Annotated in this window: 49 protein-coding genes (2 of these 49 cut by a window edge); 22 read left to right on the plus strand and 27 right to left on the minus strand. The window is 68.3% G+C overall.

The features are described 5' to 3' along the window. Positions 1 to 149: the final stretch of an FAD-linked oxidase C-terminal domain-containing protein gene (locus LTA6_RS01080; protein ID WP_341975591.1), read on the plus strand. Its footprint begins 1,216 nt before the window's first position; the window shows 149 of its 1,365 coding nt (coding positions 1,217–1,365); its start codon lies beyond the left edge, outside the window; the stop codon is at positions 147 to 149. Further along, positions 142 to 552: an NUDIX domain-containing protein gene (locus LTA6_RS01085; RefSeq protein ID WP_341975592.1), complete on the plus strand. Its 411-nt coding sequence runs from the start codon at positions 142 to 144 to the stop codon at positions 550 to 552. Before LTA6_RS01080 ends, LTA6_RS01085 begins: the two co-directional genes overlap by 8 nt. Before the next feature lie 18 nt (positions 553 to 570). On the opposite strand, the gene nagB is transcribed toward LTA6_RS01085, so the two are convergent. Genes nagB through LTA6_RS01110 form a run of 5 tightly spaced genes read right to left on the minus strand, consistent with a single transcriptional unit; the run spans position 571 to position 8,111 of the window. Continuing rightward, a complete protein-coding gene (nagB, locus tag LTA6_RS01090) occupies positions 571 to 1,350 on the minus strand; it encodes a glucosamine-6-phosphate deaminase (protein WP_341975593.1) in 780 nt (259 codons plus the stop codon). Then, entirely contained in the window at positions 1,343 to 2,308 is a 966-nt protein-coding gene (locus LTA6_RS01095) for an ROK family protein (RefSeq protein ID WP_407358437.1), read from the minus strand. The genes nagB and LTA6_RS01095 overlap by 8 nt, the downstream gene beginning before the upstream one ends. 49 nt (positions 2,309 to 2,357) lie before the next feature. Then, complete coding sequence (locus LTA6_RS01100) at positions 2,358 to 3,545, minus strand: ROK family transcriptional regulator (protein ID WP_341975596.1); 1,188 nt, start codon at positions 3,543 to 3,545, stop codon at positions 2,358 to 2,360. A gap of 28 nt (positions 3,546 to 3,573) precedes the next feature. Further along, the gene (locus tag LTA6_RS01105; protein WP_407358438.1) at positions 3,574 to 6,903 is read right to left on the minus strand and encodes a family 20 glycosylhydrolase; all 3,330 of its coding nucleotides are present in this window, start codon (positions 6,901 to 6,903) and stop codon (positions 3,574 to 3,576) included. Continuing rightward, positions 6,894 to 8,111, minus strand: a complete 1,218-nt coding sequence (locus tag LTA6_RS01110) for an amino acid deaminase (RefSeq protein WP_341975598.1) — start codon at positions 8,109 to 8,111, stop codon at positions 6,894 to 6,896. Before LTA6_RS01110 ends, LTA6_RS01105 begins: the two co-directional genes overlap by 10 nt. A gap of 25 nt (positions 8,112 to 8,136) precedes the next feature. Here LTA6_RS01110 and LTA6_RS01115 point away from each other — a divergent pair, with 25 nt between their 5' ends. After that, the gene (locus tag LTA6_RS01115) at positions 8,137 to 8,541 is read left to right on the plus strand and encodes a RidA family protein (protein ID WP_341975599.1); all 405 of its coding nucleotides are present in this window, start codon (positions 8,137 to 8,139) and stop codon (positions 8,539 to 8,541) included. A gap of 99 nt (positions 8,542 to 8,640) precedes the next feature. Further along, positions 8,641 to 10,116 (plus strand): L,D-transpeptidase family protein, encoded by a 1,476-nt coding sequence (locus tag LTA6_RS01120; RefSeq protein ID WP_407358439.1) that lies wholly within the window; start codon positions 8,641 to 8,643, stop codon positions 10,114 to 10,116. A gap of 91 nt (positions 10,117 to 10,207) precedes the next feature. Here the strand turns inward: LTA6_RS01120 and LTA6_RS01125 are convergent, their stop codons facing one another. Then, the gene (locus tag LTA6_RS01125; RefSeq protein ID WP_407358440.1) at positions 10,208 to 12,427 is read right to left on the minus strand and encodes an NADP-dependent isocitrate dehydrogenase; all 2,220 of its coding nucleotides are present in this window, start codon (positions 12,425 to 12,427) and stop codon (positions 10,208 to 10,210) included. Positions 12,428 to 12,548: 121 nt separating this feature from the next. Between LTA6_RS01125 and LTA6_RS01130 the strand changes: the two genes are divergently transcribed. Beyond that, positions 12,549 to 13,007, plus strand: a complete 459-nt coding sequence (locus LTA6_RS01130; RefSeq protein WP_341975601.1) for a GNAT family N-acetyltransferase — start codon at positions 12,549 to 12,551, stop codon at positions 13,005 to 13,007. A 107-nt stretch (positions 13,008 to 13,114) separates the two neighbouring features. Here the strand turns inward: LTA6_RS01130 and LTA6_RS01135 are convergent, their stop codons facing one another. Both LTA6_RS01135 and LTA6_RS01140 read right to left on the minus strand, forming a co-directional pair. Beyond that, a complete protein-coding gene (locus LTA6_RS01135) occupies positions 13,115 to 13,918 on the minus strand; it encodes a hypothetical protein (RefSeq protein ID WP_341975602.1) in 804 nt (267 codons plus the stop codon). Positions 13,919 to 13,927: 9 nt separating this feature from the next. Further along, positions 13,928 to 15,094: an ROK family protein gene (locus tag LTA6_RS01140; RefSeq protein WP_407358441.1), complete on the minus strand. Its 1,167-nt coding sequence runs from the start codon at positions 15,092 to 15,094 to the stop codon at positions 13,928 to 13,930. 170 nt (positions 15,095 to 15,264) lie between these two features. Between LTA6_RS01140 and xylA the strand changes: the two genes are divergently transcribed. Then, positions 15,265 to 16,452, plus strand: coding sequence for a xylose isomerase (xylA, locus tag LTA6_RS01145; RefSeq protein ID WP_363545064.1), 1,188 nt, complete (start codon positions 15,265 to 15,267; stop codon positions 16,450 to 16,452). Between the two features lie 8 nt (positions 16,453 to 16,460). Continuing rightward, positions 16,461 to 17,753, plus strand: a complete 1,293-nt coding sequence (xylB, locus tag LTA6_RS01150; RefSeq protein WP_341975605.1) for a xylulokinase — start codon at positions 16,461 to 16,463, stop codon at positions 17,751 to 17,753. A 58-nt stretch (positions 17,754 to 17,811) separates the two neighbouring features. On the opposite strand, the gene LTA6_RS01155 is transcribed toward xylB, so the two are convergent. The 6 genes from LTA6_RS01155 to LTA6_RS01180 all read right to left on the minus strand — a co-directional run bounded on the left by LTA6_RS01155 (position 17,812) and on the right by LTA6_RS01180 (position 25,184). After that, entirely contained in the window at positions 17,812 to 19,626 is a 1,815-nt protein-coding gene (locus LTA6_RS01155) for an ABC transporter ATP-binding protein (protein WP_341975606.1), read from the minus strand. Then, positions 19,623 to 21,533, minus strand: coding sequence for an ABC transporter ATP-binding protein (locus LTA6_RS01160; protein ID WP_341975607.1), 1,911 nt, complete (start codon positions 21,531 to 21,533; stop codon positions 19,623 to 19,625). Before LTA6_RS01160 ends, LTA6_RS01155 begins: the two co-directional genes overlap by 4 nt. A 348-nt stretch (positions 21,534 to 21,881) precedes the next feature. After that, positions 21,882 to 22,931, minus strand: coding sequence for a dipeptidase (locus tag LTA6_RS01165; RefSeq protein ID WP_407358442.1), 1,050 nt, complete (start codon positions 22,929 to 22,931; stop codon positions 21,882 to 21,884). Then, positions 22,928 to 23,050 (minus strand): hypothetical protein, encoded by a 123-nt coding sequence (locus LTA6_RS01170; protein WP_407358443.1) that lies wholly within the window; start codon positions 23,048 to 23,050, stop codon positions 22,928 to 22,930. Before LTA6_RS01170 ends, LTA6_RS01165 begins: the two co-directional genes overlap by 4 nt. A 101-nt stretch (positions 23,051 to 23,151) precedes the next feature. Beyond that, entirely contained in the window at positions 23,152 to 23,649 is a 498-nt protein-coding gene (locus LTA6_RS01175; RefSeq protein WP_407358444.1) for a methylated-DNA--[protein]-cysteine S-methyltransferase, read from the minus strand. After that, a complete protein-coding gene (locus LTA6_RS01180) occupies positions 23,646 to 25,184 on the minus strand; it encodes a DNA-3-methyladenine glycosylase 2 family protein (RefSeq protein ID WP_407358445.1) in 1,539 nt (512 codons plus the stop codon). Before LTA6_RS01180 ends, LTA6_RS01175 begins: the two co-directional genes overlap by 4 nt. Positions 25,185 to 25,383: 199 nt before the next feature. On the opposite strand from LTA6_RS01180, the gene LTA6_RS01185 reads away from it, so the two are divergent. From LTA6_RS01185 to LTA6_RS01200, 4 genes are all read left to right on the plus strand, one after another. After that, complete coding sequence (locus tag LTA6_RS01185; protein ID WP_407358446.1) at positions 25,384 to 26,673, plus strand: serine hydrolase domain-containing protein; 1,290 nt, start codon at positions 25,384 to 25,386, stop codon at positions 26,671 to 26,673. 20 nt (positions 26,674 to 26,693) lie between these two features. Beyond that, positions 26,694 to 28,295, plus strand: a complete 1,602-nt coding sequence (locus tag LTA6_RS01190; protein WP_407358447.1) for a serine hydrolase — start codon at positions 26,694 to 26,696, stop codon at positions 28,293 to 28,295. Positions 28,296 to 28,329: 34 nt separating this feature from the next. Beyond that, a complete protein-coding gene (locus LTA6_RS01195) occupies positions 28,330 to 28,689 on the plus strand; it encodes a hypothetical protein (RefSeq protein WP_363545040.1) in 360 nt (119 codons plus the stop codon). A 384-nt stretch (positions 28,690 to 29,073) separates the two neighbouring features. Beyond that, on the plus strand, positions 29,074 to 30,609 hold the full coding sequence (locus LTA6_RS01200) for a DUF222 domain-containing protein (RefSeq protein WP_407358448.1): 1,536 nt from the start codon (positions 29,074 to 29,076) through the stop codon (positions 30,607 to 30,609). A 110-nt stretch (positions 30,610 to 30,719) separates the two neighbouring features. Here LTA6_RS01200 and purH read toward each other — a convergent pair whose 3' ends face one another. From purH to LTA6_RS01215, 3 genes are all read right to left on the minus strand, one after another. Continuing rightward, positions 30,720 to 32,327 carry a bifunctional phosphoribosylaminoimidazolecarboxamide formyltransferase/IMP cyclohydrolase gene (purH, locus tag LTA6_RS01205; RefSeq protein ID WP_341975617.1) on the minus strand — a complete coding sequence of 536 codons (1,608 nt, stop codon included), beginning with the start codon at positions 32,325 to 32,327 and terminating at the stop codon, positions 30,720 to 30,722. A gap of 37 nt (positions 32,328 to 32,364) precedes the next feature. Beyond that, positions 32,365 to 32,964 carry a phosphoribosylglycinamide formyltransferase gene (gene purN / locus LTA6_RS01210; protein WP_341975618.1) on the minus strand — a complete coding sequence of 200 codons (600 nt, stop codon included), beginning with the start codon at positions 32,962 to 32,964 and terminating at the stop codon, positions 32,365 to 32,367. 150 nt (positions 32,965 to 33,114) lie between these two features. After that, complete coding sequence (locus LTA6_RS01215; protein WP_341975619.1) at positions 33,115 to 34,491, minus strand: DUF6350 family protein; 1,377 nt, start codon at positions 34,489 to 34,491, stop codon at positions 33,115 to 33,117. Between the two features lie 91 nt (positions 34,492 to 34,582). Between LTA6_RS01215 and LTA6_RS01220 the strand changes: the two genes are divergently transcribed. After that, on the plus strand, positions 34,583 to 36,061 hold the full coding sequence (locus tag LTA6_RS01220) for an NCS2 family permease (RefSeq protein WP_341975620.1): 1,479 nt from the start codon (positions 34,583 to 34,585) through the stop codon (positions 36,059 to 36,061). Positions 36,062 to 36,211: 150 nt separating this feature from the next. Further along, positions 36,212 to 37,147, plus strand: coding sequence for a homocysteine S-methyltransferase family protein (locus LTA6_RS01225; RefSeq protein ID WP_341975621.1), 936 nt, complete (start codon positions 36,212 to 36,214; stop codon positions 37,145 to 37,147). Positions 37,148 to 37,171: 24 nt separating this feature from the next. Here the strand turns inward: LTA6_RS01225 and LTA6_RS01230 are convergent, their stop codons facing one another. Continuing rightward, a complete protein-coding gene (locus LTA6_RS01230; RefSeq protein WP_341975622.1) occupies positions 37,172 to 37,573 on the minus strand; it encodes a VOC family protein in 402 nt (133 codons plus the stop codon). A 74-nt stretch (positions 37,574 to 37,647) separates the two neighbouring features. Between LTA6_RS01230 and LTA6_RS01235 the strand changes: the two genes are divergently transcribed. Beyond that, on the plus strand, positions 37,648 to 38,223 hold the full coding sequence (locus LTA6_RS01235) for a TetR family transcriptional regulator (protein WP_341975623.1): 576 nt from the start codon (positions 37,648 to 37,650) through the stop codon (positions 38,221 to 38,223). Between the two features lie 88 nt (positions 38,224 to 38,311). Here the strand turns inward: LTA6_RS01235 and LTA6_RS01240 are convergent, their stop codons facing one another. The 3 genes from LTA6_RS01240 to sucC all read right to left on the minus strand — a co-directional run bounded on the left by LTA6_RS01240 (position 38,312) and on the right by sucC (position 41,403). Beyond that, entirely contained in the window at positions 38,312 to 39,106 is a 795-nt protein-coding gene (locus LTA6_RS01240; protein ID WP_341975625.1) for a hypothetical protein, read from the minus strand. A gap of 200 nt (positions 39,107 to 39,306) precedes the next feature. Further along, positions 39,307 to 40,209, minus strand: coding sequence for a succinate--CoA ligase subunit alpha (gene sucD / locus LTA6_RS01245; RefSeq protein ID WP_341975626.1), 903 nt, complete (start codon positions 40,207 to 40,209; stop codon positions 39,307 to 39,309). A 27-nt stretch (positions 40,210 to 40,236) separates the two neighbouring features. Then, entirely contained in the window at positions 40,237 to 41,403 is a 1,167-nt protein-coding gene (gene sucC / locus LTA6_RS01250) for an ADP-forming succinate--CoA ligase subunit beta (protein ID WP_341975627.1), read from the minus strand. A 162-nt stretch (positions 41,404 to 41,565) separates the two neighbouring features. Between sucC and LTA6_RS01255 the strand changes: the two genes are divergently transcribed. Both LTA6_RS01255 and LTA6_RS01260 read left to right on the plus strand, forming a co-directional pair. Beyond that, positions 41,566 to 42,228: a helix-turn-helix domain-containing protein gene (locus tag LTA6_RS01255; RefSeq protein WP_341975628.1), complete on the plus strand. Its 663-nt coding sequence runs from the start codon at positions 41,566 to 41,568 to the stop codon at positions 42,226 to 42,228. A 93-nt stretch (positions 42,229 to 42,321) separates the two neighbouring features. Further along, entirely contained in the window at positions 42,322 to 43,557 is a 1,236-nt protein-coding gene (locus tag LTA6_RS01260) for an acyl-CoA dehydrogenase family protein (protein WP_341975629.1), read from the plus strand. Between the two features lie 27 nt (positions 43,558 to 43,584). On the opposite strand, the gene LTA6_RS01265 is transcribed toward LTA6_RS01260, so the two are convergent. Next, entirely contained in the window at positions 43,585 to 44,085 is a 501-nt protein-coding gene (locus LTA6_RS01265; protein ID WP_341975630.1) for a hypothetical protein, read from the minus strand. 94 nt (positions 44,086 to 44,179) lie between these two features. Here LTA6_RS01265 and LTA6_RS01270 point away from each other — a divergent pair, with 94 nt between their 5' ends. Both LTA6_RS01270 and LTA6_RS01275 read left to right on the plus strand, forming a co-directional pair. After that, positions 44,180 to 45,631 (plus strand): NAD(P)/FAD-dependent oxidoreductase, encoded by a 1,452-nt coding sequence (locus LTA6_RS01270; protein ID WP_341975631.1) that lies wholly within the window; start codon positions 44,180 to 44,182, stop codon positions 45,629 to 45,631. Positions 45,632 to 45,668: 37 nt separating this feature from the next. After that, entirely contained in the window at positions 45,669 to 46,712 is a 1,044-nt protein-coding gene (locus tag LTA6_RS01275; RefSeq protein WP_341975632.1) for an ATP-dependent DNA ligase, read from the plus strand. Here LTA6_RS01275 and LTA6_RS01280 read toward each other — a convergent pair. Next, complete coding sequence (locus tag LTA6_RS01280) at positions 46,685 to 47,131, minus strand: MarR family transcriptional regulator (RefSeq protein ID WP_341975633.1); 447 nt, start codon at positions 47,129 to 47,131, stop codon at positions 46,685 to 46,687. The genes LTA6_RS01275 and LTA6_RS01280 overlap by 28 nt on opposite strands. Before the next feature lie 92 nt (positions 47,132 to 47,223). On the opposite strand from LTA6_RS01280, the gene LTA6_RS01285 reads away from it, so the two are divergent. Continuing rightward, complete coding sequence (locus LTA6_RS01285) at positions 47,224 to 48,201, plus strand: NADP-dependent oxidoreductase (protein ID WP_341975634.1); 978 nt, start codon at positions 47,224 to 47,226, stop codon at positions 48,199 to 48,201. 18 nt (positions 48,202 to 48,219) lie between these two features. Here LTA6_RS01285 and ligD read toward each other — a convergent pair whose 3' ends face one another. The 3 genes from ligD to LTA6_RS01300 form a co-directional block, all read right to left on the minus strand. Then, positions 48,220 to 49,272, minus strand: coding sequence for a non-homologous end-joining DNA ligase (gene ligD, locus LTA6_RS01290; RefSeq protein WP_341975635.1), 1,053 nt, complete (start codon positions 49,270 to 49,272; stop codon positions 48,220 to 48,222). Between the two features lie 44 nt (positions 49,273 to 49,316). Further along, positions 49,317 to 50,432 carry an SseB family protein gene (locus LTA6_RS01295; RefSeq protein ID WP_341975636.1) on the minus strand — a complete coding sequence of 372 codons (1,116 nt, stop codon included), beginning with the start codon at positions 50,430 to 50,432 and terminating at the stop codon, positions 49,317 to 49,319. A gap of 275 nt (positions 50,433 to 50,707) precedes the next feature. Next, positions 50,708 to 53,173, minus strand: a complete 2,466-nt coding sequence (locus LTA6_RS01300; RefSeq protein WP_341975637.1) for a UvrD-helicase domain-containing protein — start codon at positions 53,171 to 53,173, stop codon at positions 50,708 to 50,710. Positions 53,174 to 53,241: 68 nt separating this feature from the next. Here LTA6_RS01300 and LTA6_RS01305 point away from each other — a divergent pair, with 68 nt between their 5' ends. Then, positions 53,242 to 53,643: a pyridoxamine 5'-phosphate oxidase family protein gene (locus tag LTA6_RS01305; protein ID WP_341975638.1), complete on the plus strand. Its 402-nt coding sequence runs from the start codon at positions 53,242 to 53,244 to the stop codon at positions 53,641 to 53,643. A 127-nt stretch (positions 53,644 to 53,770) separates the two neighbouring features. On the opposite strand, the gene LTA6_RS01310 is transcribed toward LTA6_RS01305, so the two are convergent. Then, positions 53,771 to 56,608: a lamin tail domain-containing protein gene (locus tag LTA6_RS01310; RefSeq protein ID WP_407358449.1), complete on the minus strand. Its 2,838-nt coding sequence runs from the start codon at positions 56,606 to 56,608 to the stop codon at positions 53,771 to 53,773. Positions 56,609 to 56,790: 182 nt separating this feature from the next. On the opposite strand from LTA6_RS01310, the gene LTA6_RS01315 reads away from it, so the two are divergent. Beyond that, complete coding sequence (locus LTA6_RS01315) at positions 56,791 to 57,183, plus strand: YccF domain-containing protein (RefSeq protein WP_407358450.1); 393 nt, start codon at positions 56,791 to 56,793, stop codon at positions 57,181 to 57,183. A 15-nt stretch (positions 57,184 to 57,198) separates the two neighbouring features. Beyond that, positions 57,199 to 57,503: the 5' portion of a hemerythrin domain-containing protein gene (locus tag LTA6_RS01320; RefSeq protein ID WP_363544979.1), read on the plus strand. Its footprint extends 157 nt past the window's final position; the window shows 305 of its 462 coding nt (coding positions 1–305); its start codon is at positions 57,199 to 57,201; its stop codon lies beyond the right edge, outside the window.

A 57,503-nucleotide genomic window follows, 5' to 3' on the forward strand; every position in this document is an offset into this window, starting at 1 on the left:
CCGGCGAGCACGGCATCGGCGTGCTCAAGCAGCGCTGGCTGGCCGACGAGCTGGGCGAGGACCAGTGGGAGCTGCAGCGGCAGATCACCCGGGTGTTCGATCCCCTCGGCATCCTGAACCCGGGCAAGGTGTTCCCCGCCGATGCCTGACATCCACGTCAGCGCCGCGGTGATCGTCGACGACCACGACCGCGTGCTCGTCGTCCGCAAACACGGCACCACCCGGTTCATGCAGCCCGGCGGCAAGCCGGAGCCCGGCGAGACGGCCGCGCAGACGCTCATCCGAGAACTCGACGAAGAACTCGGGGTTCAATTGGTCGAGAGCGAGCTGCGACCGCTGGGCACTTTCATCTCCGACGCCGCGAACGAGCCGGGTCACCGGGTCATCGCCGCGGCCTTCGCCGCCACGATCGATCCGACCGCGGTCACCGTGCAGGCCGAGCTGGCAGAGCTCCGCTGGATCACCCACGCCGAGGTGCCGACGCTGCCCCTGGCTCCGCTCAGCCTCGAGCATCTGCTGCCGCTCGCCTGGCCTGGGCGCGCCTTCGGTTGACGTCGCCCGACGTCGAACTCAGAGACCCTGCCAGGCCGGCTTGTTCGCGTATGTGTACCGGTAGTAGTCGGCGAGCTTGAGGCGGGATGCCGCTGCCTCGTCGACGACGATCGTCGCGTGCGGGTGCAGCTGGACGGCGGATCCGGGAAGGAATGCGGTGAGCGGACCTTCGACGGCATCCGCGACCGCCTGCGCCTTCCCGGCGCCGAACGCGAGCAGGACCAGGTGGCGCGCGCGAAGGATCGTGCCGAGCCCCTGAGTGATGCAGTGCCTCGGCACATCATCGACGGAATCGAAGAAGCGCGCGTTGTCCGCACGGGTCTGCTCGGTGAGCGTCTTCACCCGGGTCTGCGAAGCGAAGGATGACCCCGGCTCGTTGAACCCGATGTGCCCGTCGGTGCCGATACCGAGGATCTGCAGATCGACGCCTCCCGCAGCTGCGATCGCCGCCTCGTAGTCGGCGCCGGCGCGCTCGATGCTCGCGGCCGCACCATTGGGAACATGGATGCGCCGCGGGTCGAGCCCGAGCGGTTCGACGACTTCGCGCGTGATCACGGAGCGGTAGCTCTCCGGGTGAGCAGGGTCGAGACCGACGTACTCGTCGAGCGCGAAACCGCGCACCTGCGAGACATCGTGATCGGCGAGCCGCGAGCGCAGCGCCTGGTACACGGTGAGCGGTGTCGATCCGGTCGCGAGCCCGAGCACCGCATCGGGGCGGGAGTCGATGAGCTCGACGATCTCCTGCGCGACCAGGGCGCCAGCGGCTTCCGCGTTCTCGACAATGACGACTTCAGCCATGGGCCATGATCTCTTTCTCTGGGACGGATGCGCCGATCACCGCGGCGCCGAACGCCGCGGCGGGGGAACCGGCGGCGAGCAGTTCGATTCTCGCGTCCAGGTGGAGCGAGTTCATGAACGCCGAGGTCTCAGCCTCGGCGCGGAGCGCGGCGCGGATGCCGTCTTCGAGCCGTGCGCCGAGCGAGGTGATTCCGCCGCCGATGATGACCTTCTCCACATCGGCGGACAGCACCAGCACGCGGACCGCGGCCGCGGCACCGTGGATGAGGTCGGCCTTGAGGGCCACCGCGTCTGCATCGCCGGTCTCAGCGGCGTCGAAGATGTCGCGGACCGGCAGCGCACCGGGACGCCCCCATGCGCGGGCGAGCGCGCCGCCACCGCAGAAGGTCTCGATGCAGCCCCGCTGGCCGCAACCGCAGAGTCTGCCCCGGGGATCGACCGAGATGTGCCCGACTTCGCCCGCCGTGCCCGTGGCGCCTCGCCAGATGCGACCCTCGACGACGATCCCTGCTGCGACCCCGGTACCGAGGTTGAGGTAGGCCATCGAACCAGTGACACCGCGCAGGACCGCCGCCCCCAGCGCCGCGGCCTTCACGTCGTTCTCCACTCGGAACGGGATGCCCATCGCATCCTGCGCACGTGCGGCGAGGTCCAGCGATTCGACGCCGAGATTCACGGCATGCAGGACACGGCCGGAACCGGCGTCGACGAGCCCGGGGATGCCGACACCCACCGAACGGACGTCGTCCATCGGAAAGCCGACCTCGTCAGCGAGTGCCCGGACGGTCTCGATGATGCCGGAGAGGACGGCTTCCTCGCCCCAGCCAGTGGGGCGGCGCAGACGGCCGAGGATGTCTCCGGCCGGCGAGATGGCGACGGCATCGATCTTCGTGCCGCCGACATCCAGGCCCACGCGAATCTGCCGACCGTCGAGGTCGGCGATGTCAGCACCCTTCATCGGATGAAGCTCCTGGTCGTCATCGGGGTGGTCGGGCTCGAGGCGAGGATCACGAGACTCCCAGCTGGCTGGAGAGCACCATCACTGCGGCGCCGCGAAGTACGATGTCGGCCTGGTCGGTGAGCCGCACCGCGACATCTTCGAAGACCCCCTCCAGCGTCCTGGCGTGCAGAGTCTCGATAGCGGCGTCGGTGAGGATGCCGTCGAGCAGTTCGGCAGGACCGGAGAGCACGACCTCGGACAGGTCGAGGGCGGCGACGATGGGGGCGATGGCGATGGCCATCCGGGTTCCGGCGTCGCGGAGGATGTCGTCACGAGCCTCTGGGTTCTCGGCGATGGCGGCGCCGAGGCGGCTGACGCTGAGCCAGGCCTCGAGGCATCCGTCCTTGCCGCACGCGCACCGAGGTCCTCCGTCGGTTCCCACGACGACGTGACCGATCTCCCCCGCCGCGTATCGGCTGCCGAGCAACGGCTGGCTGCCGGTGATGAGACCGGCACCGACGCCTTTGCCGATCTTGATGAGCATGAAGTCGGCTTTGGCGTCACCGAAGGTGTACTCGGCGAGCACGGCGGCGTTCGCGTCGTTGCGCGCAAGGACCGGGAGCCCGAGATCGACGCCGAGCTTCGCTTCGAGCGGGAAATTCGTCCAGCCGAGGTTCGGTGAACTCAGGACGAGTCCGTCCGGTCGGACCACACCCGGCGTGCCGATGCCGACGCCGAGCAGGGGGCGGTTCGACGCCTCGACCAGGCTCCTGGCGAGCGCGAGCGTGGCGGCGTACGCCTCGTCGCCGTCCGGCGACTCCGGGCGCGGCACCTCCCGGCGCTCGATCACCTCGCCGTCGAGGCTGAGCACAGCTCCGACGAATGCGCTCGGACCGGAGAGGTCGATGCCGATGATCTGGTGACCCGCGCGGTCGATGTCGATGAGGATCGGAGGCTTACCCGGACCCACGATCGCGCGCACCCCCATCTCGATGATGATGCCGTCGGCGACGAACTCGGCCACCAGATCGGAGATGGTGACCCTGGTCAATCCGGTCTCGCGGGAGAGATCTGCGCGGCTCATCGCCCCGGCGTGAAAGAGCGTCTGCAGGACGAGAGCGCGATTGTGCCCTCTGGCGTGCTCGGGCAGCACCTTGGAGCGCGAGCGCAGGTGTCGGCCCGGGCCGAAGGCGTGCGTGTTCGCACCGGCGTAATCAGACGACGATGTGGGACGCTGCTCATCCAATGCGGACATGTTTGTTAGTAGACCTTACGAACTGGATTTACGCAACCCCAGGCCCGCTGCTCGCGGGGAGGGTTATCGAAACGTTACCTGACTTCCCGAGGTGCTCATCATATGGGTGCTCGCGCTCCTCGAGGGTGCGGACGAGCCCGGCGACGATCTCCTCACGAGCGGCGATGGTGAGCGGCTTCCCCGGCACTCCAGGGCGCCGCTGATCCGGGGTCGGACCGTCCAGCGGGCGGTACGCCACACCGGTTGCGGCCAGGCGGCGCAGGTGCACCTCCAGGCGGCGCACGAAGTCCTCGAAAGCGCCGGGCTCACCCCCGTCCCACAGTCGTTCGGCCGTGGCGGCCAGGCGCGGGAACGTCGCGAAGTCGACCCGATCGCGCGTGGGCAGATGCTCGGTCCAGACGTTCGCCTGACCGCCGATCGCCCCTTCCTCCACGCGCAGAGAATAGGCCCGCTCGATCGTCAGAGGCGGCCCGACGCGAATCGGCTCTTCCTCGGAGTCGGACTGGGGATAGTCGAGGTACACCTCGAGGTCCGGGCAGGCGATCACCGGGATGCCGCGGCGCAGCGACTCCCGCATCGCGACCGGTCCACGCCACGCGAGGATCCGCACACCGTCCGGCACATCACCCTCCAGCACCTCATCCCAGGCAAGGGCGGTGCGGCCGCGGCTCTGCACATGGGCGACGAAGTGCGCGGTGAACCACGGCTGGATCTCGTGCGGCGAGGTGAAGCCGAGCTGCTGCATCCGCTCCGCTGCCGCGGGGCTCTGCTGCCACTCGGTCACCGGCACCTCGTCGCCGCCGATCCCGATCCACTCCGCGTCGAAGAGGTCGCACAGCGCGTCGATCGCCGCCCGACCGAAGGCCAATGATGCCTCGGTCGGCGCGAGAGTGCGCGGGTTGACGCCGAACCGCTCCCACGGGCTCGTGACGGGCTCAGCGGCGTCGAGGTTGCCCAGTTCCGGATAGGCGGCGAGCGCGGCCTGAACATGCCCTGGTAGCTCCACCTCGGGCACCAGCGTGACGAAACGCTCGGCGGCGTAGGCCACGAGATCGCGCAGCTCGGTGTCGGTGTAGAACCCCTCGTGCACGCCGGGCTCCACCGTCGCCTGGGGACCGTGCCCGCGCTGGGTCGCACTGCGGCGAGCGCCAACCTCGGTCAGGCGCGGGAAGCCTGGAACCTCGAACCGCCACCCCTGGTCGTCGCTGAGATGCAGGTGGAGCACGTTCAGGTGGTGGTCGGCGAGAAGGTCGATGAGTCGGCGGATGTCGGCGGGCGGCCGGAAGTGGCGCGCGACGTCGAGCATCACTCCGCGCCATCCGTAAGCCGGGGCTCCCTCCCACACCCCTGCCGGGATGCGCGCGTCGACGCTCTCCGGCGGGCGCAGCTGACGAAGCACGGTGGCGCCGCGGAAGATCCCGGCGGCTGTCGCGCCTCTGATCTCGACACCGTCAGCAGCAACGGAGAGGCGGAATGCCTCCTCGCCGATCCGACCGTCCGCGAACGGTGCCGCGGTGAGCTCATCGTCGAGGACGAGGGTGATCGCCGGCTCGGTGCCGGCCGCGGCCGCGAGCGCAGCGCCGAGCTTCGTCACGATGCTCGCCCATTCCGGTGCCGCGACGACGGGGGTCTGCGACGTCCATGCGAAGCCCTCGGCCGCTTCGTCGATGGTGGTGCTGACTCGGGGCAGGGTCGCCCGATGCGCCGGCGGGGGCATCCGGAGGGCGCGTCCTGGCGTCGCGCCCGTGGCAGCACCGCGCGCGACGACCGCGACTCCCCCGATGAGCACGTCCACGATGCCCATGGGCGGCGCGTGCGGGTCGTCGAAGGTCGCGCCCGCCCCGACGGTCTCCGGGTCGAAGAGCACGAGGTCGGCGGTGGCGCCGACACGGATCACACCACGAGGTGCGTCACCGCGATGCAACCCCAGGCGCTCGGCCGGGGTGCCGGCGAGATGCCGCACGGCCTCCTCCAGCGTGAGTATGCCGAGGTCGCGGACGTAGTGACCGAGATAACGAGGGAACGTCCCGCGCCCGCGCGGATGCGGGCGGGCACCGATCAGGATGCCGTCGCTGCCCCCGGTGTGGCGCGGGTGGCGCATGATCGCCCTGACGTTGTCCTCGTCGCCGATGTGCATGAGGATGCTCGTCGCCCCGGCGTCCGCCACGATCGTGTCGAGAACGACATCGACGGCACGCTGCCTGCTGTCCTCGGCGATCTCGGCGATCGTCCGTCCGACGTGACCGGCGAGTGCGGGGTTCGCGGTGCCGGCGATCTGGATGCTGCTCCAGTCGGCCCTTTCGCCGTGGAAGCCGTCGCATCCGATGTCTTCCAGCCCGACGCGCACCTCCTCACGGGCATCGGCATCGAGCCCGGCGATCGTCGCCACGAGATCTCCGCCCTCCGCGAGCCGACTCGGCAGCAGCGACGCGAGCGTCGTCGACCCCGGCAGATACGGATAGGTATCCAGGGTCACGTCGACGCCGTCCGCGATCGCCTCGTCGACGAGTGCGAGCAAATCGGCCGCACGGCCGCGGTTCGGGGCGAAGTTCATGGTCGCGTGGGTGAGGTGGATCGGGCAACCGGTGCGCCGACCGATGTCGAGCACTTCCCGGTAGGCAGACAGCGCAGCCGCGCCGTAGCTGCGGGTGTGCGGCGCCCAGTAGCCGCCGCGTTCGGCGACCACCCGGCAGAGCGCCTCGAGCTCGGCGGTGTCCGCGTACATTCCCGGCGTGTAGGTGAGACCGCTGGACATCCCGAACGCGCCGGCATCGAGCGCTTTTCCGAGGAGCTCGGCCATCGCGTCCAGCTCCGCGGGAGTCGCCGGGCGGTTCTCATGACCGACGACCATCATGCGCAGGTTTCCCTGTGGGACGAGCACCGCCGCGTTGCCGACCGTCGCGTGATCGATGTCGGCGAGGAAGTCGCCCATGGATCGCCACGGCACAGAATCCACCGGTCCGTTCCAGCCTGCGATCTGGCCCGGGATGATCGCGGCCGAGGCGTCGTCGAGCGGAGCGTAGCCGAGTCCGTCCTGACCGAGGACCTCGGTCGTGACTCCCTGCAGGATCTTCGCGTCGTGCGCGGCGCCGGTCAGCACGGCGAGGTCGCTGTGGGCGTGCATGTCGATGAATCCGGGCGCAAGAGCGAGGCCGGTGGCGTCGACCTCGACGGCCCCCGCGGGCAGCTCGAGCACATCGGCGTCCGATGACGTCGCGAGCGGCAGCACCGCGACGATCCTGGCACCCTCGACGGCGACGTCGGCCGGATACCGCGAGGCACCGGTGCCGTCGACGACGGTGGCTCCCCGATACACCCGCACGCGTCCGGCCGCGGCCTGCTCTGCACTCAGAAGCACGTCGCCACCGCCCCGATGACGCGCGGATCGGCGGCATCCGGATCATCGATCACGGCGACCACCCGCCACTTGTCGAACGCCGTGCACGGATGCGAGAGTCCGAGCCTGACCATCTCACCGACGTGCACGGATGCCTCCGGCGCGAGGCTGAGGAAGGCGTGCTGATCGTTGAGCGCCGTGATGCGGCCGGCCACCGACTGCGGCACCGGCAGATCGATGTCGAAGGGCACATCGCGACGACCGGCATCCAGCAGCGCGAGCCCCGGCTCCGGCTGCGAGACCACGCGCGCCCAGGCGTGCATCGCCGAGCGCAGCGGCTCCGTGCCGACGAGCGGGCCGAACGGAGACATCCTCGCGTAGAAGCCGTCGTCGTGGATCTGGAAGGCCCCCGAGCGCAGCACCACATCGGCACCCTCACCGAGCGGGGCCAGCACGGCTGCCGCCCGATCCGGGAAGGAGCTGCCGCCCGCGGTGAGCACCGGCCGATATCCCTCCGGGTATTCGAGGCGCCGGTGCAGTTCGACGAGAGTCTGCAGATACGCGTCGACCGCGGCCACGGAGGCGGCGCTGCGATCGGGGCCGAACGGGCCTTCATACCCGGCGACACCGGCCAGACGCAGTCCGGGGGCGGCGGTGATCGCAGCGGCGATCCGCTCCCCCTCGGCGACGGTGCGCGCTCCGGTGCGCCCGCCCATCCCGCCGAGTTCGACGAGCACGTCGAGGGGACGGGTGAGGTCACTTGTCGCGTCCGCGATGATGCCGACGGTGCTGAGCGAGTCTGCCCAGCACAGGATGCGCAACTGCGGATTCGCCTCGAGCAGCGCCCCGAGTCGCTGCACCGCGGCCCGGTCCACGACCGCGTTGGCGATCAGCACAGTGGGCACGCCGGCGTCGACGGCGACCTCGGCCTGCCACGGCGTTGCCACCGAGATTCCCCAGGCTCCGGCATCGAGCAACCGCTGCCAGAGCGCGGGCGCCATCGTCGTCTTTCCGTGCGGGGCGAGGAGGACGCCCTGATCTGCCGCCCACGAGAACACGGTCGCCTCGTTGTGCGCCATCGCCGATTCCTGAACGGTGAGCACGGGTGTCACCAGGTCGGAGAGGTGCAGACCCGCGCCCGCGACCTCGGAGAGGCGCATCCCGGCGGCTCGCGCCGGAAAGCCCTTCGTCCAGGCGCCGAGAACAGGGTTCGGAATTTGTAGAGGCATCTAACAACGCTACTAGGCTGGCGGCATGACTGCGAAGATCCGAGTTTCCACCGACGCCGCCCCTGCTCCCGCGCACACCTTCTCGCAGGGCGTCCGCAAGGGCCCGATCGTGCAGATCTCCGGTCAAGGGCCCGTCGATCCGGTGACGAACGAATACCTCTTCCCCGGCGACGTCGCTGCGCAGACCACCCGCACGCTGGAGAACGTCAAGGCGATCGTCGAGGCATCCGGTGCCACGTTCGACGACGTCGTGATGCTGCGCGTCTACCTCACCACGCGTGAGGATTTCCCGATCATGAACGAGGCTTACGGAGCCTTCGTCACCGCCCACTGCCCGAGCGGTGTGCTCCCGTCGCGCACGACCGTGATGACGGGACTCCCGCGCGAGGAGATGCTGGTCGAGATCGACGGTCTCGCCGTCATCGACTGACCGCGACGGCCGCAGCCGCCGCACGCCCCACCTTTATCTTTCCGTTACCTGCGATCCCGTATCATAGGGCGTTAGGACACGTTAGTGAACCGGGGGGTGATGTGCGTGACCGATGTGGTTTCTGCGTCCAAGGCGACGACCGACGCACACGATGAGGCTCCCGCTGCGACCGAGGTGCTCGCGCCGATCGATGGCGCGCCTGCGGAGGGCGGCACGCCGCCGCTCGCCTGGGCACCCGTCGAGCCGAAGCCGAAGAAGAAGCGGCTCGGTCTCTGGATCGGCCTCGGGCTCGGCGTCCTCGCGCTGGGCGCCGGTGCGGCTTCGGCCATCCTGATCGCCCCGGGCACGACGGTCGCCGGCATTCCCGTGGGCTGGTTGACGCCCGGCGCCGCCGCAGACGCCATCACCTCGCACCTCGCCGACACCGAAGTGACGCTCACCGGAGCCGGTGACGACACCGTTCTGACCGGTGCCGACCTCGGGGCGAGCATCGACGCCGCGGCCATGGCCGACAAGGCGTTCGCCGAGCACCCGATGTGGAATCTGGGGGCGTGGATGGGTGAACCCGTCGCCGCCGAGATCTCCCTCGATCCGGAGACTGCGGATAGAGCGCTCCGCGCTGCCGTTCCGACGAGCTTCGATGACCCGGTCAACGCCGGTGTGGTGTTCGACGCCGCGAGCGGAACATTCGTGATCGTTCCCGGCGAGGACGGCACCGCGATCGACGTCGACGATCTGACTGCTGCCATCGCCGACGCGGTCGCCGACGGCGGCAAGACCCTGGAGTTCCCCGGCGGTCCGGCCGAAGCCCTCCCCGCCGTCACGGACGACGATGCCACCACGACCGCCGGCACCCTGAACACGATGCTCGGCACCGTCGGCTTCTACGTCGGCGCCGAGCGCACCGTTCCGGTCGCGCCTGCCGTCGCCGCAAGCTGGTTGACGGTCGTCGACGACGATGGCCAGTTGCGCATCGACGCCGACCCGCAGACGATCCAGGCGACGATCGACACCCTCCCAGGTCTCGTGAACCGTGCGCCGACGAACGCCACGAAGGTCGTCGACTCCGACGGCAACGTGCTGCGCGAGGAGACGGCCGGTGTCAACGGCCGCACGCTCGGCGACACCTCCGATGCGGCAGACGATTTTGCTGCGCAACTCGAAGCCGGCGAAGGCGTCTTCGAGCTCGAGGTCGCCGAGGTCCCGTTCGAGACGACCAACCTGGTCCGGCACATCGACGTCAACCTCAGCTCGCAGCGCGCAACGCTGTACGAGAACGGCGCGGTCGTGGAGTCCTGGCTGATCTCGTCCGGCCTGGACGCGACGCCCACTCCGACCGGCAACTTCACCGTGTTCGCACACACCGAGATCCAGGACATGGTCGGCGAGGACTACGTCACCAAGGATGTCCAGTGGAACACCTGGTTCGCGACGGACATCGCCTTCCATGGCGCCTATTGGCACAACAACTTCGGCAACCAGATGAGTCACGGTTGCGTGAACATGCCCGTGTCGGTCGCGAAGTACGTCTTCGACTGGGCACCCGTCGGAGTCAGCGTCGCCGTCCACTGGTAACCGCGTACCACAGCGGGGGGCGATCCTCCGAAGTGCTCACGCAGAAGGGGCCGGATGCTTTTCAGCATCCGGCCCCTTCTGCGTTCTCGGACTACGCGATCGCGTCGACGATGCCGTTCAGCGTCGCCGACGGGCGCATCACCGCGGTGACCCGCGCGTCGTCGGGGCGGTAGTAGCCGCCGATCTCGACGGGCTTGCCCTGCACGGCGATCAGCTCGGCGACGATCTTCTCCTCGTCAGCCGCCAATGCCGCCGCGACCGGGGCGAACGCCGCGGCCAGTTCGGCATCCTTGGTCTGCGCCGCCAGTTCCTGCGCCCAGTACAGGCCCAGGTAGAAGTGGCTGCCGCGGTTGTCGATCGTGCCCAGAGCACGGCCGGGTGAACGGTCTTCCTCGAGGAAGGTGCCGGTCGCGGCATCCAGCGTCTCGGCCAGCACGCGCGCCTTCTCGTTGCCGGTCGTGTCGGCGAAGTGCTCGAGTGAGGCCGCCAGCGCGAAGAACTCGCCCAGCGAGTCCCAGCGCAGGTAGTTCTCCTCGACGAGCTGCTGCACGTGCTTGGGCGCGGATCCGCCTGCACCGGTCTCGAACAGGCCACCACCGGCGAGCAGCGGGACGATGCTCAGCATCTTCGCCGACGTGCCGACCTCGAGGATCGGGAACAGGTCGGTGAGGTAGTCACGCAGCACGTTGCCGGAGACCGAGATGGTGTCGAGGCCGTGGCGCATACGCGCGAGCGTGTAGCGGGTGGCCTCCTCGGGAGCGAGGATCGTGAGCGTGAGGCCGTGCGTGTCGAGCAGCGCCAGGCCCTGGTGCACCTTCGCGATGATCTGCGCATCGTGCGAGCGGTTGGCATCCAGCCAGAACACGGCAGGGTCCCCGGTCGCCCTGGCGCGCGTCACAGCGAGCTTGACCCAGTCCATCACGGCGATGTGCTTCGTCTGCGTGGCACGCCAGACGTCGCCTGCTTCGACCTCGTGCTCGATGAGGACCGTGCCCTCGCCGTCGCGGATCTGCACCCGGCCGGCGGACGCGATCTCGAACGTCTTGTCGTGGCTGCCGTACTCTTCTGCGGCCTGCGCCATGAGCCCGACGTTCGGCACGGTGCCGATGGTCGCCGGATCCAGCGGGCCGTTCGCGATGACGTCGTCGAGCACGGCCTGGTAGACGCCGGCATACGAGGAGTCGGGGATGACCGCGAGGGTGTCACCCTCGCCGCCGTCCACGCCCCACAGCTTGCCGCCGTTGCGCACCAGCGCCGGCATCGAGGCGTCGACGATCACGTCGCTCGGAACGTGCAGGTTGGTGGTGCCCTTGTCGGAGTTCACATACGACAGGCGCGGACCCTCTGCGAGGGCCTTGTCGAACGCGGCCGCGATCTCCGCACCGTTGGCGACGCCGGCCAGACCGGCCAGGATCGACCCGAGGCCGTCGTTGGCGCTGAGGCCGGCGTCGGCGAGCTGGTCGCCGTACTGTGCGAACACATCCGCGAAGAACGCCTTCACGACGTGGCCGAAGATGATCGGGTCGCTGACCTTCATCATCGTGGCCTTCAGGTGCACCGAGTAGAGCACATCGTCGGCTTTCGCCGTCTGCAGCGTCTCGGCGAGGAACGCGTCGAGGTGCCGTGCAGACATGAAGGTGGCGTCGATGATCTCCCGCGGGAGCACCTTCAGGCCCTCCTTCAGCACGGTCTCCGTGCCGTCGGCCGCGATGTGACGGATGCTGAGCACGTCGTCGTGGGCGGCGACCCAGGACTTCTCGTTCGACTTGAAGTCGTCGTGACCCATGGTCGCGACGCGGGTCTTCGACCCCTCGGCGAACGGCTTGTTGCGGTGCGGGTGCTTCTTGGCGTACTTCTTCACGGCGAGCGGCGCGCGTCGGTCGCTGTTGCCCTCGCGCAGCACCGGGTTGACCGCCGAGCCTTTGAGGCGGTCGTAGCGTGCACGGACGTCCTTCTCCTCGAGCGTCGTCGGCTCGTCCGGGAAGCTCGGGATGTCATATCCCTGCTGCTGGAGTTCGGCGATGGCCGCCTTCAGCTGCGGGATGGATGCCGAGATGTTCGGCAGCTTGATGATGTTCGCCTCGGGGAGCGTGGCGAGGCCGCCGAGCTCGGCGAGTGCATCGCTGACCTGCTGCTCTGGCGCCAGCTTCTGCGGGAACGCCGCGAGGATACGACCTCCCAGCGAGATGTCACGGGTTTCGACCTCGATGCCCGCCTGGCCGGTGAAGGCCTGGACGATGGGGAGGAAGGAGGCAGTGGCGAGAGCCGGCGCCTCGTCGGTGTAGGTGTAGATGATGGCGTCGTCGGTCACCTGGTGGTTCTCCGTTCGCGAGGGCAAAATTGTCTCGATACCAAGATACCTGAGCCGTTGTCGCGCTCGTAATGTGCGGCGTTTGCGTGTGCACGTCGTCGGTAGGGGTTAGCCTGGGAGCATGTCCGAACTGCGCATGGTCGAACTCTCCGCTGCGACGATCGTCGCCGTGAACAACCTGTCGCTCAAGCCCGGACAGGAGCAGTTCCTCGCTCCGGTGTCCTACGGGATCGCAGCGACCGTCATCAACCCGCAGACCTCCTGGCAGCGCGTCGTCCTCGACCGCAACGAGGTCGTCGGCTTCGTGAGTGCGAACTTCGACCCGGATGCTCCCGAGGAGCACTTCCGCTCGGTGCTGTGGCGCATCAACGTCGACGCCGACGACCAGGGCCGTGGCGTCGGGCGCTTCGCCGTGGAGAGCCTGATCGAAGAGGCCCGCGAGCGCGGCGTCGCTCATGTCAACGTGATCTACGAAGCCGGCGACGGCGGCCCTGAGGCATTCTTCCACCGCGTCGGCTTCACGCCGGTGGGAGAGACCGAGTACGGCGAGGTCATCGCCGAGATCCGTCTCGCGAACTAGACCGGCGGCGGGGTCTCGGATCCCCTCCCCCACCGAGACCTCGTCGCCTTCCTTCGCGCCCGAGCGATGGATGGCCGCACGACCGGAGTGGCGCGGATCGACCGGAGTCAGTCCTGCTTGCCTGGGCGGTCGCGACCGGTCCAGGCAGCGAGGGCGGACGCCGCAGCACCGGCCGCACGGTCGAGAGCCTCGGCCGAGCGGCTGAGCACGTCCTGAGCGGCGTCCTGCCAACCGGGCGTCGCCGGCGCCTCGCCGGCCTGCACCTTCGCGGCGTGTTCAGCCACGTCGAAGGCGCGCTCGAGGTCGGCCACCGCATCCCGATACGCGGCGAACGCGGTCGGAGTGACCTTTCCGGTGGCGCCGCGGCGGAGTTCGCTCGCGTGTCCGGCCGCGCGCAGGTACGCTGCCGTCGCCGGCCGCTTGATGTCCGTCATCGCCGGGTACGCGATCTGCCGTGCCGTGTCGGTTTCGTACTGCATCCATCGCGCCGTCACCGCATCGTGCGCGGCGTGCAGGCGCTCCAGCGGACGAGGAGCGGATGCCGTGGGGATCGCCGCGCGTGCGGCAGCGAGCCGGGCCTGCCGTGCGCGCAACTCGGCCGCGGCGGTCTTGGCATCGCGCTCCTTCTCTCGCAGCATCCGCTTTGCGCTGGCGACCTGCTCCGGCGTGGCCCGCTGCGCTGCTCGCTGGGCTGTGACGTGAGCGAGATCGGCCCGAGCGACCTTGACCGCCGAGCGCCCCTCGGCAGCGGTCTGCTTTGCGATCTTCAGGTCGTGGCGCGCGGCATCGTAGGCGAGGCGACGACCGCCGGAGCCGCCCCGGCGACGCAAGCCGATCACGCCGACGGCTCCCGCTCCGGCGACTGTCGGCGCAATCCACCACCACTGGGTGAGCAGCAGCAAAGGATCCATGACTCGATGCTACCCACGAGCCGCACGGGGTTCGACGTCGGGCTCTGCCAGCGGATCCGCCAGCAGCGGCGCGAACGCGAGTTCCGCGGCGCCGATGAGCAATCGGTCATCTCCCAGCGCTGCAGGAAGGATCCTCACGTCGTCGGCCGGGTCGGCCATCGCATGCACGCGCATCGCCGCGTCGAGCGCATCCGCGTCCGCCGACAGGAGCATGCTCAGGAATCCGCCGAGCACGATCATCGACGGGTTGAGCACGTTGACGGCGCTGGCGAGAGTGGACGCGAGGACACGACGTTGGCGGGAGAGCTCGCCGATCACGGCGTCGTCGGTCGCCGCAGCCAGCGCTTCCGCGAGGATCAGGTCGTCGGCGGCCGCGATGCCGAGCACGTCCAGCAGACGCGCTCTGGATACCTCGTCCTCGAGCACCCCGTCGCGGCTGCGCCGGTCGGCCGGATCCGCGATCACGGCCTTGTTCTGCCCCCATTCCCCCGCGTACCCTCCCGCTCCGCCGACCAGTCGACCGCCGATGATGAGCCCGCCGCCGATGCCGCTCGCCCCGCCGTTGAGATAGACGACGTCGTCGTTTCCGACGGCCGCACCGAAGAGATGCTCCGCCTTGGCCCCGAGACTCGCGTCGTTGCCGACGGCGACGGGCAGACCGGTCGCCGCCTGAACCAGGGTGCCGATCGATGCTTCCCGCCAGCCGAGGTGCGGCGCGTACCGCACCACCGCGTCGGTCGCGCGGACGAGGCCGGGCACGGCCACGCCCACACCGACGACGCGGAGGCCCGACAGCTCACGGTTCCGCCACTCATCGAGAATGCGCGCCACGGAACTCGCCGTATCCTCGGGGGTGATCAGGCGGTCGACGACTTCGCGTGCCCGAACGCGGACGAGTCCGTTCAAGCCGACGGCCGCCATCTCGATCGCGTCGATCTCGGGGTTGACCGCGATCGCCACGACGTCGTCACTCGCAGCGACCACGGGTGAGGGTCGACCGGCGCGTCGTGTCGGGTCGGGTTCGCGTTCGACGGCCAGACCGGCATCGACCAGGGTGCTGACGAGATCTGCGATGGTGGAGCGGTTCAGGCCGGTGGCCACCGTGAGCCGCGCGCGCGACTGCGGTCCGCCTTCATGCACCAGTCGCAGCACCTCACCGAGGTTGCGTCGACGCACGCCCTCCACGCTTCTCGCGCCGTCTGCCACGGATGCCCCTCCCACCGGTTGCCTGTTCGGCCGGCCCGTTCAGCCTATCCTCGACCCCCGATCGCGACGGGCTGGACAAGGAGTCAAGTGTGACATAAGTTGTTGTTGCCAACTTATCCCATCTTCCGCTGGAGCATCCCATGACAACCCCCACCCGCGACGACAAGTTCTCCTTCGGCCTGTGGACCGTCGGCTACAACGGTGCCGATCCCTTCGGCGGCCCGACCCGACCGGCGCTCGACGTCGTGCACGCCGTCGAGAAGCTCGCCGAACTCGGTGCCTACGGCCTGACGTTCCACGATGACGACCTGTTCGCCTTCGGGTCGACCGATGCCGAGCGGCAGACCCAGATCGACCGCTTGAAGGGGGCGCTGGCCGACACCGGTCTGATCGTTCCGATGGTGACCACCAACCTGTTCAGCGCCCCAGTCTTCAAGGACGGCGGCTTCACCTCGAACGACCGCGACGTGCGCCGCTTCGCCCTGCGCAAGGTCTTCCGCCAGCTCGACCTCGGCGCCGAGCTCGGGGCGAAGACCTTCGTGATGTGGGGCGGTCGCGAAGGCGCGGAGTACGACTCCGCCAAGGACGTGCGTGCCGCCCTCGAGCGCTACCGTGAGGCCGTCAACCTCCTCGGCGATTACGTCACCGACAAAGGCTACGACATCCGTTTCGCGATCGAGCCGAAGCCGAACGAGCCTCGAGGCGACATCCTGCTTCCGACGCTCGGACACGCGATCGCGTTCATCGACTCGCTCGAGCGCCCCGAGCTGGTCGGCGTGAACCCCGAAGTCGGTCACGAGCAGATGGCTGGGCTCAACTTCACCGCGGGCATCGCGCAGGCGCTGTTCCACGGCAAGCTCTTCCACATCGACCTCAACGGCCAGCGGGGCATCAAGTACGACCAGGACCTCGTCTTCGGCCACGGAGATCTGCACAACGCCTTCTCGCTCGTCGACCTTCTCGAGAACGGCGGACCCGGCGGTGTGCCCGCCTATGACGGCCCCCGTCACTTCGACTACAAGCCTTCGCGCACCGAAGACGAGAAGGGTGTCTGGGACTCGGCCGCCGCGAACATGCGCACGTACCTGTTGCTCAAGGAACGTGCGGCCGCATTCCGCGCCGACCCCGAGGTGCAGGAGGCTCTCGCCGCGGCCCGTGTCGACGAGCTGTCCGTGCCCACACTCGCCCCCGGAGAGTCGTACGACGACTTCCTCGCCGACCGCACCGCCTACGAGGACTTCGACCCCGCGACGTACTTCGGAGGCAAGGGGTTCGGGTTCGTCCGTCTGCAGCAGCTCGCGACCGAGCACCTCCTCGGCGCCCGCTGAGTCCGGCGATGGCACTCGTTCTCGGGGTCGACTCCTCGACCCAGTCCTGCAAGGTCGTCATCGTCGATTCCGAGACGGGTGCCGTCGTGCGCTCCGGCAGGGCCAGCCACCCCGATGGCACGTCCGTCGACCCCGAGGCGTGGTGGACGGCACTCCAGTCGGCGATCGCGGAGGCCGGAGGTCTTGAAGACATCGCGGCCTGGTCGATCGGCAGCCAGCAGCACGGCATGGTAGTGCTGGATGCCGACGGCACCGTGATCCGCGATGCCCTGCTGTGGAACGACACCCGCTCTGCGGGAGCCGCAGCAGACCTGATCGCCGAGTTCGGCGCGCCGACGCTGGCCGCGCGAACGGGCCTCGTCCCCGTGGCGTCGTTCACGATCACCAAGCTGCGCTGGCTGCGTGACAACGAGCCCGACAACGCGAAGCGTGTCGCCGCTGTCGCGCTTCCGCACGACTGGCTGACGTGGCGTCTGCGCGGCTTCGGCCCAGCGAACCCGGTGCTGGCCGAGCTCGTCACCGACCGATCCGACGCCTCGGGCACCGGATACTGGAACCCGGCGACGGGCGAGTACGACCGCGAGCTGCTGGTGGCCGCGCTCGGCCACGATGCCGTGCTGCCCCGAGTCTTGGCTGCCGATGACGCCGTCGCCGATGCGGACGGTCGTCCGGTCGGTCCCGGCGCCGGCGACAATGCGGCTGCCGCACTGGGGCTGGATACTCGGCCTGGCGACGTCGTGGTCTCGATCGGGACCTCGGGGACGGTGTTCGCGATCAGCACGGAGCGCGTCGAGGACCCGACCGGCACGGTGGCCGGCTTCGCCGATGCCTCCGGGCGATTCCTTCCCCTCGTGGCGACGTTGAACGCGGCCCGAGTCCTCGATGCCACCGCAGCTCTCCTCGGAGTGTCGCTCGAGGAGTTCAGCGACCTCGCCCTGCGCGCATCACCGGGGGCGGGCGGGCTCAGCCTGCTGCCCTACTTCGAGGGCGAGCGCACCCCGAATCTGCCTGATGCGACGGCCTCGCTCTCCGGCATGACCCTGGCATCGACGACCCGCCCCAATCTGGCGCGGGCAGCCGTGGAGGGGATGCTGCGCGGACTCGGCGCGGGACTCGACGCACTGCGCGACCTCGGCATCCCTCTTGAGCGCGCTCTGCTCATCGGGGGTGGGGCACAATCCGAGGCAGTGCGAAAGATCGCTCCCGAAGTGCTCGGCCTTCCGGTCGAGGTGCCGGAGATCGCGGAGTACGTGGCCCTCGGCGCCGCCCGCCAGGCCGCGCGACTGACCGCGCGCGCCTAGCCCGGCATAGACGACAGGCCCGCACGATTCCTCGTGCGGGCCTGTCGTCTGTGCGGCTTCAGACCAGGGTCTCCTGCCACGCCGCGTGCAGCTGCGCGAACTTTCCGGTGCCGCCGATGAGAGCCGCAGGTGTGTCGTCCTCGATGATCCGCCCGTGCTCCATCACCAACACCCGGTCGGCGATGGCGACTGTCGACAGGCGGTGCGCGATGATGATCGCCGTCCGGTCGGCGAGCAGCGTCTGCAGCGCATCCTGGATCAACCGCTCAGACGGAATGTCCAGCGATGCCGTCGCCTCGTCGAGGATCAGCACTGCCGGGTCGGCGAGGAAGGCGCGTGCGAACGAGATCAGCTGACGCTGCCCCGCCGACACCCGACCGCCGCGCTTGTTCACGTCGGTGCTGTACCCATCCGGAAGCGAGGAGATGAACTCATCCGCACCGACCGCGCGCGCGGCCGTCCGGATCTCGTCGAGCGTGGCATCCGGCTTGCCCAGTGCGATGTTGTCGGCGACCGTCCCGCTGAACAGGTAGGCCTCCTGGGTGACCATCACGATCGCGCGACGCAGGTCCTTCGGATGCAGCTTCCGCAGGTCCACGCCATCGAGGGTGACACTGCCCAACGTCGGGTCGTAGAACCGCGAGATGAGCTTCGCCAGCGTCGACTTGCCCGCGCCCGTGGTGCCCACCAGCGCGATCGTCTGCCCAGCGGGGATGTCGAGCGAGAAGTCCGGCAGGATCGTCTTCTCGCCGTTGTAGCCGAACGTGACGTCCTCGAAGCGGATCGCGCCGCGCGATTCCCACAGGTCGACCGGCTTCTCGGGGTCCGGCACCGTCGGCTGCTCGTCGAGCACCCCGGACACCTTCTCCAGCGCTGCCGTCGCCGACTGGTAGGAGTTCAGGAACATCGCGATCTCCTGCATCGGCGCGAAGAAGTTCCGCACGTACAGCACAGCCGACAGCAGCACTCCGACGGTGAGCGCACCCGTGGAGACACGGATGCCACCCCAGAGCACGACCATGCCGAGGGTGAGCGCCGCGACGCCCATCAGCCCCGGTTCGAAGGTGCCGAAGAGCAGCATCGAACGTCGGTTGATGTCGCGGTAGTCGCCGGCGACCTTCTGGAAGGTGACATCGTTGCGGGGCTCCTTGCGGAACGCCTTCACGGCGCGGATGCCCGTCATCGTCTCGACGAACTGCACGATCACCTTGGCGCTGATCACACGGGATTCCCGGTAGACGAGCTGCGAGCGCGAGTAGAACCAGCGCATCAGCATCATCAACGGGATACCGGCGAGCGCGAGGATCACGCCCGACTGCCAGTCCCAGACGACGAGGGCGATGAAGGTGAACGCGCCGAAGAGCACGCCCGAGACGAGGTTGTTCAGGCCGCCGTCCAGGAGCTCTCGGATCGAATCGAGGTCGCTGGTCTGCCGCGAGATGATGCGACCGGACGTGTACGACTCGTGGAACTCGAGGCTCAATCGCTGCGTGTGCAGGAAGATGCGCTTGCGCAGATCCAGCAGCACCGCCTGAGTGATCCTGGCAGCGATCATGACGTACCAGGCGATGAGCACGGCAGCGGCCGCACCTGCGAACAGGTACACGAAACCGATGACGAAGGTCGGCATCCAGTCCGCACGCTCGATCACCGCCGGCAGCGCCTGGTCGAGTCCGATACTGATCAGGATCGGACCTGCCACCTGCAACGCCGTCGAGATGACGAGCACGGCAGCGGCGAGGACGACCTGCGGTCGCAGCGGCCGGATCAACGACCCCAGCAGGCGCAGCGACCGCTGGCGGATCGCCTTGCTCTCCTCGCGGGTGTAGTTCGAACGGTCCTCGTTCTGTGTTCCGGTGATTGCGGAGCTCATGCCTGCACCTCCTCTTCGATGGTCAGTTCTTCTTCGGGCAGATCATCCTCTTCGGATGCATCGGCCTCGTCTCGGATGATCGGGATGGCACCGGTGCGTGCGGCCTCCTCCGCCTCGAGGCTGGAGATCACGTGCCGGTAGTGGGAACTGGACCGCAGCAGTTCGGAGTGCGTGCCGACCGCGGTGACCTTTCCTCGTTCGAGCAGCGCGACCCGATCGGCGAGCGCCACCGTCGACGGGCGGTGCGCGACGACCAGCGCCGTTGTCTCGGCGAGGACGTGCCGCAGGGCTTCCTCGACGAGCGCCTCGGTGTCGACGTCCAGCGCGGAGAGAGGATCGTCGAGCACGAGCACCCGCGGGTTCGCCGCGACAGCGCGAGCGAGGGCGAGACGCTGACGCTGTCCGCCGGAGAGGCTGAGCCCCTCCTCGCCGATGATCGTCTCCACGCCCTCAGGGAGTGCGTCGACGAAACCTGCCTGGGCGACATCCAGCGCCTCGCGCAACACGCGTTCGGCCTCTTCGCTGTGCACGTCGAGCTCGGCCCGGCCGAGCAGCACGTTCTCCCGCACGGATGCCGAGAACAAGGTCGCATCCTCGAAAGCCATCGCGATGTGCTGACGCAGCTCGGCGAGTGTCAGGTCGCGCACGTCCACGCCGTCGAGCGTGACGCGCCCGCCGGTGACGTCGTAGAGGCGAGCCGGGAGCGTCGTCAGCGTCGTCTTGCCGCTGCCGGTGAGGCCGACGAGCGCCATCGTCTCGCCCGGACGCAGCACCAGGTCGATGCCGTCGAGCAGGTCGCGCTCGTGAGCTCCCGCATCCTGATACCGGAAGTGCGCGTTCTCGAACACCAGCTCACCACGGGGGTTCGCGATGTGCACCGGGTTCTCCGGGTCGGTGATCGAGTTCGTCTCGGAGAAGATGTCGAAGACGCGGTCGGTTGCCGTGCGGGCGTCGAGCATGAACGAGAACAGGAAGCCGATCGACTCGATCGGCCAGCGCAGCACCGTCGCCATCGCGAAGAACGCGAACAGCTCGGGGAGATCGATGGCGCCCTGCGAGATCAGCCAGATGCCCGTCATCAGGCTGAGACCGAACGCGATCTGCGGCATCAGGTCGAGCCAGAACCAGATCGAGGCGATGGCCCCGGCCTTGCTCATCTCGGTCTCGCGGAGCGTCTCGGCCTGACGGCTGAAGCGACTGAGCGCGTGCTTGCCGCGTCCGAACGCCTTCAGCACCCGGATGCCGTGCACGCTCTCTTCGACGCTGGTCGCGAGGTCGCCGGCCTGGTCCTGGCTGCGTCGCGTGAGCGCGCCGTAGCGCTTCTCGAACAGGTAACCCCGGATCCAGAGCGGAATCGCCGTGACGAGGAAGATCGTTCCCAGCAACCAGTGCCAGCGGAACAGCAGCACGGCGCCGATGATGATCGTGAGCACGTTCACGACCAGCAGCACCAGGCCGAACGCCAACCAGCGGCGGATCAGACCGATGTCCTGCATCATGCGGCTGAGCAGCTGCCCTGACTGCCAGCGGTCGTGGAACGACACGGGCAGCGTCTGCAGCCGAGAGTAGAGGTCGGTCCGCATGCGGTACTCGACCTCGGTCGCCGGGTTCAGCACGAACCAGCGGCGCAGCCAGATCATGGCCGCTTCTCCGATGGCGAGGGCGAAGACCGCCACAGCGCCCCACGCGATGGCGCCGATCTCACCGGACTGGACGGGACCGCTGATGATCTGCTCGAGCACGAGCGGGATCATCAACGCGATGACGGCGGCGACGAGTGCGCTGCCGGCACCGCCGACGAGTCGCCAGATGACCGGCTTCACGAACGGCTTGAGCCGCCAGAGTGCGGCGGGTGTGGAGAGGGTGGACGAAGGCGAAGTGTTCTGCGAAGAAGGCGAGGAAGACATGTCTCTCAGACGAGTTTCGTATGGAAAGCGGTTGCTGAAGGGGGCCGGAAGCGGAACGGGCTCTCAGAGCCGGGCATCCGACACAGAAGGCGCGGAGCGACCCGCGGCAGTTGGTCTAAGGAAACAGGCGCACCGGGGTCGAGCCGAGAGCTGCGATCTGCGCGACGGCGATCGTGGTCATGGTGTCCTCCTCAGAGCTCGGCTGTGTCGTCCGGTCGGTGCGACAGCCCATCAGCCTATTGCTGGGAACCAGCTGATCGCAAGAGTCATTCCCGAATTTCCCGGTTCCGGTCGCGATCGGCGCCGTTTCCCGCATCGGCGGGGCGGCCGCGATCGCCCGTTTGTCGCTCAGTCGCGGACGGTGGCTCCGAGCTCCGTTCGGAGGAACCGCTGCAGGTTACCGCCGAGCACCGCAAGAATGTCAGCCTCTGCCCACCCGCGACGAAGGAGCGCCTCCGTCACCAGTGGGAATCCGGCCGGACCTTCCAGGCCAGGGAGGTATTCATCGGCGGGTACGCCTTCGATGGTCGTCTGCACGCAGCAGGGCGCCGTGGTGTCGTCGATCACTTCCTGAACGAAATCGGAGCCCATCCCGATGTGTTCGAGGCCCGCGACCGAGACCACGTGTTCGAAGTGGTCGACGAGAGTGTCGATCGCGTACTCGCTCTCGTGCAGGTACGGCGCGAAGAAGTTGATGCAGACCAGCCCGCCGCTCGCGGCGATCCCCGTGAGCTGCGAGTCCGTGAGGTTTCGGTGGTGGTCGAACAACGCCCTGGCGGATGAGTGGGTCGCCATCACCGGGCGGGTGGCGAGCTCGAGCACGTGGTCGACGCCACCTGCACCGAGGTGACTGACGTCGAAGATCATCCCGATCCGCTCCATCTCGGCGACGGCGCGGATACCCGATCGAGTGAGCCTGCTGCCGGCGGCGTCCTCGCCGCTCCCATCAGCGAAGGCGCTTCGGCCGAAGTGCGCGACCGATCCCACCCGCACCCCGAGCCGGTGGACCGTCTCCAGCATCTCGACGTCATCGGCGATACCCGGCATGCCCTCCAGAGCCAGAACGAGCGCGATGCGCCCATCGGCGATCACCCGGTCGATATCGGCGCCCGTGAGGCACAGACCGACAGCATCCGCATTGCCCTCGGCGAGACGGTGCGCCGCCTCGATCATCCGCAGAGTCCGCCGCAGAGCGCCCTCCGGCCGATACGCGTCGTCGATAAAGACTGGCAGGATCTGCAGATCGACGCCGCCCTCCTGCAGCTGCGGAAGCCATTGCGCGCGGAAGAAGTCCGACCACAGCTCCGACGGTCTGCTGGCGACGGCGCAGAGCAGATCATTGTGCGCATCCGCGACGATCGCGCGGCGATGCAGGTCCGTGGCCAGGTCGAGGGTCATACGTCCATTCTCCGATCAGCGCGGCCGGTATGCAGGTGCAACGCCCGGTCATCTCCGACATCGCCGAGAAAAGGCACGCGCCGGCCGATCCAGGCCTCGATGTCTTCGAGCTGCTGCATCCGCCCTCCTCGGTCTCGGAACGGGACGAGCCTACGGCCGGGTCACGAGGAGGACTTGGTCGGATAGCACAACGACGGGGCGCTCGAATCGTCGCCCAGGCTCAACGTCCGACGGACTCCCTGGCCAGCAGCCGCTCCTTCACGTCGAGCCCCCAGGCGAATCCGCCGAGGCTGCCATCCGTGCGAAGCACCCGGTGACAGGGGACGAACAGCGCAGGGGCGTTCCGAGCGCAGATGGAGGCGGCAGCCCGCACGGCCCGCGGGTTGTCCAGGACCGCAGCGAAACCTGTGTAGGTCAGCGGCGCTCCCGGATCGATGCGGCGCAGTGCCGCCCAGCCCGCGAGTTGCATCGCAGTCCCGGTCTGCTTCACGGCGACGGCGTCGATCGCGGACAGGTCGCCGGCGTAGTAGGCGAGCGTGGCCGCGGCGGCATCGGTGTCACCCTCGCGGACATCTGCCGGGCGCGCGACGGGGCTCAGTCGCTCGATGATCACCTGCTGGTCGGTCGTCCACCCGGATGCGAGCACCCGCTGCCGGTCGTCGGCGAGGATCGTGAACGGTCCGTCGGGGGTTTCCAGAGTCTGGATGAGGGCGGTCATGATGTCTCCTTCGAAGTCGTGGTCTTGGCAATGCGGCGGGCGGATGCGGGCCGCACCGGCGCCGCCCGCCAGAGGTGCGCGGTCAAGTAGCTCCGCCACGGCGCGGTGCGCTCGGTCCAGGCCGTGAGCGGAGCGGGGTCGCCGGGAAGTCCCGATGCCGCAGCACCAGCGCGCACCGCGACATCCCCCGGCAGGAACACATCCGGATCGCCGAGCACGCGCATCCGCACATAGTCCGCCGTCCACGGGCCGATACCGGGCATCGCCATCAGCGCCCGCCGTTGTTCGACACCGTCGTCACCCACGGTGAGGGTGAGGGATCCATCGGCGAGTGCCGCCGCTGCACCGGTGATCGCACGGATACGGGCCGCAGGCCCGCGGAGCACCTCGGCTCCGCGGTCGGCGATCGCCGCCATCGTCGGGAAGAGCAGGCCGCCTTCGGGGGTCCGCTCCCCCAACGCATCCGCAAGCGCAGCCAGCGCCGTGCGTGCGGCCGCCACGGTGATCTGCTGCCCGACCATCGCGCGGATGAGCATCTCGTGCGGATCGGCCGAGCCCGGAACGCGGATGCCGGGGGTTCGCGCGACGAGCGGTGCGAGTTCGGGGTGCGCGGCGAGCGCCTGGTCGACGGCGAGCGGGTCGGCGTCGAGGTCGAAGATCCGCCGGACCGTGGCGACGAGCGGCGCGAGATCGGCGAGCTGGGTGACTCTGGCACGCAGGTGAAGACGCTCATCGGATTCTTGACGCACCTCGAACCAGGTCGGCCCGCCTGCCATGCGCAGGTGACGCGCGAACGAGGTCGCCGTCGCCTCCTCGACGCCCGGGAGTGCCCGCGCTGACATCCACGCGAAGACGCCGGCGGCATCCAGGGGTCCGCGGTACGGGAGGACGAGATCGATGGCGCCTGGCGCCTCGGCGCCGCTCACCTCCACGCTCGTTCCACCGGCCGCTGATCCGGCCGACGGGCGCCGCCGGGCTCTGAGCTCGCCCGGCGTGAGTCCGAAGACCTCGCGGATCGTGTCATTGCACTGGCGGATGCTGGCGAAACCGGCAGCGAACGCCACTTCCGAGATCGGCATGTCCGTGCCGACGAGGAGCATCCGCGCGGTGTGCGCGCGATGCGCCCTGGCGAGCGCAAGAGGACCGGCGCCGAGTTCGGTGCTGAGGAGCCTCGTCAAGTGCCTGCTCGAATAGCCGAGGCGAGCAGCGAGCCCGGGCACACCCTCGCGCTCGACATAGCCTGCGGCGATGAGGCGCATCGCCCGGGCTGCGGTGTCACCGCGCAGATTCCAGGCCGGCGAGCCGGGAGCAGCTTCCGGGAGGCATCTCTTGCAGGCTCGGAAGCCGGCCTCGTGGGCGGCGGCACTGGTGGGATAGAACGTGACGTTCTTCTGCATCGGGGTGCGTGCAGGGCAGCTCGGACGACAGTAGATCCCCGTCGATCGGACTGCGGTCACGAACTGCCCGTCGAAGCGGGTGTCGCGTGCACTGATCGCGCGGTATCGCTCGTCGAAGTCGGTGATCGGGAAGCTCATGCCTCCACTCTGACACGCCTCACCGACGCCGGCTGGCGGAAATCGGACATCGCGGTGACGTCGGACTCCGGGCACCGGAGAGAACCGTGGCACCGGTCCGCGCGAACTGCGGACAGGAGTCCCTGGTCCTGCGATGGCGCGCGCGCGATACTTGAGAAATCGGAGGGCGCTTGTCCGCTCTCCTGAGAGAAGGAGCATCATGCGCGGATCTCGATGCCTTGCCGCTCTGGGCATAGGAGCGGCGCTGCTCGTCTCCGGCTGTTCCGGCCCGGCGCCCACCACCCCGACGGCGACTCCGCAGGCGGGCGTCACCGCACAACGGGACTCGACCTGTGTCGTCGATCCCGAAGCCGTCGTCTCCGCTCGTCTGCCGAAGACCGCGACCGATCCGATGCCCACGGATCTGGCTTCCGAGATCGACGCTGCAGCGACCGCATCCTTCGCACTAGCTGCAGCTCCCGGCGCGATCGTGTTCGTGCAGACTCCAGAGGGCACGTTCAGCAAGGCGTACGGCATGGCCGACCCGACGACCGGCGCACCGATGGCGACGGACATGTATCAGCGCGTCGGTTCCGTCACCAAGACCTTCACAGTGACCGTGGTGCTGCAGCTCGCCGAAGAGGGGTTGCTCACCCTCGACGATCCCATCGGCACGTACATCGACGGGGTTCCCAACGGCGACCTCGTCACCTTGCGTCAGCTGTCCGACATGACCAGCGGGGTCGCCAGTTACACGTTCGATGAAACCTGGCTGCAGACGTTCATGAACGAACCGGACCGAGTGTGGAATCCGCAGGAGCTCGTCGACATCGGCATCTCACTCCCGCCGTTGTTCGAACCGGGCGCGGAGTTCGATTACTCCAACACCAACACGGTGCTCCTCGGCCAGGTCATCGAGCAGGTGACCGGTCAGGACGTCGCGAGCGTGTTCGCCGAGCGGATCTTCGACCCGCTCGGGTTGTCTGCCACGTCGGATCCTGGTTCGTCTGCTGCGTTCCCCGAGCCGCATCCGCGCGGGTACACCCTCCAGTCCCCCACTGCCACTCCGGAGAACCCCACGGACACGACCGACTGGAACCCCTCCTGGGGGTGGACGGCCGGTCAGTTGATCTCGAACGGGCAGGACATGCTCGTCTATGCCCGCGCGCTGGGGACGGGACAAGGCCTCCTGGATGCCGAGACGCAGATCGAGCGGCTGACCTCATTCCCGGGCGCCGCCGGATACGGCCTCGGGATGGGATGCAGCAGCGGTTGGGTCGGTCACGCCGGAGAGCTGCCGGGATTCAACAGCTCCGTCTTCTACGACACGTCCAGCGACAGCACCGTGATCACGATGACCAACAGCGATATCGCGTCCGGGGACTGCGCACAGTCACCGACACTCCTCGACAACCCGACGGGTGAGGTGTGTTCCAGCCCCGCGACACGGATGTTCGTGAGCATCTCCGAGGCTCTGGGCAACACTTTCGTCCCCGCTCCCAAGCAATGACCGCTGAAGAAGGTGCAATCATGCGCAGATCCTCCGTCATCGTCGCCGCCTCTGTGGCGGTCGCTGTCACCGTCCTCGCCGGGTGCACTGCGCCGGAGAGCCAGAAGACGAAGGTCGAGATCGGGGCTTCGCCCAACCAGGACGTTCTCGCCCTTCCCGATGGCAGCATCGACGCCGCGATCAAGAAGCTGCCCGACGTCGTGAGATCGGCCATGGAGCGAAGCGGCGTGCCTGGCATCGCCGTGTCGGTCGTGCACGGCGACGAGACGGTCTTCGCCGAGGGCTACGGCGTGCGGAAGAAGGGCGAGGACGCCGAGGTCGATGCCGACACGGTGTTCCAGATCGCGTCGCTGTCGAAACCGGTGGGTGCGACGGTCGTCGCGACGCAGGTCTCGCAAGGTGTCGTCGACTGGACGAGTCCGGTCGCTGAGTCCCTGCCCGGATTCGCGCTGGCGGATCCGTGGATCACCGAGCACGCGACCATCGGCGACTTCTACGCGCATCGCACCGGGTTGCCGTTCGCCGCCGGAGATCTGCTGGAGGACATCGGATACGACCGCACCTACGTGCTCGATCACCTCGCGCTGCAGCCCCTCGCCCCGTTCCGCGCGAGCTACGCCTACGCGAACTTCGGCATCACGGTCGGCGCGGAGGCGGTCGCCACGGCCGCCGGCACCGACTGGGCGACGCTCTCCGAGGAACAGCTCTACGACCCGCTGGGGATGGACGCCACCAGTTCGCGGTATGAGGATTTTCTCGCGCAGGACAACCGCGCCAGCCTGCACGCCATGGTGGGCGAGGGCGAATTCGAACCGCGCTTCGAACGCGACCCCGATGCGCAGTCGCCTGCCGGCGGTGTCTCGTCGAGCGCGAACGACTTGGCTCAATGGATGCGACTCGTCCTCGCCGGTGGTACCTATGCGGGTGCGGAGCTGATCGCAGAAGCGGCGCTGCTGCCCGCCCTCAGTCCGCAGAACGTCTCGGCACCACCGCACGCGCTGGACCAGCGCGCAGGCCAGTACGGCTACGGCTTCGGGGTGGGGATGCAGCCGAGCGGCCGGGTGACCCTGAGCCACTCCGGAGCCTTCATCCTCGGTGCAGCGACGAACGTTCAGATGTTGCCGTCGGCGGACCTCGGGATCGTGGTGCTGACCAACGGCGCTCCGATCGGCGTTCCGGAGGCGATTGCCGCCGAGTTCGTCGACCTGGTGCAGTTCGGCTACAGCACGCGCGACTGGCTGGGTGACTACGGGCAGGCCATGGCGGGGTATCACCAACCCGCCGGCGATCTCACCGGCGAGACCCCGCCCGCGAATCCTGCGCCGGCCCAGCCCCTGTCCGCGTACGCCGGCACGTACGCCAACGACTACTACGGCGCAGCGGTCGTCTCCGAGGAGGACGGCATGCTCACACTCGCCGTGGGGCCCGACGGCGGTTCCACCGCGCAACTCGACCCCTGGGACGGCGACACCTTCGCTTTCATACCGCTCGGCGAGAACGCACCGGCGGGATCGCTGTCTTCAGCGGTGTTCACGATCGCCGGCGGCGCCGCCACCTCGATGACCCTCGACTTCTTCAATGCGGAGCCCGGGCTCCTCGGAACCTGGACGCGGGTACCGTGAGACTTCCCCCGAAATCGGGTCGCGTGGGCTGAGCATGGCGGCGATCGAAGACGTGCGGGCCCTGGGCACCGAGTTGGAGCGCTCCTACCCGGTGCGTGTACGCGGAAGATTGAAGTTCCGCGTCGGTCAGCTCGTGTACGTCGCGTTCTCCCTCGACGAGAGCGTGATGGGGTTCGCGTTTCCGAAGGAGGAGCGCGAGGCGTTGGTCGGAGGAGATCCGCGCAAGTTCCAGATGCCGTCGACGTCGGACCTGCGATTCAACTGGGTGCACGCGGAACTGGCAGCGCTGGAACCTGCGGAGGCTCGCGAACTCGTCGTCGATGCGTGGCGAATGGTCGTCCCGAACAAGCTCGCTCGTGCCTACGATCTCGCTCATCCGGGCGGTCCCGGTTGAGAGCTCGTTCGGTCGGGGAGCGATATCTCGACTCGCTGGCGCTCGCTCCATGCGGGTCTCCGCGAGACGAAACACGTTGTCTCTCCTGGTCGTTGAGCGAGCGAAGCGAGACGAAACGTTGACCCCTCCCATTCGGTCGTTGAGCGAGCGAAGCGAGACGAAACGCGTCCCTCTCGTTCGGTCGTTGAGCGACACTTCGACTCGCTGGCGCTCGCTCAGTGCGGGTCTCCGCGAGACGAAACGCGTCATCTCTCCTGGTCGTTGAGCGAGCGAAGCGAGACGAAACGCGTCATGATCAGCGCGACTCCGAGAAAGTTGAAAAAGTTCCTCTGATCGGGCTCTTTTCGGGGTCTCAATGTCGGTGGCCCTCGGCAGAATGGAGGTATGAACAACCCCGTGCCTCTCCTCGATCAGGTCGTCTCCGACCTCGATCAGGTGCTGAGTGCGGATGCTCTCGGGGCGCTGTCGGATGCCGACCGGATGCATGTTCTTCGCGTCGCAGGGGAGGCGTTCCGCCGCATCGAGGCGGTCGTGGTCGAGGCGACGGCCGGTGCAGAACCGGGGTTCCCGGAAGAGTTCGGATGTCGGAACATGAACGAATTGCTGCAGCGTGTGCTGCGGGTCGACGCACCGGGGGCGGCCCGGGTCGTGAAGGCCGCGGATCTGCTGCACCGAGATGTGGAACTCACCTCAGGCGCACGATTGCCGGCCCGGTGGCCCGCCCTGCGCGGCGCGATGCTGGACGGGTCGATCGGGATCGCCGGGCTGCTGGCGGCGACCGGTCCGATCGAACGGGCGGGGGTCCGGATCGGAGCGGCTGATCGGTTGCGGGCGGATGCCGAGCTCGCCGGCCAGGCCCGCGGGTACGTCCTCGCCGATGCCGCTGCCGATGTGGCGCCTCCGGCGACGCCAGAAGATCTGAAGCAGTTCGCGCAGCTGATCGCCCTGTATCTGGATCCGGACGGCTCTGCCCCGTCGGATGCGGAGGCGTCGCAGAACCGGTCCTTCACGATCGGACGGCTCCGCAACGGCACGTACCCCGTCCGCGGGAACATGCTGCCCGAGACGTATGCGCAGATGCAGCTCATCTTCGACGCCCAGATGAACCCGAAGACAGCAGGCCCCGAGGATCTCGGCGTGATGTTCCGCCCCTCCGATGAGATGGACTGTGACGATGACGGCGCGAATCCGTTCAACAATGACCCGCGGAACGTGATCGACCCGCGCACCCGCGCCCAGAAGCAGCACGACGCCCTCGCCGCAGCCCTGGGCATCGCGGCCCGCCACGACGACATGCCCAGCCTGGGCGGTGCGGCGCCGACTCTCGTGGTGCACATCGACGCGGCCACCTTCGCCACGGGCGCCGGTGCGAAGTTCGCAGTCGGATCAGCCGCAGACGCGCTCCCTGTTCCGAACAGCGGCACCAACAGCGACAGCGGCACCAACAGCGACACCGGAACCGGAGCGGGATTCGCGGCCGGATGGGCAACCATCCCCGGCGTTGACGCTCCGGTCTCGGCATCCGTCGCCTCCCACACCGCCTGCACCGGCACGATCCAACGCGTCCTCTTCGACGAAGGCCGCATCATCGGCATCAGCGTCACCGACCGGATCTTCACCGTCCACCAACGCCGCGCGATCGTGCTCCGCGACAAAGAATGCCTCATCCCGGGCTGCCACGTCCCGGCATCCTGGTGCGAGATCCACCACGTGACCGAACACGCCCGCGGCGGACCCACCCACACCGACAATGGGGTGCCTTTGTGCTGGCATCACCATCGCACCCTCGACAGATCCGGATGGGAGATCCGCATGATCGGCGGCATCCCCCAGATCCGCGGCCCCGGATGGTGGGACCACGCCCAGCGATGGCGCACCCCACGCGCCACCCTCCACACCCTCACCCGCACCCGCGTCTGATCGCGCAGTTCGGCACGCTCAGCGAACCTGGGACCAACTCAGCGAACGAGTTGATGCGCTCAGCAACGGCGCGCCTCGGCGAGCTCACCGAGGCGCAGACTCCGCCCGCCTCAGTGGAAGAAGTGACGCTCCCCCGTGAAGAACATCGTCACGCCGGCCTTGCGAGCGGCATCCACGACCTCTTCATCGCGCACCGAACCACCGGGCTGGACGATCGCCGAGATGCCCGCGTCGATGAGCACCTGCGCGCCGTCCGCGAACGGGAAGAACGCATCGGATGCCGCCACCGAACCAGCCGCCCGATCGCCCGCGCGCTCGACTGCCAGACGGCAGGAGTCGACCCGGTTGACCTGCCCCATTCCCACGCCCACCGTGGCGTTTCCGCGCGCGAGGACGATCGCGTTCGACTTCACGGCGCGACAGGCCTTCCACGCGAAGATGAGATTCTCCATCTCCTCCTCGCTGGGCCGCTCACCCGACACCAGCTCCCAGTTCTTCGCGACCGACCAGATGTCGTCCGGGAACCGGTCGGCGTCCTGAAGCAGCAGACCACCGGAGACGAGACGGACGTCCATCCGCTCCTGCTGCCAGTCCTCGGGCAGCTGCAGCAGGCGAAGGTTCTTCTTCGCCTTGAACACCTCGAGAGCGGCCGGTTCGAAAGCCGGCGCCACGATGACCTCGGTGAAGATGTCCTTGAGGTTCTCCGCCATCTTCAGGGTGACGGTGCCGTTGGCTGCGATCACTCCGCCGTACGCCGAGACCGGGTCGCACTCGTGCGCGCGCAGGTGCGCACTCGCGATCGGGTCGAGCGCATTCGGTGCCGTCGTTGCGATGCCGCACGGGTTCGCGTGCTTGATGATCGCGACCGTGGGCAGCACCATGTCATACGCGGCGCGCAGCGCCGCATCGGCGTCGACGTAGTTGTTGTACGACATCTCCTTGCCCTGCAGCTGCGTGGCCTGGGCGATGCCGTGGCCACCGACGCGCGAGTAGATGGCCGCGCGCTGATGCGAGTTCTCGCCGTAGCGCAGGGTGGCGAGGCGCTCCGCCTGGATCGTGAGGTGCGCCGGCAGGTCGCCGGGTTCGTTCAGTGTGCCCTCGGCGAACCACGACGCGACGGCCGTGTCGTACGCCGCGGTGTGCGCGAAGGCGCGAGCGGCGAGCTCACGTCGCTGCGCGTGGGTCGTTCCGCCCGAGCGAATCGCGTCGATGACGGCCGAGTACGACGCCGGTGAGACGACGATCGCGACGTTGGCATGGTTCTTCGCGGACGCGCGCACCATGGCGGGTCCACCGATGTCGATCTGCTCGACCACGACATCGCCGACGGCACCCGATGCGACCGTCTCCACGAACGGGTACAGGTTCACGACGACCAGTTCGAACGGCTCGATACCGAGGTTCTCGAGCTGCCCCTCGTGATCTTCCAGACGCAGGTCCGCAAGGAGCCCCGCGTGCACGGCCGGGTGCAGCGTCTTCACGCGGCCGTCCAGCATCTCGGGAACGCCGGTGACGGTCGAGACATCGGTGACGTCGTATCCCGCCTCGCGGATCGCGGCCGCCGTCGATCCGGTCGAGACGATCTCGGCGCCGGACTCGGCGAGAGCGGCGGCGAGCACCAGCAGGTCGGTCTTGTCACTCACCGAGATGAGCGCACGTCTGATCGGCACCGCATCGCGATCGCGGTACAGCGAGGGGTCGTGACGGGGGCCGGCCATGGAGGGCTCCTTCAGCGTGGGGACGTGCGAGGGGTGGTCAGGGAATGATCGAGGAGGCTTCGCTCAGCGGAAGCTCGCCGGTGGCGACGCGACGGACGACGTCGATGAGGAGGCGGCGTTCGACGGGCTTGATGCGATCGTGCAGGCTGTGTTCCGTGTCACCCGCGAGGATCGGCACGCGCTCCTGCGCGAGGATCGGACCGGAGTCGATCCCGTCGTCGACGACGATGACGCTGGCGCCGGTTTCGGTCACGCCTGCGGCGAGCGCATCGCGGACGCCGTGCGCACCCGGGAACTCGGGGAGGTACGCCGGATGCGTGTTGATCAGGCGCGGCGAGTACTCGGCGACGAGCGCCGACGGCAGCAGGCGCATCAGTCCGCTGAGAACGACGAGATCCGGCGTCCAGACGGCGAGTTGGCGTCCGAGCTCCTCACCCCAGGCCTCGCGACTCTCGTGCTCGTGCCAGGGAACGGTGAAGCTCGGGATGCCGAATTCTTCGGCGTGCGCGAGCCCGTCGGCTTCGCGATCGGCACCGACGACGACGACCCTGGCCGGGAAATCGGGGTGACGAGCAGCCTCGAGGAGGGCACGAAGGTTCGAGCCGGTGCCCGAGATGAGAACGGCGACCGTGAGCACCCGCCCAGTCTACCGGGGCGGGACCGGGCGTCCGTTCGGAATACCGGTCGTCCGGCCGTCCCACTTGCATGGCCGGACGACGAATCGTTGTCCATTTCGTCGCATCCGGTCATGCATCCGTGCGATGGTCATGCAAGCTGCACGCAGCTTTCACGGTTTCAGGTCGAACCCAGGGCCCTTGAACGCGTCGCGGATGTCATCCAGCGGGACGGTTTCGTGCTCGGCATCGACCTGGACAGCGCCGACCGCTGTGGAATCCCCGCCGATCGCCGCTTCGGATGCCGCGGTCTCCGCCATCCAGCGGTCGGTGCGCTCCTCCGCCAGTTCGTCCCGATGCCGAGGCGAAAGCAGCAGGATGGCCGCACCGATCAGGACCTCGACCCCGATCGCCAGCGCGAAGGGACCGACCGCGGGACCGGCGTCGGCCAGTCGCCCCGGCCCCATCGAACCGCCGGCCAGCACGGCGGCCACCGCGGCGACTCCGGCGGACAGGGCCGCGATACCTGCGGCGATCGCCGCCCGCGGTCCGATGCGCAGCGGCGTGCCCTCCCAGACCAGTCGGGATCTCACGGCCCAGCCGGCGACGGCACCCGCAGCGATCGGCACGATCACCACGACGAGCATCCAGATCGAGCCGTTCTCCGGAAGCAGACCCAGCACCGGGATGCCGGGGACGACCCCGAGCTGCGTGCCTGCCGGCGACACAGCGGTTCCGAGCCCGACCGAGAACCCGGGGCCCGCCAGCCAGGATGCCGCCCAGACGATCAGGGTGGGCAGATAGGCGAGGTGTCCGAGGGCGAGCACCGCCACGCCGAGAAGGTCGACTCGAGCCGCCTCGAACAGTGCGACGACCTCTCCCCCGCGCAGCACCACCATCACCGCGACGCTCAGCGCCGATGCGCCCGTGATCGCGACCACGGCGAAAGCCGCCCCGCGCACCGCGGCCGCGGGTACTGCGCCCCAGTCGCCCCAGGAGTCGAAGACGTCATGCAGACGGTCCAGGATCCCGCCGTCGCCGTCGTCCCAGACCACGCGGAGCGCACCGGCGAGAGCACCGGCGAGGTACACCGCAGAGGGCAGCAGGATCGAGAGCAGCAGCGAAGTCTCTGCCGCGGCCAGCCGAGAGGTGAGGGCGACACCGGTCGCGATGAGGGCGAAGGCCGCCGTCCCCGACAACGCCCCCAGCAGCCATGCCCCCGACCGCGCCGCACGTGCTCCCGAGCGCGCCGCGAACAGCAACGTGAAGAGGAGGAATGCCAGCGGGGTGACCGACACCACGAAGGAAGCCGCCTCCTGGGCGATGCCGACCGCGACGATCACGTCCTTCGGCACGGTGATGTCCAGCGGAACGCCGTGCCCGAACTGCCAGAGCGTGCCGGTGAGCGGCCAGAGCGCGCCCCAGTCGGCCGTGACGCCGAAGGCGATCGTCCAGAGCAGGGTCAGCGGCGCCAGGAGCACGGCAAGACCGACGCCTGCCGCAATGGCAGCGTCGACGGCGGCCAGGAGCGCGACGAGGAGGCGTTGCATATCGATTCGAGACTACGACGAGAAACCCTGCTCCTCCTGTGGGCGCGCGCGTCGTGCGCCACACGATAACGTCATCAACGGAGGTTCCCCGATGACAACTGCCCCGCCCACCGCCCACGCTCCCGCCGAGCCCACGAACGCCCTCGATCGATTCTTCGAGATCAGCAGACGCGGCTCGACGATCGGCACCGAGATCCGAGGCGGACTGGTGACGTTCGTCACGATGGCCTACATCGTGATCCTGAATCCGATCATCCTGTCCGGCAAGCCCGATGTCGCCGGGAACATGCTGGACTTCAACGCCGTGGGAGCGGCGACGGCGCTCACGGCCGGCGTGATGACCATCCTGTTCGGCGTCGTCACCCGTCTTCCCTTCGCATTCGCGGCGGGGCTCGGCATCAACGCCTTCGTGGCGTTCTCGGTGGTCGGGCAGGTCACCTGGCCCGAGGCCATGGCGCTGGTCATGATCAACGGTCTGGTCATCGTGCTGCTGGCCGCCACCGGCCTGCGCAAGGCGATCTTCGACGCGGTGCCGTTCCAGCTCAAGATCGCCATCACCGTCGGCATCGGCCTGTTCATCGCGTTCATCGGCTTCGTCAATTCCGGGTTCGTCACGGCGACCGGCACCTCGTCGCCGCCCGTCGGCCTCGGCGTGGACGGCTCGGTCGCAACGATCCCCAGCCTGCTCTTCGTTATCACACTCATCCTCACCGGCATCCTCGTCGCCCTCCGCATCAAGGGCGGCATGCTGATCGGCCTCATCGGCGGCACAGTGCTCGCCGTCATCGTCGAAGCGATCTGGCACATCGGCCCGCGCGCCTTCGACGACGAGGGCAACGTCGTCAACCCCGGCGGCTGGGGCCTCACGGTCCCCGCGCTCAACGGCTCTCCGGTGAGCTTTCCCGACCTGAGCCTCGTCGGCGCCGTCGACTTCACCTTCGACCTCGGCAAGGTCAGCCTGGTCGCCATCGTGATGATCGTGTTCACACTGCTCTTCACGAACTTCTTCGACGCCATGGGCACCATGACCGGCCTCGCCAAGGAGGCCGACCTCGCCGATGAGCACGGCGACTTCCCGCGCATCAAGTCGGCGCTGGTGGTCGAGGGCATCGGTGCGATCGCCGGCGGCGCGACCTCGTCGTCGTCGAGCACCGTGTTCATCGAGTCCGGTTCCGGCATCGGCGAAGGCGCGCGCACCGGTTTGGCGAACGTCGTCACGGGCGTCATCTTCCTGATCGCGATGTTCCTCACGCCGCTGACCTCGATCGTCCCGACCGAGATCGCCGCCGCTGCCCTCGTCATCGTCGGAGCGATGATGATGGCGCAGATCCGCTTCATCGACTTCTCGGAGTTCCGCGTGCTGCTGCCGGTGTTCCTCACCGTCACCGTGATGCCGCTGACCTACTCGATCGCGAACGGCATCGGCGCAGGCTTCGTCAGCTGGGTGCTCATCCACGCCTTCTCCGGCAAGGCGAAGAGCATCAGCCCGTTGCTGTGGGGCGTGGCGGCCGGATTCCTCATCTTCTTCGCCAGGGGCCCGATCGAGGCGCTGTTCGGCGTCGGCATCTGATCTGCAGATCGACGATGGGAGGGGCGGATGCTGCGGCATCCGTCCCTCCCGCGTTCATCACACAGTCACCGCGATTCGCCCCCTCAGCGGACCTCTGGCGCGGCCAGCGACGCTCTGCTAGACCGGAGGCACTGAGGAGAAGGTGAACCGATGTCCGCACCCGATGTGGCCCGCGGAGCCCGCTATGTCACCGATGGCGGCCTCGAGACCGACCTGATCTTCCATCACGACGTCGACCTGCCCGACTTCGCTGCCTTCGTCCTGATCGACGACGGGCCCGGCCGGACGCTCCTGCGCGACTACTACCGTGGCTACGGCGAGGTCGCCCGCGCGCACGGCGTGAGTCTCCGACTCGAGTCGGCCACGTGGCGGGCGAGCCAGGACTGGGGGCCGCGGCTGGGCTACGATGCCGCAGCGCTTCGTCGGGTGAACATCGATACGGTGCGCCTGCTCCACGAGCTCGCGGCGGAGTTCAGAGACCTGCCCGAGGTCCGCCTGGTCGGCACGATCGGGCCACGGGGCGACGGCTACGAGTCCGGTTCCTGGGACACGGTGACAGGAGCCGACGACGCCCTGACCTACCACCGGGCACAGGTGGGCGCGCTCAGCGAGGCCGGAGTGCACGTCATCGCGGCGTACACACTCACAGATCCTGCCGAGGCCATCGGCATCGTCCGCGCCGCGCGAGAAGCGGGGATGCCGGTGGAGATATCGTTCACCGTCGAGACCGATGGGCGGCTCGCTTCGGGGAGCACGTTGGAGGACGTGATCCATCGCGTCGATGCGACCGCGCCGCCCGACGGATATCTGCTGAACTGCGCGCACCCGGAGCATCTCGGCCGCGCGGTCGGCCCCACCGTGGCGGGCCGGATCATCGGCATCCGCCCGAACGCCTCACGGCTCTCGCACGCGGAACTGGATGGCTCGGATCGGCTTCACGAGGGCGATCCCGAAGACCTCGCCGCCTGCACGGTCGAGCTGCTGGATCGCCTCCCGGCTGTGCGGGTGATCGGCGGTTGCTGCGGCACGGACGTCCGTCACATCGCCAAGATGTGGCAGCGGCTCAGCGCGGTACCCTCACTCTGAGCCGCAGACATTCCGACGACGAGCTCAGGCGAAGGCGGCGGCGAACTCGGGAGACGGCTCGATCGGTTCGATGACGTCGATGAGCACGCCACCCGGCGCCTCGACGATGAAGTGACGCTGCCCGAACGCTTCATCGCGCAGCGGAAGCCGCTCGGAGAGGCCGAGATCGCCCACCATACGCGCGTGCTCTGCGGCGGCATCCGGCACCTCGACGTTCAACAGGAGCCCCCGCACAGGCTCGCGGAAGCCCTCCGGAATCGTCTCGTGGCTGCGATCGAGGATCGCCAGTTCGCCGCCGCCGAAGCGCAGGCTCACGTACCAGTCGGCTTCGAACGTCGTCTCGAAGCCGAGCACCTCGCGGTAGAACCGTGACGCCGTCGCAACATCGTCCACCATCAGCACCGGGTAGAAGCTCGTGATCTCCATGGCTCTCCTTTACATACACACTGTTTGTATCTTTCGCCTAGAATACATACACATCGCACGTAAAGGAACCCTCAATGCCTCGAGCATCCGCTGCCGAAGCCGCCGAGACCGCCCGCAGGATCCTCGAAGCGGCCACCGCGCATTTCGCCGAATACGGAGCCGCCGCGGCATCGGTCGACGACATCGCCCGCGCCGCCGGAGTCACCCGCGGCGCTGTCTATCATCACTACGCATCGAAGCCCGGCCTGTTCGCGGCCGTCGCGGCAGCTCAGCAGCAGCTGATCGCCGACGCCATCATCGCCGCGACGGATGGGCAGGATGCAGCCGCCGCCCTTCGCTCCGGCAGCCATGCCTTCCTCGATGCGATCACCCGAGGCGCGGCAGCCCGCGTTCTGCTCGTCGAAGGACCGGCCGTGCTCAGCTGGGCGGAATGGCGACGCACGGATGCCGAGGGTGCCGTGATGCACCTGCGCGACGGCCTGAGGGAGGTCGGGATCGAGCCCCGCCTGCTCGGCGCGATGACCGCAGCGCTCTCCGGCGCCATGAACGAACTGGCGCTGTGGCTCTCCGAGCAACCGGCAGACGATGCAGCGCGCACGCACGCCCACCGATCTCTCGATCTGATCCTGGACTCGATCATCCCCGCGTGAACGCGAGCCCGGGCATGAAGAAGGCCCCAGAGTGGAGTCCGGGGCCTTCTCTACGATCATACCGTCCGACTGGACGGATGCCGTCTGGTCAGAAGCAGCCGAGCAACTGCGGGGCCTGCACGAGCATGTCCGCGTTCTGACGCGCGCCGCCGGTCACGTACGCGAGGGTGAATGTGTACGAGAAGACGACGGTCCCGCTCGATGTCGGCGTGAACGAGACGGTGGGCGTCTGCGAAGCGGCGAAAGCCGGGTACGAGGAAAGCGCGGCGTTGTCGACGGAGATGGCCTTGTTGCCCACGTAGCCCTGAACAGCGCCGGGAAGGACCACACCGGCACCGGCGATCGAGACGTCCAGATGCTGCGTGCCGAGGTGTCCCGCCGCGGTGTAGATCGGCAGCATGAACTGGTACGTGGTCCCCGCAGTCACGTCGACCGCGAACTGCAGTGCCACCGTCACCGGAGTCTGTGCGGCTCCGTCGGTGTTGTCGTGATCGTCGAGCGACATGAACCCGGGTTCGTTGACCTCGCCGCCGCCGCCCCACCAGCTGGCGGGCGTCGGCGCGACCGCGAAATCGGTCTGCACGAACCCGTTGACCGCGTCACCCGTCGGCGCCTTGGCGGGCGTCCACCCAGTGCCGAAGTTGCCGTCAGAGGTCGGAGACGACCCCACCGACCCGTTGCTGCTGAGGGTCCCGCCGAGTACCTGGAATCCACCGACCGGGACGACGACGCACTCCGACGGCGTGGTGGTGGACGCGGAAGCCAACGGAGTGGCGACTGCGACGGCGATCACCGGCATCGACCAGGCAGCTGCTTTGATGACCGTTCGACGGTTGATGCCGTCACCGGATGTGGTGTGCGCGGGCGCGCGGAAATGCGTCAAGATACTCTCCCCAGAATTGTCGTAGAAAGGCCCCAGCGACCTGTGCGCGCCGAATGTGCGCGCTAACAGAGGAACGCTACCACGAAGTTAGGCGACCCGAAAAATCACCCTCAGGTTTGTTTCCGCAACGTCGAGAGTGCCCGCCGACCGCGCACGCAGAAGGCCCCGAGCCGAAGCCCGGGGCCTTCTGAAAGGTGCTGCTAGAGCGCCTCGATGATCTTACGCATCAGGTCAGCGGTCTCGCTCGGCGTCTTGCCGACCTTGACTCCGGCGGCCTCGAGGGCCTCCTTCTTCGCCTGAGCGGTACCGGCCGAGCCGGAGACGATGGCGCCGGCGTGGCCCATGGTCTTGCCCTCGGGAGCGGTGAAGCCCGCGACGTAGCCGACGACCGGCTTGGTGACGTGCGCCTTGATGTAGTCCGCGGCCCGCTCCTCGGCGTCGCCACCGATCTCGCCGATCATGACGATCGCCTTGGTCTCGGGGTCGGCTTCGAAAGCGGCGAGCGCGTCGATGTGCGTCGTGCCGATGACAGGGTCGCCGCCGATGCCGATGGCGGTGGAGAAGCCCAGGTCGCGCAGCTCGAACATCATCTGGTAGGTCAGGGTGCCCGACTTCGACACGAGGCCGATCGGTCCCTTGCCGGTGATGTTCGCCGGGGTGATACCGACGAGCGCCTCACCCGGGGTGATGATGCCGGGGCAGTTCGGTCCGATGATGCGGGTCTTGTTGCCCTTGCTCTGGGCGTACGCCCACGCCTCGGCCGCGTCGCCGACGGGAACACCCTCGGTGATGACGACGAGCAGCGGGATTTCGGCGTCGATGGCCTCGATCATCGCGTCCTTGGTGAACGCGCCGGGAACGAAGGCGATCGACACGTCAGCGCCGGTCTCCTTCATCGCCTCGGCGACCGAGCCGAAGACGGGGAGGTCCACTTCGCCTTCGTGCGGCTTCTCGTGGGTGACGGTGGTACCGGCCTTGCGTGCGTTCACGCCACCGACGATGTTCGTGCCCGCCTTGAGCATGAGCGCCGTGTGCTTGGTGCCCTCGCCGCCGGTGATGCCCTGGACGATGACCTTGGAGTCCTTGTTGAGGTAGATCGACATTTCTTCAGTCCTTGAGTCTCTTGGGCGTCAGGCGTTGGCGAGCTCGGCGGCCTTGTCGGCGCCCTCGTCCATGGTGGCGGCGACGGTGACGAGCGGGTGGTTCGCCTGCGCGAGGATCGCGCGCCCCTCCTCGACCTGGTTGCCGTCCAGGCGGACGACCAGAGGCTTGGTCGCAGCGTCGCCCAGGATCTCGAGCGCCTTCACGATGCCGTCCGCGACGGCGACGCACGAGGTGATTCCGCCGAACACGTTGACGAACACGCTCTTGACCTGCGGGTCCCCGAGAATGACATCGAGACCGGCCGCCATGATCTGCGCGTTGGCGCCGCCGCCGATGTCGAGGAAGTTCGCGGGCTTGACGCCGTTGTGGTTCTCACCGGCGTAGGCGACGACGTCGAGCGTGGACATGACGAGCCCTGCGCCGTTGCCGATGATGCCGACCTCGCCGTCGAGCTTCACGTAGTTGAGGCCGCTCTGCTTGGCCTTGGCCTCGAGCGGGTCTGCGGCGTCCTTGTCCTCGAGCGCTTCGTGCTCGGGATGGCGGATCTCCGAGGCGTTCTCGTCGAGCGTGACCTTGCCGTCGAGGGCGATGATCTGACCGTCTTCGGTGCGCACGAGCGGGTTGACCTCGACGAGAGTGGCGTCTTCGCCCTTGTAGACCTCGTAGAGCTTCACGAAGACGTCGGAGACCTTCTCGATGAGGTCTTCCGGGAAGTTCGCGGCGCGAGCGATCTCGACGGCCTTCGCCTTGTCGATACCCGTCAACGGGTTCACCTCGACACGGGCGAGCGCCTCGGGCTTCTCGACGGCGAGCACCTCGATCTCCATGCCGCCCTCGACCGAGCACAGGCTCAGGTAGGAGCGGTTCGCACGATCGAGCAGCACCGAGAAGTAGAACTCCTCTGCGATGGCCGCGCCCTGGGCGACCATGACGCGCTTGACGACGTGGCCCTTGATGTCGAGGCCGAGGATCGCCTTCGCAGCCTCGTATGCCTCATCGGGAGTCTTGGCGACCTTGACGCCGCCGGCCTTGCCTCGACCGCCGGTCTTGACCTGCGCCTTGACGACGACGACACCGCCGATCTTCTCGGCAGCCGCTTTCACCTCCTCGGGAGTGTCCGCGACGATACCGGCGAGAACCGGCACCCCGTACTTCTCGAAAAGGTCTCGTGCCTGGTACTCGTAGAGATCCACGTGCAGTCCTTCGCTGGTTGCGGCGGGTGGGACGCGACAGAATGTCGGTTGCCGATCGATGAATCGACCCGAGAAACCAGCCTACTACTGGCTGAACGCCCCGCCGGACGGTCGTCGTCATGACTCTCGTCGCTGTGCTGCCGCAGGTCTAGGCTTCTCGCTATGCATGACTCCGCAGAACCGCGCTCCGCCGTCGTCGCCGCAGCGCTCGAACTGTTCCAGCAGCAGGGGTACGACCAGACCTCCGTGGAGCAGATCGCGAAAGCCGCCGGCGTCTCCCGCTCGACGTTCTTCCGTCAGTTCGGCGGCAAGGAGGATGTCGTCTTCGCCGACCACGAAGTGCTCCTCGAAGAAGTCCGCGCCTTCCTCGCCGAAGGACACAGCGATCCGTGGACAGCCGTGTGCGAGGCGTCGGAGCGGGTCTTCGCGCACTTCGCCCGCGACCCGGAGATGGCACGCCGTCGATACCAGATCGTGCGAGACGTGCCGGTGCTGCGCGGCCGGGAGATCATCACCGTGTTCCGCTACGAGCGGCTGTTCGACGAGTACCTGCGCAGTTCGCTGCCCGGCATCGATCCGCTGGATGCCGTCGGGTACTCGGCCCTCGTGACCGCCGTGCACAATCATGTGCTGCGCCAACTCCTGCGCGACACGAAACGTGTTCCGATCGCGACCCTGCAGAATGCGCTCGCCGATGCCCGTCGCCGTTACGGCGTCGGCCCTGAGGCGTCCGCGTCAGCCCCCGATGACGTCGTCGTCGCCGTGTTCCCGCGATCGATGCCGGTGGCAGAGATCTCTCGGCGGCTGCGCGAAGAGCTCGGCTGAGCCGACACCCGGGCTCGAATCGCCACCAGTGGGGTGGAACTGAGTGCCTGGGTATATGAAACTCAATGCCGCGAGGAGTAGAGTGGCGGCACTATGAGCGATGAAGCCCTCTCCTTCCCCGGCCAGAGCGTCGAGAGCTACGACACGACCTCGCGCCTCGACAGCGACTACTACGCCGTCTTCAGCGACATCCCCGCAGATGATCGCGTCGCGTGGGATCGCGCGAAGGCGTACATCGACGAGGTCGGCCCGCAGATGGCGGATGCCTGGGATCGTGCCGAATACCCGCTCGATGCTGCCCGCCGCATGGGCGAGATGGATCTCGTCGTCGACGGCATCGAGCATCCGTCGCTCACCCGGCTCTCACCGTTGGCCGCCGGGCTCGTGAACATGGAGATCTCGCGCGGCGACGGCTCCCTGGGCACCGTGCTCGCTGTGCAGGGCGGGCTCGCATTGCGCACTCTCGCGCTGTTCGGGTCACCGGAGCAGCAGGAGAAGTGGCTGACGGGCATGGCCGACGGCTCCGTGTTCGGATCGTTCGCGCTGACAGAGCCGGACCACGGCTCGGACTCGGTGTCGCTGGAGACCGTCGCCCGACGCGACGGCGACACGTGGGTCATCCGCGGTGCGAAGAAGTGGATCGGCAACGGCTCGTCCGGCGGCGTCACCTTCGTGTGGGCGCGCGTCGACGACGAGGGCGCCGCGGAGCATGGCGCGGTGCGCTGCTTCCTCGTCGAACAGGACACTCCCGGGTACATCGGCACGCCGATCCGCGGAAAGGGCTCACTGCGCGCAATCCACCAGGCGCACATCCTCTTCGACGACGTGCGCGTCCCGCTCGACGCCGTCCTCCCCGGGACGAAGAGTTTCCGGGATGCCTCGACCGTGCTCTATGCGACCCGGTCCGGTGTCGCCTGGTCTGCGCTCGGCCATGCCACAGCCTGCTACGAGGCCGCGCTCGCCTACGCGACTCAGCGGGTGCAGTTCGGCAAGCCGCTGGCGAAGTTCCAGATGGTGCAGGAACGCCTGACGCACATGCTGGAGGACCTCACCGCGATGCAGCTGTACTGCCGCCGCCTCGCCGACCTCGAGACCGCCGGCGCGCTGCGGCCGACCCAGGCCTCACTGGCGAAGTTCCACAACACCCGCGCCGCCCGCCGGATCGCCTCGCTCGCGCGCGACCTGCTCGGCGGCAACGGCATCCTGCTCGAGAACGGCGTCATGCAGCACATGGCCGACATCGAGGCCATCCACACCTACGAGGGCACGGAAAGCGTGCAGGCACTGCTGCTCGGCCGCGACATCACCGGAATGAGCGCGTTCGTCTGAGTTCCGCGCCCACCCCAGCTCGCGGGATCAGTTGCAGCCGCAGTTGCCGGCGGCGCCGCGCACCATGAAGCAGACGTCGCAGACGCCGTAGTCGCGCTCGATCAGCGGCGTCATGCGCTCGGAACCGGCCGTCGCGGTGCGGGGAGTCGCCGTGCGCGGACGCGACGGGTGCTTCGCGCGGGCTGGCGGCGTGTTGCTGGCGATCTGGCTCGGGTGCGTCAGATAGAAGTACGGCGGACGCCCCTCGCTCGGCTGCAGCAGCGCCGGACGCGAGCCAACGACGATCTGCTCATCCTCGGTGAACCCGTTGGTGTAGGTCTTACCGATGTGCAGAGCTGCACCTTCACCGCGACGAATCGCCTCGATGTAACGGCCTCGGTCGATGAGGCTGGTGATGCCGACCTGATTGAGGACTGCGGAGATGTACTCGTAGTCCTCGACGGCGATCCGGTGCGCGCGAAGCGCTTCCGGAAGGGACTTGTACGGACGGGACGTGCCTGCGGGGGTTGGCCCCTGAACTTCATTCATCCTCTCCAGGATCTCACCTGCTGCGGCCCACGGATACCACTTCCGCTCGAAGCGGGCAATAAGGTGCCGATTCGAGACATGAAAGACTCAGTTCATGGCACGTGCGACGATCATCGGCTCGGGACCGAACGGCCTCGCGGCAGCCGTGACGCTGGCTCGCGCCGGCTACCAGGTGCGCGTACTCGAGGCGGGAGCGCGCATCGGCGGCGGCGTGAGCAGCGCGCAATCGACGCTCCCCGGTTTCGTGCACGACGTCGGATCGGCCGTGCACCCTGGCGCCTACTCCTCCCCTTTCTTCCGCGCCTTCGGCCTGGACCGGCGCCTCGACTGGATCAATCCCGTCGCCGCGTATGCGCATCCGCTCGACGACGGACGCGCCGCGATCGCCTGGCGCGACATCGAGCGCACGGCCGACGGCCTGGGGGCGGATGCGAAGAGGTGGCGAACCCTGTTGCGGCCCCTGAGTTCTCATATCGACGGCGTCCTCGACTTCACCGGTTCGTCGCTGCTCCGCGTTCCGCGGCATCCGATCACGGCCGCCCGCTTCGCCCTGCGGACGCTCGATCAGGGATCCACCGTGGCGAAGCGCTTCTTCCGCACCGAGGAGGCGTCGGCGCTGTTCTCCGGCGTCGTCGCCCATGGGAACACCGCACTCCCCTCACTGCCGTCCGCTGGCGCCGGCCTGCTGCTCGCCGCCCTCGCACACGCCGGTGGTTGGCCGTATCCGCGCGGCGGAGCCCAGGCGATCGCCGACGCGCTCCGCGTCGATCTCGAAGCCCACGGCGGCCTGATCGAGACCGACGCGCACATCCGCGATCTGGGGGCGCTCGACTGGGGCGACCCCGCGAAGGGAGATCTGCTGCTGCTCAACGGTTCGCCGCGCCTGGCGCTCACGCTTCCCGGTCTCCCCTCCGGGTACGCGCGCGCGCTGCGTCGCTATCGCTACGGCGCGGGGGCGGCGAAGGTCGACTTCGCTCTCGACGGCCCGGTGCCATGGGCGCATCCGGATGTCGCAAGCGCGCCCACCGTACACCTGAGCGGCACCCGCACCGAGACGTGGGCCAGCGAGAACGCCGTCGCCCGAGGACGCGTCGCCGAACGACCGTATGTTCTCGCCGTGCAGCCGTCGACGCTCGACCCCACCCGGGCGCCGGAGGGCAAGGCGGTGTTCTGGGCCTACATGCACGTCCCCGCGAACTCCGACTTCGATCCCACCGAGCCGATCACGCGCCAGATCGAACGCTTCGCACCGGGTTTCCGTGATCGCATCCTGGCCACCCACGCGGTGCGCGCGTCCGAGCGCGAGGCGATCAACCCCGCAACGATCGGCGGGGACATCTCGGGCGGCGACTTCACCGTTCAGCAGATGGTGCGCCGCCCCACCCTGTCGTCGGCACCGTGGCGCACGCCGATGCGCGGCGTGTATCTGGCCTCGGCATCCACCCCGCCGGGCCCGGGGGTCAACGGCATGGCCGGCTGGCACGCGGCACGCACGGCACTGGCGGATGCCGGCACTCCCGTCTCACTCGACGACCTCTTCGCCTGATCTACCGCTGCTCGCTCCGCCAGACCAGGATGGAGCCATGCGCTACCTGATCCCCGCACCGATGCTCGCGAAGGCGGCTGCGGCCGTTCCGGATCCTGTCAAGACTCCCGGCGGCCTGCTGTTCGAACCGAAGTGGGACGGCTTCCGCGGGCTGGTCGCATGGGACGGAGAGTCGGTCGAGATCGGTTCTCGCGGCGCGAAGCCGCTGACCCGGTACTTCCCCGAGCTGGTCGACGCCGTCTCCCGGCTTCTGCCTGGGCCGTGCCTGCTCGATGGCGAGATCGTGGTCGCCACCGGCGCGAGCGGGGCGCAGCGGCTGGACTGGGAGGCGCTGAGTCAGCGTATCCATCCCGCCGCGTCACGAATCACCCGGCTCGCCACCGAGACACCGGCGATGTTCGTGGCTTTCGATCTGCTCGCCGAGGGCGATGACGATCTGCTGGACATGCCGTTCCACGACCGGCGGGCGCGGCTGGAGAAGCTCATGGCCGGCGTCGATCATCCGCTGCATCTGACCCGCACCACGCGCGATCGCGACGCGGCAGTGCGCTGGCTCGCCGAATTCGAGGGCGCCGGACTCGACGGGGTCGTCGCGAAGCCGCTCGACCAGCCGTACGCGCCGGGCAAGCGCACACTCGTCAAGATCAAGCACGCTCGCACGGCCGATGTGGTCGCGCTCGGCTACCGCGTCCACAAGTCAGGATCCGGAGTCGGCTCGCTCCTCGTTGGTCTCTACGACTCCGACGGGGTCCTGCGCCAGGTCGGCGGTGTGGCGGCATGGAGCGATGCGCGCCGTCAGGAACTCGTCGCAGAGCTCGAGCCCCTGGTCGAGCGCGACGACGAAGGAGAGGCGATCACCGGCGCGGGCGAGCGCTCCCGGTTCAGCGGTGCGAAGGACGTCTCCTTCGTGCGCCTGCGCCCAGAGCGCGTGCTCGAGGTGCGCTACGACCAGCTCGAAGGCGCCCGATTCCGGCATACCGTGCAGTTCGATCGCTGGCGCCCCGATCGCGAGGCGCGGTCGTGCACCTACGAGCAGCTCGACACCGTCGCCGGCTACGACTTGGCCGGCGTGCTCGCCTGACCGAGCGCCTTGCGCAGCAGAGCGGTGAGCTGTTCCTGTTCGTCGACGCTCAGGCGCCCGACGGCCGCGCGAGCGAAGGTGAAGGCCTCCTCGAAGCGACGGTTGAGCTCGTCTCCACGCGGTGTACGCGCGACCAGCCGTGCCCGGCGGTCGACCGGATTCGGTTCGCGGCTCACGAGGTCGAGGGCCTCGAGGCGCCCGACGATCTGGGTCATGTTGGAGGCATCGCATCCGAGCTCCGCAGCGAGCGCGCCCATGCCTCGTCGCTCCCCGAGACGCCCGAGAACGCAGGCCTGCGCCGCGCTGAGCGAGAGCTCGGCCGCGGCGACTCCGTAGGCACGGTCGTACACGTCGACCAGGTCGAACAGGATCGCTTCGGCCTCCGACGATGTCTGCGTGGGTCCGCTCGGCAGTGCCATCACCTCAGCGTAGGCGAGATACTTGATGCAATCAAGCATCCGTGATTCACTGTTCCTTGATCCAATCAAGCAACCGAGGAGCACGGATACCGATGAACGATGAGCAGGCCGTCAGCCCGATGATGAAAGCCGCCGTCCTCGACCGATTCGGCGGGGCGGAGGAACTCACGACACGCCTGCTCCCCGTTCCGGAGGTCGGCGAAGACGATGTCCTGATCCGCGTGTATGTCGCCGGAGTCGGGTCCTGGGATGCCGCCGAGCGACAGGGCGAATTCGAGGGGGCTTTCGACCTTCCGTCGAGATTCCCGTACGTGCTCGGCTGGGATGCGGCCGGAACGGTGGCGGCTGTGGGACGCAACGTCACCCGGTTCGCCGTCGGCGACCGTGTCTACGCGGCGACGACTCCGCTCCCCCGCGGTGGTTTCTACGCCGAGTACGGCGTCGTCGCGGAGGAGCATGTGACACGTCTGCCTGACCGGATGCCGTTCGAACAGGCCGGCGCGATGGCCTGGGACGCACTGACCGCGCTGAGCGGTCTCGACCTTCTCGACCTGCAGCCGGGCGCCTCGCTCATGGTCTTCGGCGCCAGCGGAGGTATCGGACACCTCGCCGTTCAGCTGGCGGGACACCGCGGTCTTCGGGTTCTGGCGGTGGCCTCCGGCGATGACGGCGTCGCTCTGGCTGAGCGCCTCGGCGCCGATGCCGTCGTCGACGGCCGCGCAGACGACGTGCTGGCCGCGGCGGCCACCTTCGCGCCGGATGGGCTGGATGCGGCGCTCGTCACCGTCGGCGGCGAAACCACTGAGCGCGCGTTGCAGGCGGTCAAGGAATCAGGGCGAATCGCCTGGCCGCACGGCGTATACCCCCTGCCCTCGGAAGCACCGCGCGCGACTCTCTCGCACTACGACGGCGACCGAAGCAGTACAGCTGCGGCACGTCTGAACGGGATCATCGACGCGAGCGACTTCGAGGTCCATGTCGCCCAGACGTTCGCGCTGGACGATGTCCGCAGCGCCCACCAGGCCCTGCGCGATCACTACGTGGGAAAGCTGGCGCTCCGGATCAGGTGAGCCGAACGTGGGTCCCGGCTAGGCTTCGGCCCTGGTGCCGTCCTCGTCCCAGTTCGCGGCGACCTTCTTGCTGGGCTGCACGCGAGGAGGCTCCCCCGGCATCTTCGGGAACTCCGGCGGGAACGGCAGCTCGCCGAGACCGTCGGCTTTGTCGCGCTCCCACCACTCCAGCAGCACATCGATCCGGCCCGGGTTGTCCTGCATGTGCGCCCAGGGGTCACCGACGTCGGCGAGACGCTGCGGGATGCTGCGCACGGTGAACCGCGACGGATCGAGGCCGTCCAGCTCTTCCCACTCGACCGGGGTCGACACGGTCGCGCCGGGAAGAGCACGCGGACTGTAGGCGCCGGCCATCGTGCGATCGCGATTCGCCTGGTTGAAGTCGACGAAGATCCGCTCGCCTCGCTCTTCCTTCCACCAGTTCATCGTCACCTGCTCCGGCATCCGGCGCTCGAGCTCGCGTCCGGCGGCGATCACGGCGTGGCGCACGATCAGGAACTCGTGCACTGGCTCGATCGGAGCGAACACGTGCAGCCCGCGGTTGCCGCTGGTCTTGATGAAGGCCTCCAGACCGGCGTCGCGCAGCACCTCCCGCAGTGCGTGGGCCGCCGTGATGGCATCGGCGAAGTCGGTCCCCGGCTGCGGATCCAGGTCGATGCGCAGCTCGACGGGGTTGTCGGCATCCGAAGCCAGCGACGCCCAGGGGTGGAAGACCACGGTGTTCATCTGCACGGCCCAGACGATGGCCGAGGGCCGGGTGAGGACGATCTGCGGATGCTTCCGCCCGCTGTTGTACGTCACCATCACGTCGTCGACGTAGTCGGGCGTTCCCTTCGGCGGGTTCTTCGAGAAGAAGCCCTCACTGTCGATCCCGGCGCGAAAGCGCTCCAGAGAGACCGGTCGGTGGCCGTTCGCGGCGAGAAAGGGCGTCGCGACCAGCTGGGCGTACTCGGCGAGCTCGGCCTTGGTGATCCCGGGTTCCGGCCACACCGGTCGGTTCGGGCTCGAGAGCGCGACTTCGCGTTCTCCATCGGGGTCGGCGACGGTCAGGGTCACTCGTTCGGAGGCCATGCTCCGACCCTATGGCGCGACCGCCGTGCGGGGAACCCCCGGCGTCAGTCGCCGAGATCGACGGCCAGCACGAGCACCGGCGCAAGCGCATCGCGCTCGACGACCAGCGAGGGACCCGCCGGGTCGACGATGACGCCGGCCATCTCGGAATGACTCGTCAGGACCTTGGCCAGCTGCTCCGGCCCGAACGGCAGCGGCCGATCGCCGCGCCCGAGCGCGAGCACCTCGAGCGGGTGCGAGAAGAGCTGGAGGAATCGCTTGCCGTCTGCGGTCTGCGCCTCGGCGATGCCGACCTGGCCCGATCCGTTCCCGTCATTCACCGCCACCCACATCCGCTTCGTCGCGAGCGCCTCGCCGACCTTCACCGCAGAATCGGCCTGTCGCGGCGCCGCCAGAATGGTCTTGACCGTCAGCTCGGGTTCGGCCTGCTCGAGCGCCTTCTGCAGCAGCTCGGTGGGGAAGACGACGCGATGCGGGGCAGATGCGTTGTCGACGATCAGCCCGGTGAACTCCCCAGCGACGACCTGTTGCAGCACGGAGGTGACCGGCTGCGCGACCGCAGATGTCGCCGACGGGTCGGTCTCCTGCTTCACGGAGTCACGGACCGCCGCGGCCGAGCTGAACGCGAGCATGAACGATCGATCGCCGTCGCGGACCACGGCGATCGAGAGCGGCTTGCCTTCGCTGATCTGCGCACGAGCATCGCCGTTCACGCGAAGGTACAGGTGCCCCTGCAGCGTCTGGCGCAGCACTCCGAGGAGCTGATCGTTGCTCGCGCCCTCGGCGATCTCCTTCAACGCTTCACGCAGCAGGACGTTGTCCTTCATCCCGGCGACCGTCTCGGTCTGCTCGGGCGGCAGCGCCGGCGCCAGCGGAAGCTTGCGCTCCGCGGGGGCGGCCGGGACCTGCGGGGCTGCGGGGGCTGAAGCCGGGGCAGACGCCTTCGCCTGCGCGGCATCCGGGTCCGGCAACGAGACCTCGGGACCCGCCTCCGCGCCGACACCACGGAAGGCCTGCACGGAGATGCCGATCGACGGGACGACTTCGGCGACCTCGTCCGGTGCAGTCTCCTGCGAGGACGCATCCTCGGCGGTCGCCGCGTCCTTGGCCTCTACGGCATCCGGAGCGTCTTCGGTCTTCTTGCGGGAGAAAAGGCCCATATCTGTCAGCCTAACCCGCGGCGCGGGCACCTGCTGCGGTCGGCGGCGCGCAGCAGGAGTCACACATGGCCGTCACCCGACCCACGACGCGACAATCTGCGTCCCCGCCCCCATGGCAGGGGTCACACATGGCCGCCACGCCGCCCACGTCACGACAATCTGCGTCCCCTCTCAAGCCCGCCCAGGGGACGCACATGGCCGTCACCACGCCCACGACGCGACAATCTGCGACCCCCGAGTCCCGATCGGCACAGGGGGCGGCGCGGGAACGCTGCCTAGATCTTCTCGATCGGCGCGACCTTGATGAGCAGTTTCTTCTGCCCGGCGGAATCGAAGCGCACGTGGGCGATGCGCTTCGCACCTTCGCCGGTCACGGCGTCCACGCGCCCCTCGCCGAAATCGGAGTGGCGGATACGGTCGCCGGCGGCGAGTTCGAGATCGCCGTTGTCGCGCATCTTCGCCGTGACCCGGTTCGGGAACTTGTCCATCGCCGTGGACAGCGGCTTGAGGGAGTCGCCGCCAGGGAGAGGCTTCACGCCGAAGCGATCGCCCGAGCCGGAGGATCCGAACCCGCCACCTGGTCGTCGGGCGTTCAGCGCCCTCGACTGCATTCCACCGCGGGAGTTCACGTCTCCCGGCGACTGCCGCCAGTCGACGAGGCCGACCGGGATCTCCTGCAGGAAGCGGCTCGGCATCGCGACCGTGACCTCGCCGAACTGCGCCCTGGTCATCGCGAGCGAGAGGTGCAGGCGCTTGCGCGCCCTGGTGATGCCGACGTAGAACAGCCGGCGCTCCTCCTGCGGACCGCCCGGCTCCCCCGCCGAGATCCGGTGCGGGATCAGATCCTCCTCGACACCGGTGACGAACACCGCGTCGTACTCGAGCCCCTTGGCGGTGTGCATCGTCATCAACGACACCGAACCGGATTCGTCATCCAGATCGTCGGCATCGCTGACCAGGGCGACCTCGGTGAGGAAGTCGACGATCGTGCCGTCGGGATTGTTGCGGGCGAAGTCCCTGGCGACGGCGACGAACTCGTCGAGGTTCTCGACCCGCGCCTCGTCCTGCGGGTCACGGCTCCTGCGCAGCGCGTCGAGGTATCCGCTCTTCGTCAGGAGAAGGCTGAGGCCGTCGGCGACCGTCGTCGGCGCCGGCACCTCTCCCGTCGCCGGCAGCATGATCGCGGTCGCCTCGGCGAGCACCCCGTCGAGCTGGGCGATGGCGGCCTGGATCTTCGGGCCGAATCCCAACTGGGGCGACAGGGAAAGAGCGTCGCGGAAGGAGATGCCGTGTTCCTCGGCGAATCGTGCGATGGCCGTCTCGGAGACATCACCGATGCCGCGCTTGGGCTTGTTCAGGATGCGCCGCACCGACATCTCGTCGGCGGGATTCGCGACCGCCACGAGGTAGGCGAGCGCGTCCTTGATCTCTGCGCGGTCGTAGAACTTGGTGCCGCCCATGACCTTGTAGGGGACGGCAGAGCGGATGAAGATCTCCTCGAGCGCGCGGGACTGGGAGTTCGTGCGGTAGAAGACGGCCATCTCGGAGTACGGCATCCCCGCGCGGCGCAGCGCCTCGACCTCGTCGGCGACGAACTGGGCCTCATCGTGCTGCGAGTAGCCGGTGAAGCCGACGATCTTGTCGCCGTCGCCCTTGTCGCTCCAGAGCTTCTTGTCCTTGCGGTCGAAGTTGTTGCCGATCACGGCGTTCGCGGCCGACAGGATGTTCTGCGTCGAACGGTAGTTCTGCTCCAGCAGCACGACACGTGCGCCGGGGAAGTCCCGTTCGAACTCGCTGATGTTGCGGATGTCCGCGCCGCGGAAGGCGTAGATGGATTGGTCGGAATCACCGACCACGGTGAGGGATGCCCCCTCGAGCTCCGGCGAGGTCTCGGGTTCGAAGATCATCATGCCGTTCGAGGCATATGGATCGGGAGCCTCGCTCGAAACCGGCCGGGTCAGCTCGTGGATGAGCGAGTACTGGGCGTGGTTGGTGTCCTGGTACTCGTCGACGAGGATGTGCCGGAAGCGGCGCCGGTAGGTGTTCGCCACCTCCGGGAACGCACGGAACAGATAGACCGTCTGCCCGATGAGGTCGTCGAAGTCGAAGGCGTTCGCCTTCTGCAGCTGCCGCTGGTAGTCGGCGAAGAGCTCGACGAAGATCCGCTCCGCCGGATCTGACATGTTCGCCTGACGCGCGTAGGAATCGGCATCCGACAGTTCGTTCTTGAGCTTCGAGATGCGCGACTGCACGGATGCCGGAGTCAGCCCGTACGCGTCGGCCTCATGCTCTTTGACCAGTCGCTTGAGCAACGCGCGGGAATCTCCCGAGTCGTAGATCGTGAACGATTTGGTGAAGCCGAACTGCTCGGCCTCACGACGGAGGATCCGCACGCAGGCGGAGTGGAAGGTCGAGATCCACATGCCGCGGGATGCTTCGCCGACGAGCGCGCCGACGCGCTCACGCATCTCGCCGGCAGCCTTGTTGGTGAAGGTGATCGCGAGGATCTGGCTCGGCCATGCCTCACGACTCCGCAGCAGCGACGCGATGCGGCGCGTCAGCACACTGGTCTTTCCCGAGCCGGCACCCGCCACGATGAGCAGCGCCTGGCCGCGGTATGTCACCGCCTCGAGTTGCTGCGGGTTGAGCCCGGCGAGGAGGTCGTCGGAAGCACCAGCGGACTCCGATGACGAGGAGCGTGGGCCGGCGGTGGAGGGGACGATGAGAGGAGCGTCGGTCATGGCCTTACGAGTCTAGGCGGGGCCTAGGACAGCGGAGTACGATCGGTGCTCACGACGAGGGGCGAGCGATGATCACCAGTCTGAGCGAGCAGAAGTGCTTCGATTTGCTGCGCACGACGACCGTAGGACGATTCGGCTTCGTGCGCGATGGCCGGGTGCAGATCATCCCGGTCAACTACTTCCTCGACGACCGTGACATCGTCGTCCGCACGGCGCCGGACAGCATCCTCAGCACGCTTCCCGCGAGTGAGCTGGAGGTCGCCTTCGAGGTCGATCATCACGACGACCTCGCCGGGACCGGCTGGAGCGTGCTGCTGAACGGCACGGTGTCCGCGATGCCGGTCGGCGAGCTCGACGCCCTTCCGGCCTCCGGCCGCGTCCACCCGTGGGCGGGTGGTGACCGCGACCTTCCTCTGCGGTTGCATGTGCACGCGGTGTCCGGGCGCAGCGTGCAGCGCCCGCGTCGCTGATCTCTCATCACGCGATTCGCCGCCGGCGCCGCGATGCCGGATGGGTCCCGGAGATGGACAGCAACGGCGGCACCGACGCCCGCCGAGCCGAGCGGGGTGCGCGGGCGACCCGCGCACCCCGCTCAACTCACACCGAGCGTGAACGCCGACGCGCGATCGCCGCTCCGGCCAGGAGGAGCATCAGCGCCAGCGCGATCGCCGCGACGGGTGCCTCGGAGCCGGTTGCAGCGAGCCCGCCACCGGGGGTTCCGGTACCAGGGCTCCCCGCGCCAGGACCCGTCGGCGTCTCACCGCCGGGGTTCTCGCCACCGGGGTTCTCGCCGTCGACCCCGGGGAGTGTGCCGGTCCGCAGCGCCTCGGACGCGAAACCGTCGGCGAACCACCACACCGGTCGCTGCCCGTCCACCGACAGCGATGCCGGAGCGGTGGCGAAGCCCTCGTTGTTGATGTCGGGCATTCCGGCGGGGCGCTCGAAGTGCGCCAGGCCCGGCTGTGCGGTGCCGTTCAGCGTGATCTCGGCCGAACGACCCTGGCAGCCGTCATCGCACACGGCCCACAGCACGTCGCGCACGCTGTCGTAGTCCAGCGCCATCACTCCGGCGAGTCCCGGTGCGATCTCGGAGACGAGGGTCGCACTCCCGTCGGTTCCGAGCGCGAACGCATAGACGTGACCGTTGTCCTCGATGGCCACGAAGAACAAGCCTCCTCCGCGACCGGCATAGTCCGCCGGGTCGTAGGCGGCACCGGTGTTGTCGTCGAAGAGCACGCCGGCCAGCGCCGCATCCGGAACCCACTCGACCGCCTCCATGCCGAGGTTCGCTCCGACTGCGGGAAGCAGAGCCGTCAGATCCCACTCCTGCTGCGCGATGAGATCACCGGCTGCGACATCCGGATCGACCTTCAGTACGACGTTCTGGTTCACGCCCTTGGCACTGTTGTCACGCTCGGACGCGACATAGACCGCGCCCTCGCCGTCGACCGTGATGCCCTCGGTGTCCGGGCCGGCGGCGCCGGGGTCCGATGCGTCCTTCTGGAAACGGATGCGCTTGCCGTCGTTCCAGCCTTCGGCCTTCACGACAGAACCGTCTGCGTGCGCATCGAGCTTCCAGATGCGTCCATCCCCGTTGTCGACCGCCCAGAGAACGGCGCCGTCCGCGGTCTCCTGGATGTCGAGCCCCGAGCTGTCCTCGAGGAACATCGGGATGGCGTCGAGCGCACGGACCTCGGCCGATCCCGGCCACGGCGAGAACGCGATCTCGCCGGCGCACTCGTTGGCGGCGCCCCTGGTCGGCTGAGCGGTCAGCGCGAAGGCACCGGTGATGTCGGGGCAGCGTCCCCAGCTCGTGGCCGCGTGCCCCTCGCCCCACGTCGTCTCGTCGACGATCAGGTCGCCGTCGAACACGCGCACCGCGTCGCCGCCGCCCAGACCGAAACCGAGCTGCGCGCGCTCGATGACGAGGTAGCCGCCTGCGACGATCGACGTGCCTGCCGGGATCGTGTAGGCGTGCGCATCGTCGTCGTCCTTCACGACGATGCCGGACACGTCGAGCGCGTCCGCTGTCGGGTTGACCAGTTCGACCCAGTCATCGGGGGAACCGCCATCGGATTCGACTTCGTTGATGCGCACGGGGCTTCCGCAGGCGTTGCGCGCGCCCTTGGTCGAGATCGCCTGATCCGCGAACTCTCCGGTGCCGTCCGCGCACCGCGCCCAGACACCGTCCGCGTGCGCCGGATAGACGTACTCGTCGACGGTGTTGCCGTTCGCATCACGGATCGTCACGGTGTCGCCGTTGCCGAGGCCGAAGCTGAACGCGGTGGGCTGGTCGAAGACGAAGTAGGCGCCCGGCTCGAGAATCGTGCCGGCGGGCAGCGGCGTCGCGTCACCAGCATGGCCGGACGGATCGTTGTCCATCACGGTCCAGCCGGAGAGGTCGACGGAGGCGCTTCCCGCATTGACGACCTCGACCCAGTCGGTGGCGTCGCCGTTGGATTCGATCTCGTTGATCGCGACATCCGGCATCACGCACGAGTTGGTCGCACCCGGGGTGGCGTGGGCGAGGATGAATGCGCCGACGCCATCGGGGCAGCGCGCCAGCGTGGCGGCGCTGAAGTCCCCGCCGATCGCCGCGTGGCCGTCCCACATCAGCGTGTCGTCGATCAGGGCACCCGCGGCGTCGTAGAGACGGATGCGGTCGGCGCTGCCGATGCCGATCGGATCGCGGAATGCGGCCTCCGTGCCGTCCACGATGCCGATCGTGCTCTCGTCGACGATGAGGAACTCCCCTGCGCCGATCTGGGTCCCCGGCCGGAACTGCCAGCGGTGATCGTCGGAGTTGTCGCGGATCTCGAAGCCGGAGATGTCGAGCGCCTCGCCACCGGGGTTGTAGAACTCCACCCAGTCGGCCGGCTGCGAGTCGACCTCGTTGATCACGATGGAGCCGGTGACCGGCACCACGGTGCAGTCGTTGGCCGCGCCGGGGGTCGCCGCGGTCGCGTGCGCCCACTCGCCCACGCCGTCGGCGCAGCGCGCCCACACGGCCAGTGGAGCCGTGTTCTCGTAGGCGTATGCGTCGGCCTCGGCGCCGGCCGGGTCGAACAGCACGACCTCGTCACCCTTGCCGAGACCGAAATCGAAGTCGACGTCCTTCACCAGCACGAGGAACTCCCCCGGAGCCAGTGTGGTGCCGGCCGGCGCGTGGCCGAAGGTGTCGCGCTTCTCGTCGGAGATGTACCAGCCATCGAGCGAGATGGGCTCGGCGCCGGCGTTGTAGATCTCGACCTGGTCGGCGAGTCCGGTCGCCGCGTCGTCGTAGACGATCTCGTTGAGGACGAGACCCGCGGGTGCGCCCGCAGTCTCGGTGATGCGGGAATCGGCGCCGGTGGCGGCGAGCGGTGCGGCGAACAGGGCGGCTGCGCTGAGCGCGCAGACCGTCGTGACCGCTGCCGCGGGGTGCAGGCGGGACATGGGGCTCCAGAGTGAGAACTCAGACGGGTGTGAGTCCACACCACCGATGCCGCGTGGCCGCACGGCGGCGTGCAGATGGACGAGAGGTGAACGGCGGGCGGCCAATCAACTCCCGACCGCGCCGGCATCTGCCGGGCGCATGCGTCAGGCGTAGTCCCAGCCACGACTGCGACAATCACCTCATGCGCACGATCCTGAACATCATCTGGGTCATCCTCGCCGGATGGGTCCTGTTCCTCGGCTACATGCTGGCGGGCATCCTGCTGTGCATCCCGATCGTGACCATCCCGTGGGCGATCGCGTCGTTCCGCATCGCCCGCTACGCCATCTGGCCGTTCGGGCGTGAGGTCATCAGCAAGCCGACGGCCGGCGTGGGCTCGTTCCTCGGCAACGTGCTCTGGGTGATTCTCGCGGGCTGGTGGCTGGCGATCGGTCACATCGTCTCCGGTATCGCGCTGTGCATCACGATCATCGGCATCCCGATGGGTATCGCCGACTTCAAGATGGTGCCGATCTCGCTCATGCCCCTCGGCAAGGAGATCGTGTCCACCCGGCGGGGTGCGTTCGCGGGGTAGCCGTACACTTGCCCGGTGGATGCTGACCGCCTGATCGCCTGGGATGAAGAGCTCCGCTCGGCGCACACCCGCCTGCGCGCCGCCCTTTCCGCCACGCGGGCGGCGCTGGATGCGGGCGACACCGCACCGGATGCCGCGTCCGAGCTGCTGCTCTTCTGCATCGGTTTCTGCTCGGCGCTGGACGGCCACCACCGCAGCGAGGACCGCAGCCTGTTCCCCGCGCTGCGCGACGAGCATCCCGAACTCTCCGGAGTGATCGACAAGCTCATGCAGGATCACTCGATGCTCTCCCACCTGCTGAACGCGCTGCGCAACGCCGT

The organism is Microbacterium sp. LTA6 (assembly GCF_045690355.1).
Lineage (GTDB): Bacteria > Actinomycetota > Actinomycetes > Actinomycetales > Microbacteriaceae > Microbacterium.

Coding starts and splice junctions, on each gene's coding strand:
- LTA6_RS01160 (WP_341975607.1), bottom strand. CDS start 21,533: ATGTCTTCCTCGCCTTCTTCGCAGAACACTTCGCCTTCGTCCACCCTC.
- LTA6_RS01135 (WP_341975602.1), bottom strand. CDS start 13,918: ATGGATCCTTTGCTGCTGCTCACCCAGTGGTGGTGGATTGCGCCGACA.
- LTA6_RS01180 (WP_407358445.1), bottom strand. CDS start 25,184: ATGAGCTTCCCGATCACCGACTTCGACGAGCGATACCGCGCGATCAGT.
- LTA6_RS01165 (WP_407358442.1), bottom strand. CDS start 22,931: ATGACCCTCGACCTGGCCACGGACCTGCATCGCCGCGCGATCGTCGCG.
- LTA6_RS01265 (WP_341975630.1), bottom strand. CDS start 44,085: ATGAATGAAGTTCAGGGGCCAACCCCCGCAGGCACGTCCCGTCCGTAC.
- LTA6_RS01115 (WP_341975599.1), top strand. CDS start 8,137: ATGACTGCGAAGATCCGAGTTTCCACCGACGCCGCCCCTGCTCCCGCG.
- sucD (WP_341975626.1), bottom strand. CDS start 40,209: ATGTCGATCTACCTCAACAAGGACTCCAAGGTCATCGTCCAGGGCATC.
- LTA6_RS01255 (WP_341975628.1), top strand. CDS start 41,566: ATGCATGACTCCGCAGAACCGCGCTCCGCCGTCGTCGCCGCAGCGCTC.
- xylA (WP_363545064.1), top strand. CDS start 15,265: ATGACAACCCCCACCCGCGACGACAAGTTCTCCTTCGGCCTGTGGACC.
- LTA6_RS01295 (WP_341975636.1), bottom strand. CDS start 50,432: ATGGGCCTTTTCTCCCGCAAGAAGACCGAAGACGCTCCGGATGCCGTA.
- LTA6_RS01270 (WP_341975631.1), top strand. CDS start 44,180: ATGGCACGTGCGACGATCATCGGCTCGGGACCGAACGGCCTCGCGGCA.
- LTA6_RS01285 (WP_341975634.1), top strand. CDS start 47,224: ATGAACGATGAGCAGGCCGTCAGCCCGATGATGAAAGCCGCCGTCCTC.
- LTA6_RS01120 (WP_407358439.1), top strand. CDS start 8,641: ATGTGCGTGACCGATGTGGTTTCTGCGTCCAAGGCGACGACCGACGCA.
- LTA6_RS01225 (WP_341975621.1), top strand. CDS start 36,212: ATGTCCGCACCCGATGTGGCCCGCGGAGCCCGCTATGTCACCGATGGC.
- ligD (WP_341975635.1), bottom strand. CDS start 49,272: ATGGCCTCCGAACGAGTGACCCTGACCGTCGCCGACCCCGATGGAGAA.
- LTA6_RS01155 (WP_341975606.1), bottom strand. CDS start 19,626: ATGAGCTCCGCAATCACCGGAACACAGAACGAGGACCGTTCGAACTAC.
- nagB (WP_341975593.1), bottom strand. CDS start 1,350: ATGGCTGAAGTCGTCATTGTCGAGAACGCGGAAGCCGCTGGCGCCCTG.
- LTA6_RS01095 (WP_407358437.1), bottom strand. CDS start 2,308: ATGAAGGGTGCTGACATCGCCGACCTCGACGGTCGGCAGATTCGCGTG.
- LTA6_RS01195 (WP_363545040.1), top strand. CDS start 28,330: ATGGCGGCGATCGAAGACGTGCGGGCCCTGGGCACCGAGTTGGAGCGC.
- LTA6_RS01230 (WP_341975622.1), bottom strand. CDS start 37,573: ATGGAGATCACGAGCTTCTACCCGGTGCTGATGGTGGACGATGTTGCG.
- LTA6_RS01260 (WP_341975629.1), top strand. CDS start 42,322: ATGAGCGATGAAGCCCTCTCCTTCCCCGGCCAGAGCGTCGAGAGCTAC.
- LTA6_RS01215 (WP_341975619.1), bottom strand. CDS start 34,491: ATGCAACGCCTCCTCGTCGCGCTCCTGGCCGCCGTCGACGCTGCCATT.
- LTA6_RS01220 (WP_341975620.1), top strand. CDS start 34,583: ATGACAACTGCCCCGCCCACCGCCCACGCTCCCGCCGAGCCCACGAAC.
- LTA6_RS01190 (WP_407358447.1), top strand. CDS start 26,694: ATGCGCAGATCCTCCGTCATCGTCGCCGCCTCTGTGGCGGTCGCTGTC.
- LTA6_RS01280 (WP_341975633.1), bottom strand. CDS start 47,131: ATGGCACTGCCGAGCGGACCCACGCAGACATCGTCGGAGGCCGAAGCG.
- purH (WP_341975617.1), bottom strand. CDS start 32,327: ATGGCCGGCCCCCGTCACGACCCCTCGCTGTACCGCGATCGCGATGCG.
- LTA6_RS01110 (WP_341975598.1), bottom strand. CDS start 8,111: ATGCCTCTACAAATTCCGAACCCTGTTCTCGGCGCCTGGACGAAGGGC.
- LTA6_RS01130 (WP_341975601.1), top strand. CDS start 12,549: ATGTCCGAACTGCGCATGGTCGAACTCTCCGCTGCGACGATCGTCGCC.
- LTA6_RS01305 (WP_341975638.1), top strand. CDS start 53,242: ATGATCACCAGTCTGAGCGAGCAGAAGTGCTTCGATTTGCTGCGCACG.
- LTA6_RS01100 (WP_341975596.1), bottom strand. CDS start 3,545: ATGTCCGCATTGGATGAGCAGCGTCCCACATCGTCGTCTGATTACGCC.
- LTA6_RS01310 (WP_407358449.1), bottom strand. CDS start 56,608: ATGTCCCGCCTGCACCCCGCGGCAGCGGTCACGACGGTCTGCGCGCTC.
- LTA6_RS01235 (WP_341975623.1), top strand. CDS start 37,648: ATGCCTCGAGCATCCGCTGCCGAAGCCGCCGAGACCGCCCGCAGGATC.
- xylB (WP_341975605.1), top strand. CDS start 16,461: ATGGCACTCGTTCTCGGGGTCGACTCCTCGACCCAGTCCTGCAAGGTC.
- LTA6_RS01300 (WP_341975637.1), bottom strand. CDS start 53,173: ATGACCGACGCTCCTCTCATCGTCCCCTCCACCGCCGGCCCACGCTCC.
- LTA6_RS01185 (WP_407358446.1), top strand. CDS start 25,384: ATGCGCGGATCTCGATGCCTTGCCGCTCTGGGCATAGGAGCGGCGCTG.
- LTA6_RS01200 (WP_407358448.1), top strand. CDS start 29,074: ATGAACAACCCCGTGCCTCTCCTCGATCAGGTCGTCTCCGACCTCGAT.
- LTA6_RS01175 (WP_407358444.1), bottom strand. CDS start 23,649: ATGACCGCCCTCATCCAGACTCTGGAAACCCCCGACGGACCGTTCACG.
- LTA6_RS01085 (WP_341975592.1), top strand. CDS start 142: ATGCCTGACATCCACGTCAGCGCCGCGGTGATCGTCGACGACCACGAC.
- LTA6_RS01315 (WP_407358450.1), top strand. CDS start 56,791: ATGCGCACGATCCTGAACATCATCTGGGTCATCCTCGCCGGATGGGTC.
- LTA6_RS01170 (WP_407358443.1), bottom strand. CDS start 23,050: ATGCAGCAGCTCGAAGACATCGAGGCCTGGATCGGCCGGCGCGTGCCT.
- LTA6_RS01275 (WP_341975632.1), top strand. CDS start 45,669: ATGCGCTACCTGATCCCCGCACCGATGCTCGCGAAGGCGGCTGCGGCC.